Source organism: Kineococcus esterisolvens, assembly GCF_050871405.1.
Classification (GTDB): domain Bacteria; phylum Actinomycetota; class Actinomycetes; order Actinomycetales; family Kineococcaceae; genus Kineococcus.
Window position 1 is genome coordinate 1 of sequence record NZ_JBJLRI010000033.1, and the last position, 43,481, is coordinate 43,481.

Consider the following 43,481-nt stretch of genomic DNA (forward strand, 5'->3'; position numbering starts at 1 on the left):
CCCCCCCCCCCCCCCCCCCCCCGCCCGCCCTGCCGGACCGCCCGCCCGCCGGCCCCGCCCCCGCCCCCGCCGCGCCCCCGCCCCCCCCCCCCCCCGCTGCCCTGGCCCACTCCTACTCCCCGTACTCGGGCTTCCCCGTGGGGGCCGCCGCGCTCGTCGACGACGGGCGGGTGGTCTCCGGCGCGAACGTCGAGAACGCCTCCTACGGCGTGACGCTGTGCGCCGAGTGCACCCTCGTCGGGCAGCTGCGGATGACCGGCGGCGGCCGGCTCGTGGCGTTCGCGTGCGTCGACGGCGCCGGCGCCGTGCTCATGCCGTGCGGGCGCTGCCGCCAGCTGCTGTACGAGTTCGGCGGTCCCGAGCTGCTCGTGGACACCCCCCGCGGGGTGCTGCCCATGACCGAGGTGCTGCCCGACGCGTTCGGACCGCACGACCTGGACGATCCCGCCCGCAGGAAGCCCGCAGAGGAGCCCCGCCCGTGACCCAGCGGTTCGCCGCCGTCGACGTCATCCGCACCAAGCGCGACGGCGCACGGCTCTCCGACGCCCAGATCGACTGGGTGATCGACGCCTACACCCGCGGCGAGGTCGCCGAGGAGCAGATGTCGGCACTGGCGATGGCGGTGTTCCTCAACGGCATGACCCGCGAGGAGGTCAGCCGCTGGACGGCGGCGATGATCGCCTCCGGCTCGCGGCTGGACTTCACCGACCTGCCCCGCCCCAGCGTGGACAAGCACTCCACCGGCGGCGTGGGCGACAAGGTGACCCTGCCGCTGGCGCCGCTGGTCGCCGCCTGCGGGGCGGCCGTGCCGCAGCTGTCCGGGCGGGGCCTGGGCCACACCGGCGGCACCCTGGACAAGCTGGAGTCCGTCCCCGGCTGGCGCGCCTCCCTGGAGCTGCCCGAGATCCGGCAGCAGCTGATCGACGTCGGCGCCGTGATCTGCGCCGCCACCGGCGACCTCGCCCCGGCGGACAAGAAGCTGTACGCCCTGCGCGACGTCACCGGCACCGTGGAGGCGATCCCGCTGATCGCCAGCTCCATCATGAGCAAGAAGATCGCCGAGGGCACCAGCGCGCTCGTCCTGGACGTCAAGACCGGCTCCGGCGCGTTCATGAAGGAGCTGGCGCAGTCCGTGGCGCTGGCCGAGGCGATGGTGGCGCTGGGCACCGACGCCGGGGTGCGCACCACCGCCCTGGTCACCGACATGTCCACCCCGCTGGGCCGCACCGCCGGCAACGCGCTGGAGGTCCGCGAGTCCGTCGAGGTCCTCGCCGGCGGCGGCCCCGCCGACCTGGTGGAGGTCACCCTGGTGCTGGCGCGGGAGATGCTCGCCGCCGTCGGGCTGGACGCCGTCGACCCCGCCGACGCCCTCGCCGACGGGCGCGCCATGGACGCCTGGCGGCGGATGATCGCCGCCCAGGGCGGCGACCCCGACGCCCCGCTGCCGACGGCCGCGCACACCCACGACGTGCTCGCCACGGCCGACGGGTACCTCACCGAGGTCGACGCGATGGCCGTGGGCGTGGCGGCGTGGCGGCTCGGTGCCGGCCGCGCCCGCCGCGAGGAGGCCGTGCAGGCCGGCGCCGGGGTGGAGCTGCACGCGGTGCGCGGCGACGCGGTGCGCGCCGGTGAGCGCCTCGCCACCCTGCACACCGACACGCCCGAGCGCTTCGCGTGGGCCCTGGAGGCCCTCGAGCCCGGGCTCGCGGTGGGGCAGGCGCCCCCCGCCGCCGTGCCGCTGGTGCACCGGCGCGTCACCGCCTGACGGCGGACCGCCCCGCGCACCACCGCGTGCCCCGGTCCCCGGGAGCTGACACGATCGGCGCAGGGACGACAGCCGTGACCGACAGGAACGAGAGGACGACATGTCGACGCCGGGCGACGACCAGTACGGACAGCAACCGGGCTACGGGAGCCAGCAGGGTGGCCAGTACGGGGGCCAGTACGGGGGCCAGTACGGCGCCAACCAGTACGGGGGCTACCAGGACCAGCCGTACGGCGCCAAGCCGCGCAACGGCGCCGGGCTCGCCTCGCTCATCCTGGGCATCGTCGGCCTGCTGCTCTGCTGGCTCTTCGGCATCGGGCTGCTCCCGGGCCTCATCGGCCTGGTCCTCGGTGTCGTGGGGCTGCGCCGCGCCAAGCGGGGGGAGGCCACGAACAAGGGCGTCGCCGTCGCCGGCATCGTCACGAGCGTGCTGGCGGTCATCGCCGGCGCGGTCTTCCTGGCCCTCACCATCGCCCTCGGCAACTTCATCGCCGACAACAGCGCCGACCTCAGGGCCTGCCTGGAGCAGGCCGGCGGCGACGTGGCCGCGGAGCAGGCCTGCCAGCAGCAGTTCACCGACGACCTCTCGGACCAGCTCGGGGGCTGAGGAGTGGACGGCCGCGGCGCCCGGGGGCTCCAGGCCCCCCGGGCGGCGCGGCCGTCGTCCGGGCGCCGGTCAGGCGGCGTCGGTGAGGCTCTGGAACTCCTCGTCGGTCAGCTCCACGTCGGCCGCGGCGCAGTTCTCCTCCAGGTGCGCCACCGAGGAGGTGCCGGGGATCGGCACGATCACGGGGGAGCGGCGCAGCAGCCACGCCAGCGCGAGCTGGCCGGTGGTGGTGCCGGGGTGGTTGCCGGCCACCGCGTCCAGCGGCCCGCCGGGGCGGGCGAGGGTGCCCGCGTCGACCGGGGCCCACGGGATGAACGCGATGCCCTGCTCGGTGCAGAAGTCCAGCAGCTCCTCCGCACGGCGGTCGCCGAGGTTGTAGCGGTTCTGCACCGACGCGACGGGGAGCCCGGCGGCCTGCGCCGCCTTCACGTCGTCCACGTCGACCTCCGACAGGCCGACCTGCTTGGCCAGGCCCTCGTCGAGGAACGACTTGATCTCGCCGAACTGCTCCTCGCGGGGGACCTTCGCGTCGATGCGGTGCAGCTGCCACAGGTCGATCTGCTCGACGCCGAGGCGGCGCAGCGACATCAGCAGGCACTGCCGCAGGTACTCCGGGCGGCCCAGCGGCGGCCACACGTCCGGGCCGTGGCGGGTCAGGCCGCCCTTGGTGGCGATGACGACGTCGCCGTAGCCGGAGCCGTCGTGCAGGGCCTCCTTGATGAGGTCCTCGGAGACGAACGGGCCGTAGGAGTCGGCGGTGTCGATGAAGGTGACGCCGAGCTCGACGGCCCGGCGCAGGACGCGCACGGCCTCGTCGTGGTCCTCCGGCGGCCCCCAGATCCCGGGGCCGGTGATGCGCATCGCGCCGTACCCGAGGCGGTGGACGGTCCTCCCGCCCAGGTCGATGGTGCCGCTGCTCGCGACGGTCATGGGGTTCCTCTCGCGCGGGGTGGGTGGGGCGGCACCCGCGGCCCCCCCCCCGACGCTACGTCCGCCCACCACGGCCCGCCACGGCACGCGGGGGGAGGGGGAGCGCGTCAGCGCGGTTCCGCCGGCGCCTCCCCCGGCGCCTCGCGGTCCTCGCCCAGCGTGCGCTGCCACCACGTGACGTCGCGCCAGGCGCCGTGCTTCCAGCCCACCCGCCGGTAGGTGCCGACCGGCTCGAAGCCCATCGCCGCGTGCAACCCGGCGCTGGCGCCGTTCGGCTCGGCGACACCCGCGAACACCGCCCGGTACCCGCGCTGCTCCAGGCGCTCGAACAGCGCCCCGTACAGCAGGCGGCCGACACCGCTGCGCCGCCGGCCCAGCTCGGCGTACACGCTGACCTCGCACGACCAGCGGTAGGCGGCGCGGCCGGAGAAGGGCCCGGCGTAGGCGTAGGCCACCACGCGGGGCCCGTCGGCGGTGGTCTCCTCGGCCACCAGCCACGCGTGCTCCTCCTGCGCCCTCGCGATGCGGCGGGCCACCTCCGCCGCGTCCGGCGGGTCGGACTCGAACGAGATCGTCGTCTCGCGCACGTAGGGGGCGTAGAGGGCGGCGCACGCCGCGGCGTCGGCGACGGTGGCGTCGCGGACCGTCAGGGGGACCGGGTGGGGCACGTCCGCAGGGTAGGGGCGGGCGCGGGCTGTCAGGATCGGGGGGTGAGCACCCTCGACGACATGCGGTCCCTGCCCAAGGTGTCCCTGCACGACCACCTCGACGGTGGCCTGCGCCCGGAGACGATCGTGGAGATCGCCTCGGCCAACGGGCACGCCCTGCCCACCACCGACCCCGCCGAGCTCGCGGAGTGGTTCCGCGAGTCCGCCGACTCCGGCTCCCTGGTCCGCTACCTGGAGACGTTCGACCACACCGTGGCCGTCATGCAGGACGCCGAGTCCCTGGCCCGGGTGGCGACCGAGGCCGTCCTGGACCTCGCCGCCGACGGCGTCGTCTACGGCGAGCTGCGCTACGCCCCCGAGCAGCACCTGCGCGGCGGGCTGAGCCTGGACGAGGTCGTCGTCGCCGTGGAGGAGGGGATGCGCCGCGGTGAGCGGCTGGCCGCCGAGGCCGGCCGCACGATCCGCGTCGGCACCCTGCTGACGGGGATGCGGCACGCCGACCGCTCCCTGGAGATCGCCGAGCTGACCCTGCGGCACCGCGACGACCCGGACGGCCGCGTCGTCGGCTACGACATCGCCGGCGCCGAGGACGGGTTCCCGCCCGGTCGCCACCGCGAGGCGTTCGACCTGCTGCACGCGGCGAACTTCCCCGTCACCATCCACGCCGGGGAGGCCGCCGGCGTGGAGAGCATCGCCGAGGCGCTGTTCCCGTGCGGGGCGCAGCGCATCGGCCACGGCGTGCGGATCGTCGAGGACATCGAGTTTTCGGCCGGCACGGACCGGTTCGGGATGCCGAACGCCCGGCTGGGGCGGGTGGCGAACTGGGTGCGCGACCGCGGCGTCGTGCTGGAGCTGGCCCCGTCGAGCAACGTGCAGACCGGCGCCGCCACCAGCGTCGCCGAGCACCCCGTCACCAGGCTGAAGGACCTCGGCTTCTCGGTGTCCGTCAACACCGACAACCGCCTCGTGTCCGCCACGACGCTCTCGCGGGAGTTCGCGCTGCTGGCCGACGGGGCCGGCTGGACGCTGGAGGACGTCGAGCGGGCCACCATCACCGCGCTGGCCGCCTCGTTCCTGCCGTTCCCCGACCGGCTCGCGCTGGCCACCGACGTCATCCGCCCGGCGTACGACGCCGCCCGCGCGCGGCTGCGCGGGGACGAGCAGGGGTGACGCCCCGGGCGACGTAGCGCTCGAGGTCAGGGGCGCGGGCGGTGCGCGCGCTGCTGCTTGTGGATCACCTTCCACCGCTGCGCGCGTTCCGCCCGCAACCGCGCGTCGGTGCGCGCGGCGAACCACTCCTGCTCGCGCTCCAGCTTGCGGTAACTGTCCAGCCGCCGGCGGTCGACCACCCCCGCCTCGATCGCGGACAGCACTGCGCACCCGGGTTCGGAGGTGTGCGAGCAGTCGGCGAACCGGCAGTCCACCGCGAGGTCCTCCACGTCGGCGAACGTGCGCTGCAGGCTCTCGGTGGAACCCTCCGCGCCCAGGCCGACGCTGCGCAGACCGGGGGTGTCCACGAGGACCAGCCCACCGGGCAGCGGGAGGAGCTCGCGGTGCACCGTGGTGTGCCGGCCCTTGCCGTCACCGGAGCGCACCGCGCCCGTGGCGAACCGCTCCTGGCCGAGCAGGGCGTTGGCGAGCGTGGACTTCCCCGCCCCCGAGGGCCCGATGAGCGCGACGGTCCCGGACAGCGCACGACGCAGGTCCTCGATCCCGGCGCCGCGCTCGGCGCTCACGGCGAGGACGGGAGCGCCCAGCGCGGAACCCTCCACGTCCGCCAGGGCCTTCGCCAGTTCCGCGCCGCCGATCAGGTCGGTCTTGGTGAGCACCACGACGGGCTGCGCCCCGGAGTTCCACGCCAGGGTCAGGAAACGCTCGACGCGGCCCAGCGGTGCCCGCCGGGCCGGGGCCACGGTGACCAGGACGGTGTCGACGTTCGCCGCGAGGACCTGTTCCGCCGAGCGCCCCGACACCTCCGCGCGGGTCAGGGCGGTGCGCCGCGGCAGCACCGCGAGCAGTTCCGGTTCCGACCCCGCCAGGCCCAGCACGACCCAGTCGCCGGTGGTGGGGACCGGCAGCACCGCCCGGGCGAGGGTCACGCGCTGCGGCCCCAGCGGGGTCTGCACGTCGAGCGCACCCCGGTGGGTCCGTCCGACGCGGGCGGGCACCAGGGGTCCGGGGTGGTCGTGGTGGTGCTGCGCCAGCGCGAGTTCCCAGCGCTCGTCCCAGCCGTACGGGCCGAGCGGGTGCGTGGCGTCCTTCTCGTCCGCGGGAGTGGTCACGGCTCGACGGTAGGAACCCCGTGGCCCGGAGGCGACGGGTTTTCCGCCCGTGCCGCCGGTGGTCCGGCGGCACGGGCGGGTGGTGCCGGTCAGTACCTGAAGCGCGCCACCAGGGCGCTCAGCTCCCGGGAGGTCCGGGCCAGGTCGGCGCTGGTCTGCTGCGACTCGGTGACCGCCTGGGCGGTCGACGAGGCGGCGTCGGCGACCCCGGCGATGTTGGCGGCGATGTCACCGGACGACGCGGCGGCGGCGGCGACGTTCCGGTTCATCTCCGCGGTCGTGGCGGTCTGCTCCTCCACGGCCGAGGAGATCGTCACCTGGAAGTCGTTGATGCGGCCGATGATGGCGGAGATCTCCTCGATCGCCCCCACGGCGCCACCGGCGTCGGACTGGATGGTCTGCACGCGCCGGGAGATGTCGTCGGTGGCGCGGGCGGTCTGCTGCGCCAGTTCCTTGACCTCGCCGGCGACGACGGCGAAGCCCTTGCCCATCTCGCCGGCGCGGGCGGCCTCGATGGTGGCGTTCAGGGCGAGCAGGTTCGTCTGCTCGGCGATGGCGGTGATGGCCTTGACCACCGAGCCGATCTCCTGGGAGGACTCGCCCAGCGCGGCGATGGTGCGGCTGGTGGACTCCGCCACGCGCACGGCCTCGGAGGCGACCCGGGCGGCCTCGTCGGTGTTGGAGGAGATCTCGCGGATGGAGGCGCCCATCTCCTCCGAGCCGGCCGCGACGGTCTGCACGTTGGAGGAGACCTCCTCGGCGGCGCCGGAGACGACGCCGGCCTGCGCGGAGGTCTCCTCCGCGCCGGCGGCGATCTGGGTGGAGATCGCCGACAGCTGCTGGGCGGAGGCCGCGACGCCGGTTGAGGCGGTGTCGATGGTGGCGACCAGCTCGCGCAGCTGCGCCGTCGCCGCGTCCAGCGACTGCGCGGTGCGGCCGACCTCGTCGCGGGAGGTCAGCCCCGCGCTGCGGGTGAGGTCGCCGTCCTTGAGGCTCTCCGCGATCGCCTGGACCCTGCCGAGGCCCGCGGCGATGGAGCGGGCGATCGCGGCACCGGCGGCGAGCGCCGCGGCGATGCCCACGGCCAGCAGCACCAGCACGGTGGTGCGGTTGCCGGTGTAGGTCGCCTCGACGTCGGCGGCGAGCGCGTCGACGGCGGCGCTGTCGATGTCGCGCAGCGCATCGAGGGCCTCGTTCATGGCGTCGGTGTGCTCGCCGAGCTGCTCCTGCACCTCGTCCACCCGGCGGAGGTCGCCGGCGCGGCTGGCGGGCACGGCCTCGGCGTCGCGCAGCTCGGTGTAGGCGGCCCAGTTCTCCTCGAAGGCCCGCACGTGCTCCTCGCGCCCGGTCTGGTCGGTGCGCTTGTAGGCGGCCAGGGCCTCGTCCACCGCGGCGCCGTCGGCGGCGAGCTGCTCCTCCCTGTCGGCCTTGGTCGCGGGCTCGGTGCTGAGGACGTGGCTGAGGAAGTCGACGCGGGCCTCGCGGAACTCGATCGCCATGTCGTCGACGGCGCGGATCGAAGCGACGCCCTCCTCGTCCATGAGCGTGGCGCTGTCCCTCACCTCCCCCAGTGAGCGCAGACCCGTCACGCCGACGAGGACGCCGACCAGCGCGGTCAGGGCCACGGCGGCCAGGACCTTGGCGGCGATGCCGCGATCACCCCACCACGCAGCGATGCCGTGCCGATCGGGGTTGCGCGCGTTCATGCCAGGGGCCTCCGGGTTCAGGGGGGGTCGTCCCCTCCCATCGGCAGCCGCCACCGCCGGCTGAAGGGGTTCGCCCCGGTCCCCGTCGGTCCGCCGACGGGGACCGGGGCGGCCGCGAGGACCCGCGGGGCGCTCCTCAGCCGGCGAGCGCGACGCTGCGCAGCAGCGGGGTGAGGAACCGGGCGTCGTCCCGCGGCGGGGCGGCGCGCGCCGGCGGCAGCACCCGGGTGCCCGCGGCCGCGGCGGCCCGGCGCACCGCGGCGGTGAACTCCGCCCCCGCCCACCGGGCGTCCAGCAGCTCGACCCCGCCGGCCAGCAGCGCGGTGGTGGCCGGCTCGCCCGGCAGCGCGGCGGCGGCCCCGTCGCCGAGCTCGGCGACCACGGCGTCGGCCAGCCGGTCCAGCGCACCGCCGCCCGACAGCACGCAGGCGCCGCCGGCGGCCAGGACGGCCAGCGCCGCGCGGGCGGTGGGCAGCAGCCGCCCGCCGGCGAGGACGCCGACGACGGACGGGGGTGCGGTGCCCGGCAGCCGCGGCACCAGCAGGTCCAGCTTGTCGGCCCACCCCGCCCAGCGCACCGCGGTGTCGATGCAGGCGTCCACGCGCGTCAGGGCCTCCGACAGCCGGCAGCCCTCCGAGCGCCGCACCAGCTCCACGAGCTCGGCGCGGCGCGCCTCCAGGTCCACCGCCACCGACAGCAGCGCGCGCCCCCGGCGCAGGGGGGCGGTGGCGGCCACGGCCGCCGCGCCGGGCGCCGCGGCGGACAGGACCTTGCGCACCACGTCCTCGCCCACGCCGGGGCCGTCCTCAGCCACCGCAGGCCCGCAGCAGCAGTTGCGCGTCCAGGCGCGCGTCGGGGCCGGCGGGCGAGTCCAGGCCGAGGCGCTCGCGGTGGGCGCCGGCCAGCCAGCCGCGGCGCTCGGGCCCGCTGGGCCCCCAGACGGTGACGGCCGTGGCCTCCTCCAGCAGCGTGCGGGGGTCGGTGCCGGCGCGCACCGTGCGCACGCCCAGCACCGGGCCCGGGGGCGGGGGCAGGGTGCGCCGTCCGGTGGCGACCACGGCGGGGGCGGCCCACCACCCGCCGGCGGGCAGGCCGGGCGGTGTCCCGCCCCCGGCGACGGCGGCTGCGGCGCGCGCCACCGCCGGCGTCGGGCAGGGCCCGACGCGGGTGGTGCGGTCCAGCGGGTCGCCCGGGCGCAGGGCGGCGGCACCGGCGTCCAGGCGCGCCACCAGCGCCTCGGCGAGCGGCTCGACGACGAGGACCCGCGAGCCGCCGGGGCGGGTGTGCGCACCGTCGGTGAGGCCGGCCAGCAGGGCGGGGACGACGGCGTCCAGGTCGGCGCCCTCCAGCACCACGTCCACCGCCGTGGTGCCGTGGTCGGCCACCAGCGGCGTGCCCCGGTCGGCGAGGTCGAGGGCGAGCTCGTGCAGCCGCTCCGCGGTGCCGTCGGCGCGCACGGCCAGCAGCCCCTCGGCCTCCCACAGCACGGCGTCGGCGACGGGGTCGCAGCCGGGCGCGGTGGCGACCAGCCCGGCCGGCAGCCCGGCGTCGGAGCAGGCCCGCACGAGCCGCTCGGCCGTGGCGGCCGACTGCGGGTCGGGGCGCAGCAGGGCCCCGGCGCCGGCGGCCAGCGCGGCGGCGACGGCGGTGACGAGGGCCGCGGGGCCGCTGCGCCAGGTCGCCAGGACGGCGACGGCGCCGCCGGTGCCCGGCTCGGCGCCCAGCGCGTCGAGCTTGTCGGCCCACCCGGCGGTGGAGAACGCCGCGTCCAGCAGTTGCGGGCCGTCGGCGGCCAGGCCGGCGGCCACGGGGCGCCCGGTGGTCAGGGCGCGGGTGACGGCGAGGGGGTGGACGTGGTCGGCGAGCACGTCGGCGAGGGTGAACAGGTGTCGGGCGCGGTCCTCGCCGCTGAGCCAGGCCCACTCGGCGCGGCTGGCCGCGACGACGCCCTCCAGCACGCGGGACAGGACCTCGTGGGAGGTGTCGGCGACCGCCAGGAGGCGCTCACCGGTGGCCGGCCGGGGCACGTCGACGCGCGGGGAGGTCCCGTCGCCGCCGGTGGCGGTCAGCTCGCCGGGCAGGCCGGCGGCCGCGGCGTCCTCCAGCGGGGGGCCTTGTGCCCGCCCCGGCTGCGCGCGGAGGTGCCGGGGCGCCCTCTCCGCTGCTTCCGGTAGTGGCGAGGTCACGATGCGTGAGTCTACTGAGGTGGGGCCCGTTCCCCGGGGCGAAGCCGGGACTGGCGCGCCACCGGGGTGCTGGCAGGGTGGGCCCGTGCACTCCCACGGCCCCTCCGCACCCCCTCCGCCCGTCTGGGAGAGCGTCGCCGCCTCGGCCGGTGACGACCGCGACTTCGCCTGGTACGCCGGTGACCACCACATCCACACGACGTTCTCGCGCGACGCCATGTACACCGTGGACGACCAGGTGCGCCGCGCGCGCGAGTGCGGGCTGGACTGGATGGTCATCACCGACCACGGCGGCCCGGACCACGCCAAGCAGTCCGTGGCTCTGCAGACCCCGCTCATCGCGCAGGCCCGCCGCGACCACCCCGTGCTGGTGTTCCAGGGCATGGAGTGGAACATCCCCGGCGCCGAGCACGCCACGTTCATCGCCCCCGACCACGAGGGCACCCCGGGCCTGCTGGAGCGGTTCGAGCGGATGTTCGACGGCGACGTGCTGGCCGCCGCGTCCAACCCGACCGGGCCGCGCCTCATCGAGCACTCCGTGCAGGGCGGCCCCGAGGCCGAGCGGCTGGGGCTGCAGGCCCTGGCCTGGCTGGTGGAGGAACTGCGCACCGGCGACGTCGGTGAGGCGCTGGTCCTGTCGAACCACCCGATGCGCACGGGTCGGGTCTCACCGTCGAAGGTGCGCGGCTGGCGCGACGCCGCCCCCGGCGTGTTCGTCGGCTGGGAGGGCGCACCCGGCCACCAGGCCGCCGCGCTGCCCGCCCCGCTGGGCCGCGGCCGCGGGCGCGGTCAGTACGACGAGTCGCCAGGGCCGTGGTCCTTCCCCGGGTACGACCTGGAGCAGTACCGGACCTGGGGCGGTTTCGACGCCGCCACCGCGCGCGTGGGCGGGTTGTGGGACTCGCTGCTCGCCGAGGGACTGCCGTGGTGGATCACGGCGAACTCCGACAACCACTTCGACCACGGCGACACCGTCGCCGTCGGCGAGCCCGACCGGTCCTTCTACGTCGAGCACGGCCACCGCGGCACCCCCGTGGACACCGGCGTCGTGCAGCACGGCTACGTCGACTTCGCGCCGGGTTTCTACTCCCGCACCTGCGTCGGCTCACCCCGCCGCGACTACCGCTCCGTCATGGCCGCGCTGCGCGCCGGGCGGGTGTTCGTCGTGCACGGGGGGCTCGTGCGGGCGGTGGAGGCCCGCGTGCGTCCCGGCGGGCAGGGGCCCGGCGTCACGTTCGGCGCGCGCACGACCGTGCGCCGCGGGGGCGACGTCGAGGTGGAGCTGCTCGTCGACCCCGCCACCGAGCCCAACGGCAGCGGCGAGGTGCCGCGCTCGGCGCGCTGGGACGTGGTCGTGGGCACCGTCACCGGGCGCGTCGCCGACACCGAGCGCGACCTGTGGCAGGCCCCGGGCACCCGCGTCGTGGAGAGCTTCGAGGTGCCTGCCGACGCCCGCGGCCGGCAGCGCTTCGCGTTCACGCTGCGCGGGGTCGAGGACCCGTTCTACGTGCGGTTCCGCGGCAGCGACGGCCGGCACGCCGACGCGGACGGGCACCCCCGGGTCGACCGGATCGGCGACTCGGACCCGTGGGACGACCTGTGGTGCTACACGAACCCGGTGTTCGTCGACGTGGAGTGACGGGCGGCCCGCTGCGCCCCGGTTGTTCGGTGCGAAGGGCCGTGACCCACCCGGTGGGGCACCAGCCGCGATCCCATCGACCTCGTCCGAGGCGCGCCGAGGGGCGACGGCCCGGCCCGGCGCGCTGGCACGGGCAGGGGCGTGGTCCTCCCCGGGTGCCGCGGTGCTCGACACAGCCGGTGAGCCCGCGCCATCATGGGTGGCACATCGTCGCCGAGGAGGGTGGGGAGCGCTCGTGGGACTCCGTCACAGCGTGATGGCCCTGGCCGCCGGAGGGGTGCTCGCCCTGGGCGCCACCCCGGCCTCCGCCGCCCCGCCCGCACCACCGGGGTGCACGTTCAACGAGACGCCCGGGGCACTCACCTGCACGACGACGAGCACGGAGACCACCCGGTTCGGGCCCTACACCACCGCCGACCTCGTGCCCGCGGAAACGGTGTTCGGCCCGCTCACCGGCGAAGACATCTGCGCTTTCCACTTCGGTAGCAGCGGCGCCGTCAAGGTGCTGCTGGAAGACCTGATCTTCACCAGGAGCGTCACCACGACCACCACGACCACGCGTCGTGGACTCAACGGCCAGGTGATCGACACCTCCACCACCACGGCACCACCGACCTACAGCCGCGACAGCGGCGGGCTGGGCTGCCTGTTCTGAGGCGGCGGTGACCGAACCGCCCGGTGCTGGGACCCCACGCACCCGCGGGGGTGGGCGCCGGCGGGGAGAGGGCGTCAGCGACCCGGGGGACGAGCAGGAGCCGGTCGCCAGTGCAGGGCGTCGAAGCAGTGGCGGTCCGAGTGCCACCCCGGTGCTCCCGCAGGACACGCCCTAGAACGAGGAGCGGGGCACCCCCTGCCCCGGGTCGACGCGCGCGGGCCCCCCGGGGGAGGGGCGCACGTCGACGTCGAAGATCGCCGTGGGCAGGTACACGGTGGCGCAGGAGTTCGGGATGTCGACCACGCCGGAGAACCGGCCCTCGATCGGCGCGGCGCCGAGGATCACGTACGCCTGCTCCGGGGTCCACCCGAACTTCGTCAGGTAGTCGATGGCGTGCAGGCACGCGCGCTGGTACGCCAGCTGGGAGTCCAGGTAGCGCTGCTCACCGTCGAGGGTCACCGACGTCCCGGAGAACGCCAGCCACTGGCTGTACTGCGGGTCGGTGTTCCCGGGCAGGAACACGGCGTTCTCCGTGACCCCGTAGGTCTCCATCCCGCCGCGGATGACGTCGACGTGCAGGTCGATGAACCCGCCCATCTCGATCGCGCCGCAGAAGGTGATCTCACCGTCACCCTGGGAGAAGTGCAGGTCGCCGACCGACAGGTTCGCCCCGTCCACGTAGACGGGGTAGAAGACGCGTGTGCCCTTGGTGAGGTTCTTGATGTCCTGGTTGCCGCCGTTCTCGCGCGGGGGTGCGGTGCGGGCCGCCTCGCCGGCGACGCGGTCGAACTCCGCGCCCTGCAGGTTCCCCAGGATCGCGTCCTGCGCCAGCGGCGGCAGCGCGAGCGGTGGCACGCGCTCGGGGTCGGTGGCGATGAGCGCACCCTCGCGGCGGTTCCAGCGCGCCAGCAGTTCCGCGGAGGGTGCGGTGCCCATCAGGCCGGGGTGGACGATGCCGGTGAACGACACGCCCGGGACGTGCCGGGAGGTCGCGGTCTGCCCCCGGAAGTCCCACACCGCCTTGTAGGCGTCCGGGAACCGGTCGGTGAGGAACCCGCCGCCGTTCTGCTTCGCGAAGATCCCCGTGTAGCCCCAGCCCTGCCCGGCCAGCGGCCCGGAGTCCTCCTGCGGGACGGGACCCAGGTCGAGGATGTCCACGACGAGCAGGTCACCGGGCCGGGCGCCCTCCACGGCGATCGGCCCGCTGAGCGCGTGCACCCGGGACAGCGGGGCGTCCCTGATGTCGTCGGCGGAGTCGTCGTTGCGGATCGCCCCGTCGAACCACTCGCGGCAGTGCACCCGGAACGACGTGCCCGGCCGCACGTGGACCTGCGCGGGGATGTCGGGGTGCCAGCGGTTGTGCCCGACGAGCTCCTGTTCGGTGAAGGGCTTCGTGGAGTCCAGCGGGAAGACCACCTCGGGCACGTCGCCTCCTGGGTGCGCGCTGTTCGGGCCGGTGCGGAACCGCCTCAGGGGCGGGGGAGCTTGCGGTGCAGCGGGTTCGTGGTGGTGGTGCGCCGGCGTGCGGCCGGGGGTGGTGCGGTGACCACCCCGGGTGCCTCGCGCGTGCGTTCCGCGGCGTCCACCGCGCGCACCAGCGCGCGCGGCGTGAGCGACAGCATCGGCCCGGTGAACGAACGCGGTGCCGGACGCGCGCACGCGGGGCACTCGAACGTCTCGGGAGCGGTCCCGATGGGGCGGCTCACCTCCAGCGCGCCGTCCCGGTCGCACCGGTACTCGTACTGCGCCACGACACCTCCCGGAGCTGCGGATCGCCACGCCGTCGTGATCGCATGCTTCTCCGGTGCGCACGGCGCGTCAAGGGTGGTGCCGCCACGAGTTCAGCCGGCCCGGTGCACCCGGTTCCGCGCGCCCGCGGCACACTGGGGCCGACCGCGACCGGGGGCTCACCGCCGAGCCCCGCACCTGATGGAGGCCCCGTGACCAGCGACGCCGTCGTCGGCTCCTTCCCGTCCCCCGCGGACGGGCTGCACCTGACCACGTACCGCTGGGCCGGCGTGCCCGGCCGGCCGCTGGGCGTGGTCCAGGTCGCGCACGGCCTGGCCGAGCACGGCCGCCGCTACGCCCGCCTGGCCGCGGCGCTGAACGCCGCGGGTTTCACCGTCGCCGCGAACGACCACCGCGGCCACGGCTCCTCGACCGGGGAGGGCGTGCCCCTCGGGGGTTTCGGCGCCGCCGGGTTCGAGGGCTTCGTCGCCGACATCGCCCGGCACGGCGAACTGCTGCACGAGGAGTTCCCCGGCCTGCCGGTGTTCCTGCTCGCGCACTCCCTCGGCTCGATGGGTGCTCAGAACGTCCTGCTGGAGCACCCCGGCCTGTACGCGGGCGTCGTGCTCAGCGGCTCCACGTCGCTGGACGGCCTCGTCGACGTCGTGCGCTCCCTGCCGGCGGACCAGCCCGGTCTGGCGGCGTTCAACGCCCCGTTCGAGCACCGCACCGGGTTCGAGTGGCTCAGCCGCGACGAGGCGGAGGTCGACGCCTACGTGGCCGACCCGCTGTGCGGGTTCCCGACGGAGGACGCGATCCTCGCCGGGGCCCTGGCGACCGCCGGCGCGACCGCCGACCCCGCGCGCCTGGCCGCGATCGGCCCGGACCTGCCGGTCCTCGTCGTCAGCGGTGCGGACGACCCCGTCGGCGGCACCGGCGGCGAGCTCCTGGTCCGCCTCGCGGAGCGCTACCGCGCGGCCGGGCTGCGCGACGTGACCCTGGAGGTCCTCCCGGGCGCGCGGCACGAGGTCTTCAACGAGACGAACCGCGAGGAGGTCACCGCCCTGGTCGTCTCGTGGCTGCGGGAGCGGGCGGCGGCCCGGTCCACCTGACCGCGCGTCCACCGGTCCGCCTGACCGCCCGGCGGGCGCGCGGTCAGGGTGCGGGTTCCCGGGCCGCCACCTCGCACCACACCTGCAGCGCGTCGGGGGTGCGGCGCCAGCCCCAGTCCCGGCTCAGGCTCGACAGGAGGGCGGCCGACTCGGCGCGCACCTGCACGTCCTCCGGGCCCGCGAGGTCGACCACCACGGTGATCCCGTCGCCGGCCTCCTGGACCTCCACGGCCGTCGGCCGCCTGGCGGCGTCGTCGGTGGCCAGGAGTTCCGCGGCGGCCTGCACGAGGTCGTCGGCGCGGTCGTCGTCGACGCCCGACTGCTGGGCGAAGAGGTGCACGAACCGGCGCACCTGCGCGAAGGCGTCGCCCTCGGCCGGCACGGCCAGGCGGACGCGGTCACCGGCGCCGGACGTCACGCGGCACCTGCGGGGGTGCGGAGGTGGGGACGGGCCGTGCGGGATCGGGGAGTGGCAGCGTTCACGGCATCTCCGAGCGGTCGGGCGCCACGGTGCCCGGGGGCACCGCCGTCGGCGGCTGCTGCAGGGCCCGCTGCAGGACCCGCACTCCTGCTACCCCCGCGCCCGTGCGCCCAAACCCCGACCGCCCGCCGGGGCCGGTCAGCCGATGCCCGTGGCGGCCCGCACGTCGCGGCGCACCGCGTCCAGCCGGTCCGCCGCGAGCGCACGCGCCGCGGCCAGGTCCGCGGCGGTACCCGCGGGGTCCACGTCGACGACGACCTCGCAGTAGCACTTCAGCTTCGGCTCGGTGCCCGAGGGGCGCACCACGACGCGCGCGCCCTGCGCGGTGCGCCAGCGCAGCCCGTCGGTGCCCGGCAGGCCGTCGACGCCGTCGCGCAGGTCCTCCACGGACGTCACCGGCGAACCGCCCAGCTCGGCGGGCGGCCGGTCGCGCAGCCGGGCCATCGCGTCCCCGATCAGCGAGAGGTCCTCCACGCGGATCGACACCGGCCCGGTGACGTGCACGCCGTCGCGGCGGGCGACGTCGTCGAGCACGTCGAGCAGGGTGCGCCCGTCCGCGAGCAGCCGCCGCGCCAGGCGGGCGGTGAGCACCGAGGCGGAGATCCCGTCCTTGTCGCGCACCACGGCGGGGGCGACGCAGTACCCGATGGCCTCCTCGTAGCCGAAGGAGATGCCGGGCACGCGGGCGATCCACTTGAACCCCGTCAGGGCCGGGGAGAAGCGGGCCCCGTGCGCGGCGGCGATGCGGGCCAGGCCCTGGGAGCTGACCACCGAGCACGCCAGCACGGCGCCCGGCGCCGCGAGGTGCTCACCCAGCACCCAGCCCAGCTCGTCCCCGGACAGCTGCCGCCACGCGGAGCGGTCCCCGCGCTCCCCGGTGGGGACGGCCGCGCAGGCGCGGTCGGCGTCCGGGTCCACGGCGAGCACCAGGTCGGCCCCCACCCGGGCGGCCAGGTCCAGCGCCAGGTCCAGCGCGCCGGGCTCCTCGGGGTTCGGGAACGCCACCGTCGGGAACGCCGGGTCCGCCTCGGCCTGCTCGGGCACCACGTGGACGTCGGTGAAGCCGCTGCGGCGCAGCGCCTCGGCGAGCACCGCGCCGCCGACGCCGTGCATCGCGGTGGTGACGACCCGCAGGTCGCGCGCCGGGGCTGGGTGCTCGGGCAGCCCCGTGGCGGCCAGCACCGCGTCGAGGTAGTCCTCGACGACGTCCTCGCCGAGCACCCGCCAGCCGCCCCCCGCGCGCGGCAGCCGCGCCAGCGGGCCGACCGCGCCGATGGCCGCGGCGATCTCGGCGTCCACGGGCGGCACGATCTGCACGCCGCGGCCGTCCTCGCCGCCGGCGCGGCCCCCCAGGTAGACCTTGTAGCCGTTGTCCTGCGGGGGGTTGTGGCTGGCGGTCACCATGACGCCCGCGTCGGCGTCCAGGGCGCGCACCGCGAACGCCAGCACCGGCGTGGGCAGCGGGCGCGGCAGCACCAGCACCTCGCACCCGGCGGCGGTGAGCACCGCCGCGGAGTCGTCGGCGAACTCCCGGGACCGGTGGCGCGCGTCCAGGCCGACCACGACGCGGGGCCGCTCGAAGCGCTGCGCCAGCCACGTGCCCAGACCCGCCGCCGCCCGCTGCACCACTGCCCGGTTCATGCGGTGCTCACCGGCGCCGACCGCGCCCCGCAGCCCCGCCGTGCCGAACTCCAGCGCCCCCGAGAACCGGTCCGCGAGGTCGGCGGCGGCCGCCGCGTCACCGCCCTCGGCGGCGGTCAGCACCGCCCGCAGCTCCTCGCGGTCGCCCTCGTCGGGGTCGTCCGCGATCCAGGCGAGCGCCCGCTCGCGCAGGTCGTCGGGCAGGTCGGTCGGCTCGCTCGCGCTCACGGCGACGACCCTACGACCCGGGGGCTGGCGCGGTGGGGGCCCGGCGCGCCAGGCTGGGACCGTGAGCGACGAGGTGAGCACCCCGCCGGCCGCGGCCGCCCGGGGCGAGGACGAGCTGCGGGTGCCGTTCTGGATCGTGCTGGCCGGCGTCGGCGCGGGCGCCGTCTGGGCGCTGGCCGGCGTCGCGCTCGGCGCGCGGCTGGCCCGCCGCCGCTGACCGCCGCGGGAACAACCCCCGGCGGTGGCGGGTTCGGCGCCGGTGTGAAGGCGATCGTCTACAGCGAGTCCGGTGGCACCGACGTCCTGCGGCTGGTGGAGCGGGAGGTGGCCGAGCCCGGCCCGGGGGAGGTGCGCGTGCGCGTGGCCGTCTCCGGCGTCAACCCCACGGACTGGAAGTCGCGCAGCGGTGCCACGGCCCCCGCGCCCACCGGCGAGGTGGTGCCGAACCAGGACGGGGCCGGCACCGTGGACGCCGTCGGCGAGGGCGTGAGCGGCCTGGCCCCGGGCGACGGGGTGTGGGTCTACATGGCCGCGCAGGGCCGCCCCACCGGCACCGCTCAGGAGCTCACCGTCCTGCCCGCCGAGCGGGTGCTCCCGCTGCCCGACGGCGTGCCCTTCGACGTCGGCGCCGCCCTGGGCGTGCCGGCCGTCACCGCCCACCGCGCCCTCACCGTCGCCGAGGACGGCCCGCGCCGCCTGGCGCCCGGCGCCCTGTCCGGTCGCACCGTGCTCGTCGCCGGCGGCGCGGGAGCCGTCGGGCACGCCGCGATCCAGCTCGCCCGCTGGGCGGGGGCCACCGTGGTCGCCACCGTCAGCGGCCCGCGCAAGGCGGACCTGGCGCGCGCCGCCGGTGCCCACCACGTCGTGAACTACCGCGACGCGGACGCCGCCGAGCAGGTCCGCCGCGCGGCCCCGGACGGCGTCGACCAGGTCGTGGAGCTGGCGCTGGGCGCGAACCTGGAGCTGGACCTGGCCGTGGTGCGCCCGGGCGCGAGCATCGCCGTGTACGCCAACGACGGCGGTGTGCCCGTGGAGCTGGACGTGCGCCCGAACATGGTCCTGAACACCCGCTTCCAGTTCGTCCTCATGTACACGATGGGGCAGCACAACCTCGACGCCGCCGCGCAGGACGTCACCGCGGCGCTGCGCGACGGGGCGCTGCCGGTGGGGGAGGAGCACGGCCTGCCGCTGACCCGCTTCCCCCTGGAGCGCACCGCCGAGGCGCACGCCGCCGTCGAGGCCGGCACCGTCGGCAAGGTGCTGATCGACGTGGCGGGGGACGGGGCGGGGGAGGCGGCCGGCTCGTGAGCGCCGCCCCCGCGTTCGGCGACCTCGTGCGCCGCGCTGCCGGCCTGCCGGGGCGGCGGGTGCTGCTGGGGATCGCCGGGCCGCCCGGCGCGGGCAAGACCACGCTGGCGCGCGCCCTCGTCGCCGCCGTCCGCGCGGCCGCCGGGGACGGGGCCGCCGCCCAGCACGTGCCGATGGACGGCTTCCACCTGGCCGACGTGGAGCTGGACCGCCTGGGCCGGCGCGACCGCAAGGGCGCACCGGACACCTTCGACGCCGCCGGGTACGCGGCCCTGCTGCGCCGGCTGCGCGAGCAGGGCCCCGGGGAGGTCGTCTACGCCCCGGCGTTCGACCGGGAGATCGAGCAGCCGGTCGCCGGGAGCGTGCCCGTGCACCACGGCACCCGCCTCGTCGTCAGCGAGGGCAACTACCTGCTGCTGGACGGCGAGTGGGCGGGCGTGCGGGAGCTGTTCGACGAGGTCTGGTTCGTCGCCGGGGACAGCGCCACCCGCACCGGCCGCCTGGTGCGCCGGCACGTGGAGTTCGGCAAGGATCGGGCCGCCGCGCAGGCGTGGGTGGCGACCGTGGACGCGCCGAACGCCGCCGTCGTGGACGCCACGGCGCACCGCGCGGACCTGGTGGTCCCCGAGGACCTCGACCTGACCGCGGGCCGCTCCCGGTAGAGGATGGGGCGCGTGCCGCGCATCCCCGTCGTCGTCCTCGCCGGCTTCCTCGGAGCCGGCAAGACCACCGTGCTGAACCACTTGCTGCGCTCGGCCGCCGAGGTGCGCCTGGGGGTGGTCGTCAACGACTTCGGCGCCATCGGCGTGGACGCGCTGCTGGTCGCGGGGCTGGCCGACGACACCGTCTCGCTGGAGAACGGCTGCCTGTGCTGCAGCACCGAGGACGGCAGCGTGGAGGAGCTGCTGGCCCGCCTGGCGGCACCCGGGGGCGGGGAGGTCCTCGACGCGGTCCTCATCGAGGCCAGCGGCCTCGCGGAGCCGGCGGCGATGGTGCGCCGGGTGCTCCTCAGCGGCGTCGAGGGGATCGAGTACGGCGGCCTCGTCGTGGTCGTGGACGCCGTGGAGTTCGAGGCGACGCGGTCGCGCCACCCCGCGCTCGGCGACCACGTCGCGATGGCCGACGTGGTGCTGCTGACCAAGACCGACCTCGTGGGGGAGGCGGAGCTCGCGCGGGTCGCCGCGCGCTGCCGGGAGCTGAACCCGTGGGCGCCCGTGGTGCCCGCCGCGCGGGGGCGCGTGGACGCCCGGCTGCTGTTCGACGAGCGGCCCGCGGTGCAGCGCCAGCTGACGCTGGGGGAGGCGGTGGCCGAGGAGCACGGCGACCACCTCCACACCGCGTACGAGACCGTGGAGTTCACCAGCGACGAGCCCCTCGACCCGCGCGCGTTCGTGCGCTTCCTGGACGGGCGGCCCTCGGGGGTCTTCCGCATCAAGGGTTTCGTGCGCTTCGCCGCGCCCTCGCACCCGCAGCGGTTCGTGCTGCACACCGTCGGCGCGGCCGTGCGCTTCGAGCGCACGGCCTGGCCGCGGGGTTCGGCGCGCCGCACGGAACTCGTCCTCATCGGCGCCGGGATCGACGAGACGGCGCTGCGGGGGGACCTGCGAGCCTGCGTGGCGGGCGGGCCGGTGGCGGACGAGGAGATGGCGATGATGGGCGTGCTGCGCAACACCGAGGGCGTCGACACCGAAGGTGTCGAAGGCGCCGGTGCCGAGGACCCGGACGGCGGCGGCGCGGGCTGACGCGGGCGCGTCAGCACAGCAGGTCCCGGCGCCGGTACCCCGCTGCGCCGACGACGGCGAGCAGCACCGCCACGAGCGTCATCACCAGCGCGGCGGCCGTGCCGGCGGGTTCCAGCGGCACGAGCGCCAGGTGCGCGAACGGCGAGACCTCCCGCACCCACGCCGGGGCGCCGGTGCTGTCGGCGAGGACCTGCAGGAGGAAACCCCCGACCGCGGGCAGCGAGCCCACCAGGGCGGTGGCCGACGGCAGCCACCCGGCGGCGAGCACCGCCGCTCCCAGGCAGAGCAGCGCCACCGGTGCCGTGCTCCACGTGCCGCGCAGCGCCTCCGGCAACGTCAGGCCGCCCCCGGAGGCGGCGACCCCGGCCCAGGTGGCGAACCCCGCGACGGTCAGCAGGGCGAGGAGCCCCGCGGCCGACACGGCCGCCTCGGTGCCGAGCAGGCGCACGCGGCCGACCGGGCCGGCGGCCAGGAGCGCCAGGCGGCGGTCCGGCTCCGCGCTCACGAGCGCTGCGATCCGCACCGCGGCGAACACGCCGACCGGGACGGGCAGCAGCGAGAACACGGTCGCGGCGAAACCCCGCACGCTGTCCAGCGCGGCGAAACCCGCCTGCCCGGCCAGGTCGCTCACGGCCGCGTCCCGGGTGAGGAACTCCGTGAGGGCGACCGCGGTGGTGCCGATGAGCAGGTAGTAGGCGCCGATCCCCGTGGACCACCCCGCCAGCGGCCGCAGGGCACGGCGCACCGCGAAACCCTCCACCGAGCCCAGCAGCGCCGTGCGGGCCCGCCGGTGCGCGGGGCGTGCGAGCAGGCCCGAACCCACGTCCCGCCGGCCGGCCAGGACCAGCGCGACCGCGGCGAGCGCCGCCGCCGCCGCGAGCAGCAGCAGGACGGGCAGCACCCGGTCCTGCGCGTACGGCCGGCTCAGCTCCAGCAGCCCGAACGGCGAGGCCCAGCGCAACCCCTGCCACCCGGGCACGCCGTCGGCGACGGACCGGGTCAGCAGACCCGCGCCGAGGGCTGCGACGGCCGCACCGGTGGCGGCCGAGCGGGTGCCGAGGACCTGCGCGGCCAGCGCGGCGACGGCCGCGGAGAACAGCCCGAGGGCGGCGATCCCGGCGCCGTGGACGGCGGCACCGGCCGCCGGGGTCCCGGCGAGGAGCAGGGCCGCCGCGACGGCCGCACCCGTGGCGGTCACCACTGCCGCCACCGCGAGCAGGTGCCTGCCCACGGCCGTGCGCAGCCGCACGGGGCCGGCCAGCAGCAGGTTCCAGCGCCCCGCCTCCTCCTGGCCGCGGGTGGTGCGCGCGGTCGCCAGCGCGGCCCACGCGCCGACCAGGACGGCGACGGGGGTGCCCGAGCGCCACACGGTGAAGCCGCCGGCGGTCTCCAGCGCGACGGGCTCCCCGAACAGGGTGCGCACGGCCGGGTTCTGCGCGACGGCCAGCAGGCCGGTGAGGGTCGCGGGGTCGGCGACCAGGGCGTCGAAGCTCGCCGCGACGGTCGCCGTCAGGGCGAGCGCGACGAGCAGGGTCGCCAGCCCGCTGCGCCGCACCTGGCGCAGCGCCAGGCGCCCCACGGCGCGGCCGGCGCCCGGTGCGGCGGCCGGGACGACGGGGGCGCCCGGGACCTGCACGGGTGCGGGGGAGGTGCGCGTGCTCACCGCACGGCTCCTTCCCCGTAGTGGTCCAGGAAGATCTCCTCCAGGCGGGGTTCGCGCACGCTGAGCGCGGTGACCCCCGCCGCGGCGAGCTCGCCCAGCACGGGGCCGGGCGAGCCGGTGAGCGAGAACCGCAGCCGCCCCTCGCCGGTGCTCTCCACCCCCTCCACGCCGGGCACCGCGTCCAGGCGCGGCCGTTCGCCCGTGAAGGTGACGGTCACCTCGCTGCGGTGCAGGCGCCGCAGCTCCGGCACGCCGGCGACCTCCACGAGGCGGCCGGCGCGCAGGATGCCGACGCGGTCGCACACCGCCTCCACCTCGGCGAGCTGGTGGGAGCACAGGAACACCGTCCGCCCCTGCTCCCGGGCCTCGACGACGGCGCGGCGGAACTCGCGCTCCACCAGCGGGTCCAGCCCGCTGGTGGGTTCGTCCAGCACCAGCAGGGGCGCTCTGCTCGCGAAGGCGGCCACCAGGGCGACTTTCTGCCGGTTCCCGCTGGAGTACGTGTGCGCGGGTTTCGAGGGGTCCAGGCCGAACCGTTCGACGAGCTCGTCGCGGCGCGCGGTGTCGGTGCCCGGCCCGGTGGCGGCCAGCAGGTGCAGCACCTCGGCCCCGGTCAGCTTCGGCCACAGCGCCACGTCGGCGGGTACGTGCGCCAGCAGCCGGTGCGCGCGGGCGACGTCGGCCGCGTCGACGCCGAACACCTCCGCGCGCCCGGCGGTGGGCCGGGCGAAACCCAGCAGCAGGCGGATCGTGGTGGACTTCCCCGCGCCGTTCGGGCCGAGGAAACCGAACACCTCTCCGGCGGGGACGTCCAGGGACAGGTCGTCGAGGGCCGTCGTCCGGCCGTAGCGCTTGGTGAGGCCGACGGCGCGCAGCGCTGGTCCGCTCATGGTGGGGAACCCTTCCGGTCGTCGTGGATCTGACCGCCGACCAGGCTTCCCGGCACACCGAGGAGGAGCGTACGCCGATCGCACGGCCCCGGACAGGGGGTTCCCGCGCGTCGTCGCTGTGGCAGGGGCCCGGTGTGCAGAGGAACCCGCAGCAGGGTGCGTCCCGGCCGTTCACCGGGCTGGTCGCCTACCCGCCCACCCCCTTCGACGCGTCCGGTGCGGTCGACACCGCGGCGCTTCCCGACCTGGTGACCCGTCCGGCCGCCGGCGGCGCCGACGCCGTCGCCGTGCTCGGGACCTCCGGCTCAGGGGTGTACCTCGACGCCGGGGAACGGCGCACCGTCGTGCGGCACGCCGCGCGGGCGCTGCGGGGTTCGGGGGTCCCGCTGTACGCGGCGGTCAGCGCCCTGGCGACCCGGGACGCGGTGTCCGCCGCCCGCGACGCCGTGGACGCCGGTGCCGACGGGGTCCTCGTCTCGCCGGTGGGCTACGTGCCGCTGACCGACGAGGAGGTGGTGCCGCACGTGGCGGCCGGCGCCGCGGCGGCGGGGGTCCCGGTGTGCTTCTACAACAACCCGGCCACCACCCGCTACGACGTGCCGCTGCCGGTCCCGAGGGAACTGGCGGGTGCCGGTGCGGTGGCCGCCGTGAAGGACACCGCCGCCGGCCCGGAGCAGTGGCGCGAGCGCCTGGCGGGCTACCGGGACGCCGGGCTGCCGTGCGCCGTGGGGCTGAGCCGGGACGTGCTGCTGGTGGGGGCCGGCAGCGCCGCGGACGCCTGGCACTCCGGCGTCGCGGCGCTGGGCGTTCCGGCGGGAGCGCCGCGCGGGCCCCTGCGGCCGGCGCCGGACGCGGCGGTGCGCAGGTTCCGCGAGCTGGTGGCGGCCGCGCCGGTGCGCTGACCCCGTCCGCCGCTGCGCCGGACCGCGCCGCCCGGCTCGCTCAGAAGCGGAAGGGGATGGGGATCGGCCCGCAGCAGCACACCCCGCGCCCACCGCCGGCCATGAGCAGCGACGCGGCCTGGTAGCAGGCCAGGAACCGCACGGCGCTGGGCACGGCGCCGCCCAGCAGCCCGCGGCTGCGCACGATGCTGCGCACGGCCCCGGAACAGGAGTCGCCGCCGTGGGCGACGCGGTGGGCGCACGCGTAGCCCTTCCTGGGTGAGATCCGGCGCTGGTACACGTCGCAGAGGGCGTCGAACGCTCGGGCTGCAGGGCTCGTCATCCCCCGACGCTAGCGCCCCCGCGGCCGCGGCGCCCGGCGTCGGGCGCCGCGGCGATGAGTCCGGCGCCCCGCACCGGTCACCCCCTCGACGACTGGTCGACGACAAAGGAGCGGCGTGGTGTCGGAGGTCTTCCCTAGGGTTCCGGTCATGGCAACGACGAGCACGGCCACCGCGCGGGCGGTGCCCCCGGCGGTCGAAGCACGGGGACTGGTGAAGAGGTACGGCGACGTCACCGCGGTGGCGGGCGTCGATCTGACGGTGCCGGCGGGCACCGTCCTGGCCCTGCTGGGGCCCAACGGCGCGGGCAAGACGACGACGGTGCGGATGCTCACGACGCTGCTGGTCCCCGACGAGGGGACCGCGACGGTCGCGGGCGTGGACGTCGTGGCCGACCCGCGGGAGGTGCGCCGGCGCATCGGCCTGTCCGGCCAGTACGCGGCGGTGGACGAGAACCTCACCGGGTTCGAGAACCTCGACATGGTGGGACGGCTGTACCACCTGGGGCGCAGGCGCTCGCGCGAGCGGGCGTGGGAGCTCCTGGAGCAGTTCGACCTGACGGACGCGGCCAAGCGGGTCGCCAAGACGTACTCCGGCGGCATGCGCCGCCGGCTCGACCTCGCGGGCGCCCTGGTGGCCGAGCCGCCGGTGCTGGTCCTGGACGAGCCGACCACGGGGCTCGACCCGCGCAGCCGCAACGACATGTGGGAGCTGCTGACGCGGATGGTCGGCGGCGGAACCACGCTGCTGCTGACCACGCAGTACCTGGAGGAGGCCGAGCGCCTCGCCGACGACATCGTCGTCATCGACCACGGCCGCGTCATCGCGCGCGGCACCGCCGACGAGCTGAAGACCCAGGTCGGCGGGCAGCGCGTGGAGGTCGTCGTGGCCGCCGACGGGGACGTGGACGCGGCGGTCGCCGTGCTGCACGAGGTGGCCGTCGGCGAGCTGCAGGTGGAGCGCCGCGCGCGCCGGATCACCGCACCGGTGACCTCGGGCACGCAGGTGCTCGTGCAGGTGCTGCAGCGCCTCGGCGAGGTGGGCATCGTGCCGCTGGACGCGGGGCTGCGCCGCCCCACGATGGACGACGTCTTCCTCACGCTGACGGGCAAGCCGGCCGACGAGGTCGCCGGCGTCGACGAGCCGGCGCGGCCGGTGGGGGAGGGGGTGCGGCCGTGAGCGCGGTCGGGGTGGTGCTCGCCGACAGTTCGGTGATCGCCAAGCGGAACATGCTGAAGATCACGAGGATCCCCGACCTGCTGGTCGGCACCCTCATCTCGCCCATCATGTTCATCCTGCTGTTCGGGTACGTCTTCGGCGGCGCGATCGACGTGCCGAACTACCGTGAGTTCATCGTGCCGGGCATCTTCGCCCAGACGGTCATCTTCGGGGCCACCATCACCGGCGCCGGCATCGCCGACGACATGCAGAAGGGCATCATCGAGCGGTTCCGGTCGCTGCCGATGGCCCAGTCCGCGGTGCTCGTGGGGCGCACGGCCTCGGACGTCGTCCTCAACGTCATCGTCACGGTCATCATGTCGCTGACCGGTCTGGTGATCGGGTGGCGGATCCGCACCTCGTTCCTCGACGCGGTCGTCGGTTTCGCGCTGCTGCTCCTGTTCGCCTACGCGCTGTCGTGGGTGATGGGCCTGCTCGGCCTGCTCATCCGCACCCCGGAGGCGTTCAACAACCTGACGTTCCTGACGATCTTCCCGCTGACGTTCATCACGAACGCCTTCGTGCCGCTGGAGACCTTCCCCGGCCCGCTGCAGACGATCGCGCAGTGGAACCCCGTCTCCACCCTCGTGCAGGCGGCGCGCGAGCGCTTCGGCAACGTGCCGCCGGGCACCGAGCTGGGCACCTGGTCGCTGCAGAACTCCGAGCTGTACACGCTGCTGTGGATCGTGGTGATCCTCGCGGTGTTCGTGCCGCTGGCGACCCGTCAGTACCGGCGGGCCGCGGCGCGCTGACCGCCCGGTGCCCGGCGGTCCCCGTCCCCGTGGTGCGGGGACGGGGGCCGCCGGCGCGTCAGATGCCCAGCCCGGCGGTGCGCTCCGGAGGCGGGCCCACCAGCACCAGGTCCAGCTCGTCCTGCAGCTTCTGCAGCACCTCCACCGGCGGGGGACCGACGAGGTCGGTGCTCTCGCTGCTCATCGTCCCCGGCTCCGGGTAGGAGCGGTCCTGCGTGGGCGAGCCCAGGACGCTGAAGAACGGCTCGAACACGTCCGGGGTGAGGATCCCCAGCATCTCCGTGCGGTGCGCGTCGAACGCGAACGTGTGGATCGTCCCCGCGGGCGCGTGCACGAAGTCGCCGGGGGTGAGCAGCACCTCGGTGCCGTTGACCCACAACCACACCCGCCCGGACAGGCACAGGAAGTTCTCGGTGTGCTCGCGGTGGAAGTGCCGCCCGAAGTATCGGCCCGGTGCGCCGACGGTGTGGATCGCGAAGTACCGGTGGTCGGTGTTCCGGCCCCGCGACAGGTACGTGTAGAGGGCGTCGGGGGTGCGCAACCGGTCGCCCTCCCCGCCGCGCAGGAAGTACGGCTCGACACCGGCGGGCAGGTCGGCGTCCCACTGCTCGCCGGCGCGCACCTCCTCCAGGGACGGGAAGGTGACGCCCAGCGGTGCGCCGGCCTCCCGGCGGCGCTCCGGCGACGGCGGCCCCGACGGGCGGTCGCGGTGGGCGTGCACGTCCACCGGCGTGCCCAGCGCCTCGACGAGGGCGAGCGCCCCGCCGGGCGCGGCCCACGTCAGCAGCCGCGTGCCGTGGGCCAGGAACCGCCAGGCCAGCGGCGTCCCCGCGGGGACGTTGAACGAGTCGCCGGGCACCAGCACCCGGCTGGCGCCGCCCAGCTGGACCTGCGCGCTGCCGCGGACCAGCACGAAGGAACGCTGCTGGTCGCGGTGGACGTGGTGGGCGGTGGACGCCCCGCGGGGACCGTCGACCCACGCGGCGTCGAACAGCCCGCCCGTGTCGGCGGCCCGGGCGAACACCGTCCACAGCTGGCCGTCCAGCTCGTAGCGGTGCCCCTCGCCGTGGGCGACGTAGTACGGCACCGGCTCGCCCGGCAGCGCGCCGCGCACCGGTGCCAGCCCGTGCACGGTCTCCAGGTCCACGCTCACGCGGTCTCCTCCCCCAGCAGGTGGCGGGCGAGGAAGTCGCCCACCTCGTCGTACGAGAACGTGGCCGGGCCGCTGCGCTCGCCCCGCCCCGGCAGGAACTCCCGGACCGTGGAGGGGGCGCTGCCCTCCCGCTCCAGCCGCCCGTCGTCGAAGACGCGCGGCCCGGGCACCTCCACGGCCCCGGCGGGGTTGAGGAACCCGTGCCGGTACCCGTCGAGCAGGTGCAGGGTGCTCTCCACCCCGGAGGCGACGAGGGCCTCGTGCAGCAGGACGCTCTGGTCGCACCGCACGAGGACGTCGGCGGTGCCGTGCGCGACGTGGAACGGCGGTGCAGCGGCGGTGACGTGCGTCAACGGCGATGCGGCTCGCGCCGCCCCGCGCCGCTCGGCCGGCGGACCGCCCAGCAGCCGGGCTTCGGGCGCGTTCGCCCCGCTCATCGCCGGCGGCGCCGAACCGGTGGAGTCGGCCACCACCCGCTCCAGGTCCACGGGCCCGTAGCCCTCGGCGACGGCCTGGACGGCGGCGCCGGGCTCGCCGTCACCGACCCGCTCACCGGGCAGCACCGCCAGGTGGCCGGTGACGCCGGCCAGGGCCGCCAGGTGGCCGCCCGCGGAGGAACCCCACAGGCCGATCCGGGTGCCGTCCACGCCCAGCGCGCCGGCCTCGCGGCGCAGGAACCGCACGGCGGCGCGCACGTCGTGCAGTTGCGCCGGGAACAGGGCCTGGCCGCTGAGGCGGTACTCGATGCTGGCCATGGCCAGACCGCGGGCGGCGAAGAAGCGCGTCAGGTCCGGCGCCAGGTGCCGGTCGCCGGTGAACCAGCCGCCACCGTGCAGCCACACCACGACGGGGGCGGGTCCGGGGGCGCCGGGTGGCAGCACCAGGTCGAGCACGAGCGGGCCGTCGTCGCGCTCGGCGAACACCAGGCCGGTGCGGTCGGGGGTCGGGTCCTTCACCGCAGCATCCTCGACGACGACCGGTCGTGAGCACCAGGACGGAGATCGCAACGACCGTGAGGGGGAACCTCACGACCACCGCCCGGGATCAGCCCGGCGGGGGCAGGGCGCCGAACCGGCCGCCCTGCTCACGGGCCACGCGCAACGCGATCCGCTCGAACGCGCCGAGGGCGCGGCCGGGGTCCCCGGCCCGGTGCACCAGGCACACCGTGACGGGCGGGACGTCGCGCAACGGCACGAACCGCAGGTCCGGGCGCGCGTAACCGCGCGCGACGCTGGCCCCGGCGATGTTCACGGCCATGCCCGCGGCGCACAGGTCCAGCACCTCCTCCACCGTGCCGGCCGCCGGCTCCACGCGGGGACGGCGCCCGTCGGGGCGAGGGCTGACGAACCACGCGTCGAGGGTGGCGTCGTCGTCGGCGACCCCGACGAACCGCTCACCGGTGGTCTCGTCGATGCCCACCTCGCTGCGCCCGGCCAGCCGGTGCCCCGCGGGCACCACGAGCACCCGGTCCTCGCGCCACAGCGGCACGGCGCGCAGGTCCGCGACGGCCGGCGGGGTCACCGCCGGCACCAGCGCGGCGTCCACCCGCTCCGAGCGCAGCGCCCCCAGGGAGTCGGTCAGACCCAGCCGGCGCAGCTCCCAGCCCACCCCGGGCAGGGCCCGGGTCGCCGCCGCCAGGACCGCCGAGCACAGCGGGCCACCGGCGACGAGACCGACCACGACCCGCTCGCCGGCCTCGCGACGGCGCTGCGCCCACTCCTGGACCTCCTGCACGGACCCCACGGCCCGGCGGGCCAGCGGCAGCAGCTCCACCCCCGCGGCGGTCAGCTCCACGCGCCGCGACGTGCGGTGGAACAGCTGCACCTGCAGGCGCTTCTCCAGGGTCGCGACCTGCTGGCTCAGCGACGGGGCCGCGACGTGCAGGCGCTGGGCGGCGCGCGTGAAGTGCAGCTCCTCGGCCACGGCGAGGAAGCAGCGCAGCTGCTGGACGGTCAGCTCCACCGTCCCCCCGTCCCGCAGCGCTCCGCGGCGCCGCCGTGAGGGCGCCGCCGTGACGCCACGGTAGCGGGCTCCGAGGTGGCGGGCCGCGCACCCTCAAGGGGCCGGCGCCGGCGCCCGATCCCCTCCGTGGAACGCCCCCGCGACCGGCGGGGACGGCGGGCGGGTGGGGGCGGGGTCGTGAGGACGGATCGTGCGAGGACCGGACGAGGGCTGCGCGCCCCCGCGCGCCGGGCGCTGAGCTGCCTGCTGGCCGCTGGCGCGCTGGTGGGAACCGCCACGGGCACGGCCGCCGCCGCGCCCGCCGCCGTCCCCGCCGCCGCGCCCGCCGCCGTCACCCTGGGCTCGGCGCTCGCCGCGCCCACCACCGACCTCGCCACGCAGAAGCGCCAGGTCGTCGCCGGCGTCAACGCCGAGCGCGCCGCGCACGGACTGGCGCCGCTCACCGAGCTCGGCGACGTCTCCGCCGTCTCCCAGCGCTGGGCCGAGGCGCAGGCCGCCAGCGGGCAGTACCGGCACAACCCCGACTTCTCCGCGCAGCTGGCCGGGTACGCGGGCAAGGGCGAGATCATCCACCTGAGCTACCGGAACAGCACCGACGGGAACTGGGCCGTGCGCGGCTGGATCGGTTCCGCGCCGCACCACGCCATCATGCTCGGCGACTTCACCGGCATGGGCGTCGGCATCGCCGTCGGACCGGCGCGCGTCCCGAACGCGCAGACCGAGATCTACTACGTGGTGAACACCGTCGAGGGCACCCGCCCGGCGACCACCACGGTCTCCGCCCCCACCACCGGCACGTGGACGAACCGCGGCGCCACGCACCGCCTGCAGGGCGCCATCCTCGCGCGCTACCGGTCGATCGGCGGCCCCGGCAGCGTTCTCGGCCTGCCCACCACGTCGGAACTCACCACCCCCGACGGAACCGGGCGGTACACGCACTTCGAGGGCGGCTCGGTGTACTGGGCGCCGTCCACCGGCGCGCAGGTCGTGCGCGGCGCGATCCGCGGCACGTGGTCCGCCCTCGGCTGGGAGGCCTCGCCCGTGGGGTACCCGGCGGGGGAGGAGTTCGCGGTCCGCGACGGCGGGCGCGTGCAGCGCTTCAGCCGGGGCCTGGTGTACTGGACGCCGAAGCTCGGCGCCCACGAGGTCCACGGCGCCTTCGCGCGGCACTACGCCGCCCAGGGCTGGGAGAACGGGTCGCTGGGTTACCCCCGCACCGGTGAGCGCCCCGTGCGGGGCGGTGTGCGCCAGGAGTTCCAGGGCGGCACCCTCACGTGGGACCGCGCCACCGGGCGCGTCAACCGTTCCTGACGGGTCCCGGGTCCCCTCGCGAGAACAGCGTCCCGGCGGGGTTCCACGGGGCGCGTGGTCCGGCGGTGCTGGTCCGGTGCCGATCCCCACCCGGTGGGGCGTGACCCGCGTCGAGGCCGGCCTCCACCTCCCCTGCGACGACCTGACGCCACGGCCGCGCGCCGTCTGGTTCCGCGGGGTGACCGTGCACGCACCCGCGCCGGTGGTGCACCGCTGGCTGTGCCGGTTGCGCGTCGCCCCGTACGGCTGCGACCTCCTGGACAACCTCGGCCGCCGCAGCCCGCGCACCGCCGACGGCGGGCGCGGACCGCCTGGGAGCGGGCCAGCGCGGCATGACCACCTTCGAACTGGTGTCCTTCGCGCAGGACGAGCACCCGACCGTCCGGGTGCGCCCCGGACCGGGGCTGCGGCTGTTCGGCGAGTTCACCCTCACGTACGCCCTGCGGGAGACCGCGCCGGGGCGGACCCGCCTGGTGTGCAAGCTCCTGCTCGGCGGCCCACCCGGCCTGTTCCACGGCGCCGACCCACCGTAGGGCTGCGCGCAGCGGCCTCAGAGCAGCGGCACGACCCCGGCCAGCAGCGCGGCGCAGCGCGGCGCCGCCGCACGACCCGCTTCCAGCACCTCCTGGTGCGAGAGCGGCTGGTCCGAGACGCCCGCGGCGAGGTTCGTCACCAGGGAGAACCCCAGCACGTCCAGGCCGGCGTGCCGGGCCGCGATCGCCTCCAGCGCCGTCGACATGCCCACCAGCGTCGCGCCCAGCACGCCCGCCATGCGGACCTCGGCGGGCGTCTCGTACTGGGGGCCGTGGAACTGCGCGTAGACGCCCTGGGGCAGGTCCGGGTCCACGGTGCGGGCCAGGGCGCGCAGGTCCGAGGAGTACAGGTCGGTCATGTCGACGAAGGTGGCGCCCTCCAGCGGGGTGGCGCCGGTGAGGTTCAGGTGGTCGGCGATGAGCACCGGCGTGCCCGGGCCGATCGAGGGGTCCAGGCCGCCGCAGCCGTTCGTCAGCACCGCGGTGCGGCACCCCGCCGCAGCGGCCGTGCGCACGCCGTGCGCGACGGCCCGCACACCGCGGCCCTCGTAGTAGTGGGTGCGCGGCAGCACCAGCGCGGCCAGCGGCTCGGCGTCCTCGCGCGGCACGCGGACGGAGCGCACCGTCCCCGCGTGCCCCACCACGGCCGGTGCCGTGAACCCCGGCACCTCGGTGCCCGGCACCTCGGCGACGACCTCGCCCAGGCGGTCCGCCGCGGCCGCCCAGCCCGAGCCCAGGAACAGCGCCACGTCGTGGTGGGGGACGCCCGTCAGTTCCGCGACGCGCGCGGCGGCGCGGGCGGCGAGGTCGAAGGGGTCGTCGGCGTGGCCGGTGGAGTGCCGGGCGGGCGGGGCGGCTTTCGTCACGGAGTTCAGCCTAGGTCGTGCCCGGGCGCCGCGTCCCCACCCGCGTCCCCACCCGCGTCGCCACCCGTGTCCGGGCCGCTGCCGTCGTCGACGACCCGGGCCAGGTCGTCGTGGACCAGGCCCTCGCGGGGGACGACGCCCGAGCGGTAGCCGGCGCGCGCCAGCACGTGCGCCGACACCGGCGCGGTGATCACCTGGAAGGCCCCCACGAGCAGCAGCGTGGCGACCGCGGCCACGCTGTGCGCGAACTGCAGCCCGACGCCCAGCAGCACCAGCAGCAGCCCCAGCACCTGCGGCTTGGTGCCGGCGTGCATGCGCAGCCACAGGTCGCCGAAGCGCACCAGCCCCGCCCCGGCGGTGACGGCGAACAGCGCCCCCACGACCACGAGCACACCGGAGACCACGTCCACGGCGTCCGCGCCGCTCACCGGTCGTCCCGCCCCGTGAAGCGCGCCACGGCGACCGACCCGGCGAAGCCCAGCAGCGCCAGCACCAGCAGCACCGGCAGGTACGCGGTCGAGCCGCGGTCGGCGGCGACGACGGCCACCCCGCACAGCAGGACCGCCACGAACACGTCCACCGCCGCCGCCCGGTCCAGCGTGGTCGGCCCGCGCACCAGGCGCACGGCCACCAGCACCGCCGCCAGCCCCAGCAGCGCCAGGGCGGTCCAGACGAACACCCCCGTCACCGCGTCCCCCCTCCCTGCGCCGTGCGCCCGCGGCGCGCGCCGTCCCGCGGTCGCGCCGGCGGGAGGGCACGCCGCACCTGCTCCTCCAGCCGCAGCACCTGGTCGCGCACGGCGCCCGGCACGTCCTCGTGCGGCCCGGTGACCGGCACGTGCACGTAGAGGGTGGCGGCGGGCAGGTCCAGGTCCACCGTCAGGGTCCCCGGCACCAGCGTGAGCAGCTGCGCCACCGTCACCACGACCGAGTCGCCGCCCCCGCGCAGCCGCACCGCGACGATCGCCCCCGCCGGCGCCGGGCCCGGGCGCAGCGACAGCCACGCCACCTGGACGCTGGAGCGCAGCAGGTCCGCGGCGACGTGCCCGGCCAGCAGCACCAGCCCCACCGGCGAGAGCCGCCGGCCCGCGGGAGCCGCGGGCAGCGGGAAGACCAGGGCCAGCAGCACCACGACCAGCACGCCCCCGACGAGGTTCAGCCGGGTCACCCCGCCCCACAGCGCCAGCCACACCAGCAGCATCACGGCGCCCACGAGCCAGCGCGAGATCCTCACGGCTCACCCCCGGCGTCGTCCACGCCGCCCACGACGCGCTGGTAGCGCTGCGCGTCCGTGGTGTCGTCCGCCGCGCCCTGCGCCACCGCCAGCAGCGGGCCACCGGCCAGGGACAGGCCCGTCACCAGCACCACCACCCCCGTGGTGGCCGCGACCATGGTGCGCCGCGGCCGGTGCGGGTCCCGGCCGCCGGACCGCTCGCCCCGCTCCCGCCCGTCCGGCTCGGCCCCCGGCCCCGCGTCCCGGCCGGCGCCGTCCGCGAGCCCCAGCCGCCCGGACCAGAACACCGCCGACCAGACCCGCGCCACCGCGTACAGGGTCAGCAGGCTCGTCACCACCGACGCGACCACGAGCACCCACGCGTCCCAGCCGCCGTCGGCCACACCGGCGCGCAGCAGCGCCAGCTTGCCCAGGAACCCCGAGAACGGCGGGATGCCGGCCAGGTTCAGCGCGGGCAGCAGGAACAGCAGCGCCGTGCCCGGCGTCACGGCCGCCAGCCCGCCCAGCCGCCGCAGCGACGTGGTGCCCGCGCGGTGCTCCACCAGGCCCACCACGAGGAACAGCGCCGTCTGCACGAGGATGTGGTGCACGGCGTAGAACACCGCCGCCGCCAGGCCCGCGGTGCTGCCCAGCCCCACCCCGAAGAGCATGAAGCCGATGTGGCTGACGAGGGTGAAGGCCACCAGCCGGCGCAGGTCGTGCTGGGCGACGGCGCCGAGGATCCCCACCACCAGCGTCGCCAGCGCCACCCCCAGCAGCAGCAGCCGCAGCGTGCCCGCCCCGAACAGCAGCTCGTGCGTGCGCACGATCGCGTACACGCCCACCTTCGTCAGCAGGCCCGCGAACACCGCCGCGACCGGTGCGGCCGCCGCCGGGTAGCTGTCCGGCAGCCAGCCCGACAGCGGGAACGCCGCCGCCTTGATGCCGAAGGCCACCAGCAGCACCAGCTGCAGCGCCGTCGCCACCGCCGGCGGCAGCGCGGCGATGCGCCCGGGGAGGTCCGCCATCGCCACCGTGCCGGTGGCGGCGTACACCAGGCCCACCCCGGTGAGGAAGACCATCGAGGACACCAGCGAGACGATCACGTACGTGGCGCCCGCCCGGATCCGGGCCCCCGTGCCGTCCAGCGTCAGCAGCACGTAGCTGGCGGTCAGCAGCACCTCGAAGCCGACGTACAGGTTGAACAGGTCCCCGGCCAGGAACGCGATGCACACGCCGGCGGTCAGGGCCAGGTAGGTGGGGTGGTAGATCGACACCGGGGCCGAGCGCACGTCGCGGGTGCGGCCCTGGCCGATGGAGAACACCATCACGGCCAGGGTCACCACCGACGAGGTCAGCAGCAGCAGCGCGGAGAGCCGGTCCGCGACCAGGCTGATGCCCACCCCGCCGGGCCAGCCGCCCACCGTGACGTGCTGCGTGCCCTCGGTGACGGCCAGCACGAGCAGCACCGCGGCCGAGGCGGTCACCCCCGCCAGCACGACGAGGGTCACCGTCCGTTGCAGGTGGCGGCGCTGCCCCAGCGCCAGCGTGACGGCGCACCCGGCGAGGGCCAGCAGCACCGGCAGCGGGACGAGGACCCTCACGTCCGCTCCTCCCGGCCCTCGCCGCGGGTGCGCCGCAGCGCTCCGGCGTCGCGGACCACGTCGTCGCCCTCGAGGCGGTGCAGCCGGTGCGCCAGGGACAGCCCGAAGGCCGTCACGGCGAAGGTGATGACGATCGCGGTCAGGACGAAGGCCTGCGGCAGCGGGTCGGCCGCCGAGGAGAGCGTCTCCTCGGTGATCCCGCTGCCGGCGCCCACCACCGGGGCCGGACCCGCCGGCCCCGCCGCGGAGACCAGCAGCAGGTTGACGCCGTTGCTGAGGACCACCACCCCCAGGACGGCGCGGCTCAGGTGCCGCGAGGTCAGCATGTACACGCCGACCGCCACCAGCCCCGCCACGGCCACCGTGAGCACCACCGTCGGGCTCACGAGCCCACCCCCTCCGCCACCTCGTCCGGGTCCCCGCCGCTCGCGCTGCCGCGTTCGCGCTCCTGCTGCTCGTCCACCCCGGCGCCCAGGCTGCGCAGCACGTCCAGGACCGTGGCGACCACGACCAGGTACACGCCCACGTCGAACCCGAGCGACGTCACCAGGTGCACGTCGCCCAGCACCGGCACGTGCAGGTCCAGCACCGCGCTCTCGAACGCCTGGGCGCCCAGCGCCAGGGGAGCGGCACCGGCGACCGCGGCCACCAGGAGCCCCAGGCCCAGCAGGACCCCGGCGTCCACGCGGGCCGCCTCGCCCAGCTCGTAGCGACCGCCCGCGACGTAGCGCAGGAACAGCGCCACCCCGGCGACCAGGCCGGCGGCGAAACCGCCCCCCGGGCGGTCGTGCCCCACCAGCAGCAGGTGCACCGAGACGACCATGACGACGCCGAACACGAGCCGCACCGCGACCTCCAGCACCGCCGAGCGCCGGCCCGGGGGCAGGGTGGCCGCCGCCGGCAGCCACGGGCGCTGCGGGGCGCTGTCCGGTCCCGGGTGCAGGTCCTCCTCCTCGCGCCAGGTGGAGGCGATCGAGGCGTCGGTGCCCCCGCCGTCGGCGCCCCCGCCGGCGTGCCGCAGCGCGGGGGCGCGTCCGGTGCGGTGCCGCAGGAAGACCATGCTCGCCACGCCCGTGGCCGCCGCCGTCAGCACCGTGATCTCACCGAAGGTGTCCCAGGCGCGGACGTCGACGAGGATCACGTTGACGACGTTCTCCCCGCCGCCCACCTCCACGGCGAGCCGGGCGACCAGGTCCGCGACCGGCTCCGCGCCGCGTGCGCCGAGCGCCACGGCCGACAGCAGCGCGGCGACCGCGCCGGCACCCGCGGCCGCGGCCACCCGCAGCGCCCGCGACGGCCCGCGCCCGCTGCGCCCCGCCGGCCGGTCGAACCTCGGCGGCAGCCCGCGCAGCACCAGCAGCGCCACCCCGAGGGTCACGGTCTCCACCAGCGCCTGCGTCAGCGCCAGGTCCGGCGCGCCCGCCACGACGAACAGCCCGGCCAGCGCGTACCCGGACACGCCGACGACGAGGAACGCCGAGCGGCGGTTGCGCAGCGCCGCGGCGGCGACCGCGGCCCCCAGGCACAGCAGGGCCAGCAGCGGCTGCGCGGGCGCGTCCCACGCCCGCCACCCGCCGGGCCAGGCACCCGCCGCCACCGCCAGCACCAGCCCGGTGCCCGGCCCGGCGACCACGGTGAGCGCCACCACGACCACGTACTGCGGCAGCGACCCGCGCTGGTGGGCGCGGGTGGTGCGTGCAGCGACCGCGTCCAGCCCGCGCAGCGACACGTCCTGCACCCGCCCGGCCGTCAGGTCGCGCAGCGGGCGCACCGCCAGCCGCTCCTGCAGGCGCAGCACCGGCCCGCGCGCGGCGAACAGCAGGGCCGCGCCGCCCAGCGCGACCGCCGAGGCCAGCAGCGCCGGGGTCAGCCCGTGCCACAGCGCCAGGTGGTAGGCCTCCTCGCCCTCGGCGGGGCGGTCGGCCGCCACCGCCGACACCAGGGCGTCCACCGGCCCGGGCACCAGCCCGGCGAGCAGGCCGCCGAGCGCCCCGGCCGCCGCCGGCAGCACCAGCGCCGCCCCCGGGCGGTGCAGCGCGGTGGGCTCCGCCCCGGCCCGGTCGCCGAAGGCGCCCCACACGAACCGGGCGCTGTAGGCCGCCGTCAGGACCGAGCCGACCACCAGCACCACCAGGACGACCAGGTCCGCGGTGCCCCCGTGCGCGGCGAACGCCTCGAACCCCGCCTCGTGGGCGATGAACCCCAGCGTGGGCGGCACCCCCGCCATCGACGCCGCGGCCAGCACGGAGACGACCAGCAGCGGCCGCGCGCTGCGGTGCAGGCCGGACAGCTCCCGCAGGTCGCGGGTGCCCGCCGCGTGGTCGATCGCCCCCGCGACCATGAACAGCGCCGACTTGAACATCGCGTGCGCCAGCAGCAGCCCGGCACCGGCCAGCGCCGCGGTGCGGCCACCGGCCCCCAGCAGCACCACCATGAACCCCAGCTCGCTGACCGTGCCGTGGGCCAGCAGCAGCTTCAGGTCGTGCTGGCGCAGCGCCCGCCACGCGCCCACCACCATCGTCGCCGCCCCCACCGCGACGGCCCCGGTGCGCCACAGCGGCACCTGCTCGAACACCGGCGCGAACCGGGCGACCAGGTAGACCCCGGCCTTCACCATCGCCGCGGCGTGCAGGTAGGCGCTCACCGGCGTCGGGGCCACCATCGCCCCCGGCAGCCAGGCCGTCACCGGCAGCAGCGCGGACTTCGTGATCGCCCCCACCAGCAGCAGCGCGGCCGCCGCCGCCACCGCCGCGGTCGGCTCGGGCGGGTCCGCCAGCAGCTGCGAGATCCGGGTGGTGCCCGCCTCGCGGGCCAGCAGCAGCACCCCCACCAGCAGCGCGAGGCCGCCCGCGGTGGTCACCAGCAGCGCGTGCACGGCCGCGCGCCGCGCCTCGCCGCGCTCACCGCCCCCGCCGACGAGCAGCCAGCTCAGGACGGTGGTGACCTCCCAGCACACGTAGAGCAGGACCAGGTCGTCGGACAGGACCAGGGCGAGCATCGCGCCGGCGAAGCCCACCAGGAGGGGCACGGTGCGCCGGCGCGCCGCGGCCTCCTCCTCACCGGCGAAGTAGCCCGCCGAGTACGCCAGCACCAGCGCACCCACCCCGGCCACCACGAGCACCATCAGCCCGGACAGCGCGTCCAGGCGCAGGGCCGCCGACAGCTCCAGCCCCGGCACCCACGCCAGCTCGGCGGTGCGCACCGCCGAGGGGCCGTCCACCGCCCACACCCGCAGCAGCCACACCAGCGCCGCCAGCGGTGCCAGCGCGGTCAGCAGGGCTCCGCGGGTGCCCCAGCGCCGCACCACGGGGACGGCGAGCAGGGCACCCGCGGCGTGCAGGATCAGCAGGAGGGCCATGGCCGGGCCCACGCTAGGGCGGGCCGCCGGATCCGGCCCGTCGAGCGGGCCCGCGGGGGGTGCGCCCGGCGGGGGTGCGGGCCCAGGGGGTCAGGCGTCGTTCGAGCGGCAGGGCCGCGCGCGCAGCGCCAGCACGTAGTCGTGCGGCGCGCCGCCGGCCTCCGCGGCGTCGGCCAGAGCGCCCAGGTAGCGGGCCGTGGGCAGCCCGCCCTCGTAGTCGTCGAGCACGTACGTCCAGGCCACCACGTCGCCGTCGAGGGTCTCGACCCGCACCTTGACCCTGCGGAACACGCCCAGGGCGGCGCCCTCCACCTCGTCCAGGCGCTCGGCGTCGGCCTCGGCGATGTCGTACAGCGCCACGTACACCTGCTCGCCGGGGGCCTCCACGACGGTGGCGACGGGGCCCTGCCAGCTGCGCTCCTCCCCGCCGAACGTCAGGCGCCAGCCCAGCAGCCAGCCCGTCGAGCGCAGCGGGGAGTGCGGGGCCTTGCGGCCCATCGTCCCCGGGTCGAGGTTGCTGGCGTACGCGGCGTACGCGGCGCGGGCGGGCACGTGGGCGGGCACGAGGGAAGACTGTAGGGCGCCGCGCGGGCCCCGCGGTGACCGGTGGTGCCTCGGGGTGACCGGTGTCGGGGCCGTGCGCGACCATGGTGCCGTGAGTCCCACGAGCGCCTCCCCGATCGCCCAGCGCCAGCGCGTCGCCGTCCTCGGCGGCGGGCCCGGCGGCTACGAAGCGGCCCTGGTGGCCGCCCAGCTGGGCGCCGACGTCACCGTCGTCGAGCGCCAGGGCCTCGGCGGGTCCACCGTCCTGACCGACGTCGTGCCCTCCAAGACCCTCATCGCCACGGCCGAGACCATGACCACGGTGGCCGGCGCCACCGAGCTCGGCGTCCGCTTCCCCGGCGGCGCCACCGACGACGAGGAGCCCGCCGGGGCCGTCAGCGTGGACCTGGCCCGGGTGCACCAGCGCGTGAAGTCGCTGGCCCTGTCGCAGTCCGCGGACGTGCGCGCCCGCCTGCAGAAGGAGGGCGTGCGGATCCTGTCCGGCGAGGGGTGCCTCGACGGGCCGCAGGCCCTCGTCGTCGCCGACGGGCCCGACGCCGGTGAGCGCGTCGAGGCCGACGTCGTGCTCGTCAGCACCGGCTCCAGCCCCCGGACGCTGCCGGACGCGCAGCCCGACGGCGAGCGCATCCTCACCTGGAAGCAGGTGTACGACATCGAGGAGCTGCCCGAGCACCTCATCGTCGTCGGCTCCGGCGTCACCGGCGCCGAGTTCGCCAGCGCCTACGACGCCCTCGGCGCGCACGTCACCCTCGTCTCCAGCCGCGACCGCGTGCTGCCCGGCGAGGACGCCGACGCCGCCGAGGTCCTCGAGCAGGTGTTCCGCCGCCGCGGCATGGACGTCGTCTCGCGCTCGCGCGCGCAGAAGGTCGAGCGCCACGGCGACACCGTCACCGTGACGCTGTCCGACGGGCGCACCCTGGAGGGCTCGCACTGCCTGGTCGCGGTCGGCGCGATCCCCAACACCGCCGGGCTCGGCCTGGAGGAGGCCGGGGTGTGGACCTCGGAGTCCGGGCACATCGACGTCGACAAGGTCTCGCGCACCTCCGCGCGCGGCGTGTACGCGGCCGGCGACTGCACCGGGGTGTTCCCGCTGGCGTCGGTGGCGGCCATGCAGGGCCGCATCGCCATGTGGCACGCCCTGGGGGACACCGTCGCCCCGCTGAAGCTGCGCTCGGTCTCCTCCAACGTCTTCACCTCCCCGGAGATCGCCACCGTGGGGTGGACGCAGAAGCAGATCGACTCCGGCGAGGCGCAGGGCGAGATCGTCAAGCTGCCGCTGTCCACCAACGCGCGCGCCAAGATGCTCGGCATCCACGACGGCTTCGTGAAGCTGTTCTGCCGCAGCGGTTCGGGCACCGTCATCGGCGGCGTGGTCGTCGCCCCGCGGGCCAGCGAGCTGATCTTCCCGCTGACGCTGGCGGTGGAGAAGCGGCTCAACGTCGACGACGTCGCGCACGCGTTCACGGTGTACCCGTCGCTGACGGGCTCGCTGGCCGAGGCGGCGCGGCAGCTGCACGTGACGGGGGAGTAGCGGGACGCCCGGTGGCGCCTGCCGCGGCGGCGGTGCCGCCCGCTCCGTCATCCCGCTCCGTCAGCCCGGGGCGACGCCCTCCAGGAAGTCGCGGTAGGTGTCGAGCACCCCGGGCGCCAGCAGCGCCCGCGGCCAGAACGTCCCCGTGAGCAGGCCGAGCGCGTCGGAGTCCTCCACGACCGGGCGGGCCATCGAGTGCGCCGCGCGGAACCTGGCCACGGTGACGTCGTCGCCGAGGATCCGCCGGTAGGTCGACCCGGTCTCGGCGACGTCGACGTTGCGGTCCTCCGTGCCCAGGGTCAGCAGGACGGGGACGTGCCGGTCGGCCGAGGCCTGCAGGTCCGCCGTCGCGTCGGAGCGGAAGTTCCGCAGCGCGAAACCCCAGCGGTCGGCGTCCAGCGGTTCGGGGTCCGTGGTCCGCGCGAGGTAGCGGTCGTGGTCGGCCCCGGACTCCAGCAGTTCGCGGGTGCGGTCGCTGACCTCGACGGCCTCCCGCCGCGCGGGTGCGGCTGCGCCGTCGTGGTCGAGCTCGGCGAGCAGGTTGAAGCGCCCCTGGCGCAGCCAGTTCACCGCTGGGCTGACGGCCACGACCGCGTCGACGTCCGGGCGGGAGCGCACGACCTTCGGCAGCACCCACCCCGCCTGGCTCGCGCCCCAGAGCACGACCGTGCCCGTCGCCAGTCCCGGCTGCGCCGAAGCCCAGTCCAGGACGTGGGAGACCTCCGCGGCGCGCTCGTCCATGTCCTGCCGCAGCCAGTTCCCCGTGGAACCGCCCACCCCCGGCTTGCTCCAGGACAGCGTCGCGAAACCCGCGTCGGCGGCGGCCTCGAACCACGGCCGGTACAGGCCGTCGTACGTCGCGTCGACCGGCCCGTCGCCGTGCACGAGCACCACGAGCCCGCGGGTCGTGCCCTCCGGGTGGGCCACGACCGCCTCGAGCGAGCCTCCGGGCACCGGCACGCTCACCCGTTCCTCCTCGAAGCGGTACTCGTTGCCGACCGCGAGGAGGAGTCCGAGCGCCAGGGCGAGGCCGGCGGTGGCCGCGACGACTCGACGTATCTTTTTCCGCACGTTCGTAGCGTATGCGATAGTTGCCGGGTGGACATCACCAGGGGTTTCACGCGGGACGAACGCTCGCGGGTGGGCGAGCTGTACTGGGAGGCGTTCGGCGCCAAGCTGTCGCACGCCTTCCGCGACGGCGGGACGGGCCGGGCGGAGGTCACGGCCGCCCTGGTCGCCGACCGCTTCCTCATCGCCCGGGACGGCGCCGACGTCCTCGGGGTGTGCGGCTTCCGCACGGCCGGCGGGGGAGCGGTGCACTGGTCGTGGCGCGCGACGCGGTCGCGGCTGGGCTGGCCGGCGGCGGTCAGGGCGGTGGCCGTCCTCGCGCCCCTGGACCGCAGCGACGTCCCCGGCGTCCTGGTCCTGGACGGTCTGTGCGTGGCCGCGGAGCGTCGCAGCGCCGGCACCGGGTCGGCGCTGCTCACCGCGGCGCTCGACCTCGCGGCCGCGCGCGGCGACCGGGCCGTGCAGCTGAGCGTGGTCGACACCAACCCTCGGGCCGAGGCCCTGTACCGGCGCCGGGGCTTCACCGTGGTCGGCCGGGGCGGGACGGGCCCCCTCGCGGGGCTCTACGGCTTCCACCGCTACCGCACCCTGCAGCGCCCCGTGGGAGGACGACCGTGACGACCGGCGCGGGGGACGCCGTGACGCCCTCGCCGCGGACGGTGATCGAGGCGACCCTGCCGCTGCGGGGCGAGGTCGGGCTCGACCTCGTCTACGGCACCGCCAACGCCGTCGGGCTGCAGGACCAGCCGGTCCGGCTGGCGATCCGCCGGATGGTCGCCGCGGGTGAGCTCGTGCAGGACGGCCGGGGCCGCGGTGGGAGCCTGCGGCTGACCGCCGCGGGGCGGGAACGGATCGACCGCGACCGGTTGGCGCTGCGCCTGGCCCGGGCCCAGGACGTCGGGGCGGCCCCGTGGGACGGCGCCTGGCGCCTGCTCGCGGTGAGCGCCGAGGAGTCCGCCCGGTCCGTGCGGGACGCGTTGCGCCGCGACCTGGTCGCCGCCGGTGCGGCCGCGGTGTCCACCGGGTTGTACGCCAGCCCGCACGACCTGACCCCGCTGCTCGACGCGACCGACCGGCGCCACCTCGTCCTGGCCACCGCGGGGCACCTCGACGTGCGCGGGACCACCGAACCGCTCGCCCTCGCCGAGCGGCTGTGGCCGGCCGCGCCCGTGGACCGGGCCTACGACGTCCTCGCCGACGTGCTCGACCGGCCTCCCGCGCAGGACCCCCTCGTGCAGCAGGTCCGGCTGGCCGACGCCCTCGAACGGGCGGTCCGCGACGATCCGCTGCTGCCCCTGAAACTGCGCCCGGACCCGTGGCGACCGGCTCAGCTGCGCCGGCGCTGGTACGCGGCGTGGGCGTCACTGGCCGACCGCCTCGGCGAACGCGCGCTGCACCGCGACTGGCTGGGCACGTGACGGGTCCCGCACCGGGCGCCCGGAGCGACGCCCGGTGCGGGAGCCGGTGGTGCTGAGGTGCTGGGCGAGGTGCACGCCCACCGGCGGGGGAGGGGCCGTTCAGGCGTCGACCGCCTCACCGCGCACGGTTCCGGCCGCGCCGCCCTGCGCCGGCACCGCCGGCCGGCCGGGACGCCCGCCGCCGCGCCGGCCCATCAGCCGCAGCGCCGCGGGCAGCACGAGCCCGCGCACCACGGTGGCGTCCAGCAGCACCGCCACCGCCAGCCCCACCCCCAGCTGCTTCAGGCCCAGCTCCGAGAGCGTCCCGAACAGCGCGAACACCGCCACCATCACGGCCGCCGCGCTCGTCACCACGCCCGCGCTGCGCGCCACGCCCACCCGCACGGGGGGGGGGGGGGGGGGGGGGGGGGGGCGCGGCCCCCGCGCCCGCGCGCCCCCCCCCCCCGCCACGACCAAACAAACACAAACCCACACCACC

General features: G+C 76.6%; 45 protein-coding genes. 19 read left to right on the forward strand and 26 right to left on the reverse strand.

The window, feature by feature from the left end; translation table 11 throughout:
* Nucleotides 1-101: 101 nt before the first annotated feature.
* The 3 genes from ACRYR8_RS11790 (at nucleotide 102) to ACRYR8_RS11800 (ending at nucleotide 2,372) form a co-directional block, all read left to right on the forward strand.
* Complete coding sequence (locus ACRYR8_RS11790) at nucleotides 102-482, forward strand: cytidine deaminase (RefSeq protein ID WP_432484779.1); 381 nt, start codon at nucleotides 102-104, stop codon at nucleotides 480-482.
* Nucleotides 479-1,765: a thymidine phosphorylase gene (locus ACRYR8_RS11795; RefSeq protein ID WP_432483639.1), complete on the forward strand. Its 1,287-nt coding sequence runs from the start codon at nucleotides 479-481 to the stop codon at nucleotides 1,763-1,765. The genes ACRYR8_RS11790 and ACRYR8_RS11795 overlap by 4 nt, the downstream gene beginning before the upstream one ends.
* A gap of 100 nt (nucleotides 1,766-1,865) precedes the next feature.
* Nucleotides 1,866-2,372, forward strand: coding sequence for a DUF4190 domain-containing protein (locus tag ACRYR8_RS11800; RefSeq protein ID WP_432483637.1), 507 nt, complete (start codon nucleotides 1,866-1,868; stop codon nucleotides 2,370-2,372).
* Nucleotides 2,373-2,441: 69 nt separating this feature from the next.
* On the opposite strand, the gene ACRYR8_RS11805 is transcribed toward ACRYR8_RS11800, so the two are convergent.
* Together ACRYR8_RS11805 and ACRYR8_RS11810 are read right to left on the reverse strand one after the other, a co-directional pair.
* Complete coding sequence (locus tag ACRYR8_RS11805) at nucleotides 2,442-3,302, reverse strand: aldo/keto reductase (protein WP_432483635.1); 861 nt, start codon at nucleotides 3,300-3,302, stop codon at nucleotides 2,442-2,444.
* A gap of 107 nt (nucleotides 3,303-3,409) precedes the next feature.
* Nucleotides 3,410-3,970: a GNAT family N-acetyltransferase gene (locus ACRYR8_RS11810; RefSeq protein WP_432483633.1), complete on the reverse strand. Its 561-nt coding sequence runs from the start codon at nucleotides 3,968-3,970 to the stop codon at nucleotides 3,410-3,412.
* Between the two features lie 60 nt (nucleotides 3,971-4,030).
* On the opposite strand from ACRYR8_RS11810, the gene ACRYR8_RS11815 reads away from it, so the two are divergent.
* Nucleotides 4,031-5,140 (forward strand): adenosine deaminase, encoded by a 1,110-nt coding sequence (locus tag ACRYR8_RS11815; RefSeq protein WP_432483724.1) that lies wholly within the window; start codon nucleotides 4,031-4,033, stop codon nucleotides 5,138-5,140.
* 26 nt (nucleotides 5,141-5,166) lie between these two features.
* Here ACRYR8_RS11815 and rsgA read toward each other — a convergent pair whose 3' ends face one another.
* From rsgA to ACRYR8_RS11835, 4 genes are all read right to left on the reverse strand, one after another.
* The gene (rsgA, locus tag ACRYR8_RS11820; protein WP_432483631.1) at nucleotides 5,167-6,252 is read right to left on the reverse strand and encodes a ribosome small subunit-dependent GTPase A; all 1,086 of its coding nucleotides are present in this window, start codon (nucleotides 6,250-6,252) and stop codon (nucleotides 5,167-5,169) included.
* A gap of 89 nt (nucleotides 6,253-6,341) precedes the next feature.
* Nucleotides 6,342-7,958, reverse strand: coding sequence for a methyl-accepting chemotaxis protein (locus ACRYR8_RS11825; RefSeq protein ID WP_432483629.1), 1,617 nt, complete (start codon nucleotides 7,956-7,958; stop codon nucleotides 6,342-6,344).
* A 136-nt stretch (nucleotides 7,959-8,094) separates the two neighbouring features.
* Nucleotides 8,095-8,772 carry an aldehyde dehydrogenase family protein gene (locus ACRYR8_RS11830; RefSeq protein WP_432483627.1) on the reverse strand — a complete coding sequence of 226 codons (678 nt, stop codon included), beginning with the start codon at nucleotides 8,770-8,772 and terminating at the stop codon, nucleotides 8,095-8,097.
* A complete protein-coding gene (locus ACRYR8_RS11835; protein WP_432483625.1) occupies nucleotides 8,765-10,144 on the reverse strand; it encodes an aldehyde dehydrogenase family protein in 1,380 nt (459 codons plus the stop codon). Before ACRYR8_RS11835 ends, ACRYR8_RS11830 begins: the two co-directional genes overlap by 8 nt.
* 85 nt (nucleotides 10,145-10,229) lie before the next feature.
* On the opposite strand from ACRYR8_RS11835, the gene ACRYR8_RS11840 reads away from it, so the two are divergent.
* Both ACRYR8_RS11840 and ACRYR8_RS11845 read left to right on the forward strand, forming a co-directional pair.
* A complete protein-coding gene (locus ACRYR8_RS11840; protein WP_432483623.1) occupies nucleotides 10,230-11,783 on the forward strand; it encodes a PHP domain-containing protein in 1,554 nt (517 codons plus the stop codon).
* 235 nt (nucleotides 11,784-12,018) lie between these two features.
* Entirely contained in the window at nucleotides 12,019-12,438 is a 420-nt protein-coding gene (locus ACRYR8_RS11845) for a hypothetical protein (RefSeq protein WP_432483621.1), read from the forward strand.
* A gap of 171 nt (nucleotides 12,439-12,609) precedes the next feature.
* Here the strand turns inward: ACRYR8_RS11845 and fmdA are convergent, their stop codons facing one another.
* Nucleotides 12,610-13,863, reverse strand: coding sequence for a formamidase (gene fmdA, locus ACRYR8_RS11850; RefSeq protein WP_432483619.1), 1,254 nt, complete (start codon nucleotides 13,861-13,863; stop codon nucleotides 12,610-12,612).
* A 44-nt stretch (nucleotides 13,864-13,907) separates the two neighbouring features.
* Nucleotides 13,908-14,189: an FmdB family zinc ribbon protein gene (locus tag ACRYR8_RS11855; RefSeq protein ID WP_432483618.1), complete on the reverse strand. Its 282-nt coding sequence runs from the start codon at nucleotides 14,187-14,189 to the stop codon at nucleotides 13,908-13,910.
* Between the two features lie 189 nt (nucleotides 14,190-14,378).
* Between ACRYR8_RS11855 and ACRYR8_RS11860 the strand changes: the two genes are divergently transcribed.
* Complete coding sequence (locus tag ACRYR8_RS11860) at nucleotides 14,379-15,278, forward strand: alpha/beta fold hydrolase (protein WP_432483616.1); 900 nt, start codon at nucleotides 14,379-14,381, stop codon at nucleotides 15,276-15,278.
* A gap of 43 nt (nucleotides 15,279-15,321) precedes the next feature.
* Here ACRYR8_RS11860 and ACRYR8_RS11865 read toward each other — a convergent pair whose 3' ends face one another.
* Together ACRYR8_RS11865 and ACRYR8_RS11870 are read right to left on the reverse strand one after the other, a co-directional pair.
* Complete coding sequence (locus ACRYR8_RS11865; protein ID WP_432483614.1) at nucleotides 15,322-15,696, reverse strand: ATP-binding protein; 375 nt, start codon at nucleotides 15,694-15,696, stop codon at nucleotides 15,322-15,324.
* Nucleotides 15,697-15,897: 201 nt separating this feature from the next.
* Complete coding sequence (locus ACRYR8_RS11870; protein ID WP_432483612.1) at nucleotides 15,898-17,628, reverse strand: phospho-sugar mutase; 1,731 nt, start codon at nucleotides 17,626-17,628, stop codon at nucleotides 15,898-15,900.
* Nucleotides 17,629-17,689: 61 nt separating this feature from the next.
* On the opposite strand from ACRYR8_RS11870, the gene ACRYR8_RS11875 reads away from it, so the two are divergent.
* From ACRYR8_RS11875 to ACRYR8_RS11890, 4 genes are read left to right on the forward strand one after another with little or no spacing between them, the layout of a single operon-like run.
* The gene (locus tag ACRYR8_RS11875) at nucleotides 17,690-17,845 is read left to right on the forward strand and encodes a hypothetical protein (RefSeq protein ID WP_432483610.1); all 156 of its coding nucleotides are present in this window, start codon (nucleotides 17,690-17,692) and stop codon (nucleotides 17,843-17,845) included.
* A 44-nt stretch (nucleotides 17,846-17,889) separates the two neighbouring features.
* Nucleotides 17,890-18,936: an NADPH:quinone reductase gene (locus ACRYR8_RS11880; RefSeq protein ID WP_432483608.1), complete on the forward strand. Its 1,047-nt coding sequence runs from the start codon at nucleotides 17,890-17,892 to the stop codon at nucleotides 18,934-18,936.
* Nucleotides 18,933-19,598, forward strand: a complete 666-nt coding sequence (locus ACRYR8_RS11885) for a nucleoside/nucleotide kinase family protein (protein ID WP_432483606.1) — start codon at nucleotides 18,933-18,935, stop codon at nucleotides 19,596-19,598. The genes ACRYR8_RS11880 and ACRYR8_RS11885 overlap by 4 nt, the downstream gene beginning before the upstream one ends.
* Before the next feature lie 3 nt (nucleotides 19,599-19,601).
* Nucleotides 19,602-20,678: a CobW family GTP-binding protein gene (locus tag ACRYR8_RS11890; RefSeq protein WP_432483604.1), complete on the forward strand. Its 1,077-nt coding sequence runs from the start codon at nucleotides 19,602-19,604 to the stop codon at nucleotides 20,676-20,678.
* A gap of 10 nt (nucleotides 20,679-20,688) precedes the next feature.
* Here ACRYR8_RS11890 and ACRYR8_RS11895 read toward each other — a convergent pair whose 3' ends face one another.
* Nucleotides 20,689-22,341: an efflux permease Rv1217c-related protein gene (locus tag ACRYR8_RS11895; protein WP_432483603.1), complete on the reverse strand. Its 1,653-nt coding sequence runs from the start codon at nucleotides 22,339-22,341 to the stop codon at nucleotides 20,689-20,691.
* Nucleotides 22,338-23,231, reverse strand: coding sequence for an ABC transporter ATP-binding protein (locus ACRYR8_RS11900; RefSeq protein ID WP_432483601.1), 894 nt, complete (start codon nucleotides 23,229-23,231; stop codon nucleotides 22,338-22,340). Before ACRYR8_RS11900 ends, ACRYR8_RS11895 begins: the two co-directional genes overlap by 4 nt.
* 134 nt (nucleotides 23,232-23,365) lie before the next feature.
* Between ACRYR8_RS11900 and ACRYR8_RS11905 the strand changes: the two genes are divergently transcribed.
* Complete coding sequence (locus ACRYR8_RS11905; protein WP_432483599.1) at nucleotides 23,366-24,133, forward strand: dihydrodipicolinate synthase family protein; 768 nt, start codon at nucleotides 23,366-23,368, stop codon at nucleotides 24,131-24,133.
* Nucleotides 24,134-24,173: 40 nt separating this feature from the next.
* Here ACRYR8_RS11905 and yidD read toward each other — a convergent pair whose 3' ends face one another.
* Nucleotides 24,174-24,455 (reverse strand): membrane protein insertion efficiency factor YidD, encoded by a 282-nt coding sequence (gene yidD / locus ACRYR8_RS11910; RefSeq protein WP_242125804.1) that lies wholly within the window; start codon nucleotides 24,453-24,455, stop codon nucleotides 24,174-24,176.
* Nucleotides 24,456-24,603: 148 nt separating this feature from the next.
* Between yidD and ACRYR8_RS11915 the strand changes: the two genes are divergently transcribed.
* On the forward strand, nucleotides 24,604-25,632 hold the full coding sequence (locus ACRYR8_RS11915) for an efflux ABC transporter ATPase subunit, DrrA-related (protein ID WP_432483597.1): 1,029 nt from the start codon (nucleotides 24,604-24,606) through the stop codon (nucleotides 25,630-25,632).
* Nucleotides 25,629-26,423, forward strand: coding sequence for an ABC transporter permease (locus tag ACRYR8_RS11920; RefSeq protein WP_242125808.1), 795 nt, complete (start codon nucleotides 25,629-25,631; stop codon nucleotides 26,421-26,423). Before ACRYR8_RS11915 ends, ACRYR8_RS11920 begins: the two co-directional genes overlap by 4 nt.
* 58 nt (nucleotides 26,424-26,481) lie before the next feature.
* On the opposite strand, the gene ACRYR8_RS11925 is transcribed toward ACRYR8_RS11920, so the two are convergent.
* From ACRYR8_RS11925 to ACRYR8_RS11935, 3 genes are all read right to left on the reverse strand, one after another.
* Nucleotides 26,482-27,576: a quercetin 2,3-dioxygenase gene (locus ACRYR8_RS11925; RefSeq protein ID WP_432483595.1), complete on the reverse strand. Its 1,095-nt coding sequence runs from the start codon at nucleotides 27,574-27,576 to the stop codon at nucleotides 26,482-26,484.
* Nucleotides 27,573-28,532, reverse strand: coding sequence for an alpha/beta hydrolase fold domain-containing protein (locus ACRYR8_RS11930; protein WP_432483593.1), 960 nt, complete (start codon nucleotides 28,530-28,532; stop codon nucleotides 27,573-27,575). Before ACRYR8_RS11930 ends, ACRYR8_RS11925 begins: the two co-directional genes overlap by 4 nt.
* 88 nt (nucleotides 28,533-28,620) lie before the next feature.
* The gene (locus ACRYR8_RS11935; protein ID WP_432483591.1) at nucleotides 28,621-29,538 is read right to left on the reverse strand and encodes a LysR family transcriptional regulator; all 918 of its coding nucleotides are present in this window, start codon (nucleotides 29,536-29,538) and stop codon (nucleotides 28,621-28,623) included.
* Nucleotides 29,539-29,715: 177 nt separating this feature from the next.
* Here ACRYR8_RS11935 and ACRYR8_RS11940 point away from each other — a divergent pair, with 177 nt between their 5' ends.
* Nucleotides 29,716-30,849, forward strand: a complete 1,134-nt coding sequence (locus ACRYR8_RS11940; RefSeq protein ID WP_432483589.1) for a CAP domain-containing protein — start codon at nucleotides 29,716-29,718, stop codon at nucleotides 30,847-30,849.
* Between the two features lie 332 nt (nucleotides 30,850-31,181).
* Complete coding sequence (locus tag ACRYR8_RS11945) at nucleotides 31,182-31,382, forward strand: hypothetical protein (protein WP_432483587.1); 201 nt, start codon at nucleotides 31,182-31,184, stop codon at nucleotides 31,380-31,382.
* A gap of 17 nt (nucleotides 31,383-31,399) precedes the next feature.
* Here ACRYR8_RS11945 and ACRYR8_RS11950 read toward each other — a convergent pair whose 3' ends face one another.
* The 8 genes from ACRYR8_RS11950 to ACRYR8_RS11985 form a co-directional block, all read right to left on the reverse strand.
* Nucleotides 31,400-32,257 carry a purine-nucleoside phosphorylase gene (locus tag ACRYR8_RS11950; protein ID WP_432483722.1) on the reverse strand — a complete coding sequence of 286 codons (858 nt, stop codon included), beginning with the start codon at nucleotides 32,255-32,257 and terminating at the stop codon, nucleotides 31,400-31,402.
* Complete coding sequence (gene mnhG, locus ACRYR8_RS11955; RefSeq protein ID WP_432483585.1) at nucleotides 32,254-32,676, reverse strand: monovalent cation/H(+) antiporter subunit G; 423 nt, start codon at nucleotides 32,674-32,676, stop codon at nucleotides 32,254-32,256. The genes ACRYR8_RS11950 and mnhG overlap by 4 nt, the downstream gene beginning before the upstream one ends.
* The gene (locus tag ACRYR8_RS11960; RefSeq protein ID WP_432484770.1) at nucleotides 32,673-32,927 is read right to left on the reverse strand and encodes a monovalent cation/H+ antiporter complex subunit F; all 255 of its coding nucleotides are present in this window, start codon (nucleotides 32,925-32,927) and stop codon (nucleotides 32,673-32,675) included. The genes mnhG and ACRYR8_RS11960 overlap by 4 nt, the downstream gene beginning before the upstream one ends.
* 5 nt (nucleotides 32,928-32,932) lie before the next feature.
* A complete protein-coding gene (locus tag ACRYR8_RS11965) occupies nucleotides 32,933-33,481 on the reverse strand; it encodes a Na+/H+ antiporter subunit E (protein WP_432483581.1) in 549 nt (182 codons plus the stop codon).
* Nucleotides 33,478-35,064: a Na+/H+ antiporter subunit D gene (locus ACRYR8_RS11970; RefSeq protein ID WP_432483580.1), complete on the reverse strand. Its 1,587-nt coding sequence runs from the start codon at nucleotides 35,062-35,064 to the stop codon at nucleotides 33,478-33,480. Before ACRYR8_RS11970 ends, ACRYR8_RS11965 begins: the two co-directional genes overlap by 4 nt.
* Nucleotides 35,061-35,450 carry an NADH-quinone oxidoreductase subunit K gene (locus ACRYR8_RS11975; RefSeq protein ID WP_432483578.1) on the reverse strand — a complete coding sequence of 130 codons (390 nt, stop codon included), beginning with the start codon at nucleotides 35,448-35,450 and terminating at the stop codon, nucleotides 35,061-35,063. Before ACRYR8_RS11975 ends, ACRYR8_RS11970 begins: the two co-directional genes overlap by 4 nt.
* A complete protein-coding gene (locus tag ACRYR8_RS11980) occupies nucleotides 35,447-38,422 on the reverse strand; it encodes a Na+/H+ antiporter subunit A (RefSeq protein WP_432484773.1) in 2,976 nt (991 codons plus the stop codon). The genes ACRYR8_RS11975 and ACRYR8_RS11980 overlap by 4 nt, the downstream gene beginning before the upstream one ends.
* Nucleotides 38,423-38,512: 90 nt before the next feature.
* The gene (locus tag ACRYR8_RS11985) at nucleotides 38,513-38,920 is read right to left on the reverse strand and encodes a gamma-glutamylcyclotransferase family protein (protein WP_432483720.1); all 408 of its coding nucleotides are present in this window, start codon (nucleotides 38,918-38,920) and stop codon (nucleotides 38,513-38,515) included.
* Nucleotides 38,921-39,077: 157 nt separating this feature from the next.
* Between ACRYR8_RS11985 and ACRYR8_RS11990 the strand changes: the two genes are divergently transcribed.
* Nucleotides 39,078-40,517, forward strand: coding sequence for an NAD(P)H-quinone dehydrogenase (locus ACRYR8_RS11990; protein ID WP_432483575.1), 1,440 nt, complete (start codon nucleotides 39,078-39,080; stop codon nucleotides 40,515-40,517).
* Between the two features lie 60 nt (nucleotides 40,518-40,577).
* Here the strand turns inward: ACRYR8_RS11990 and ACRYR8_RS11995 are convergent, their stop codons facing one another.
* Nucleotides 40,578-41,588: an alpha/beta hydrolase family protein gene (locus ACRYR8_RS11995; RefSeq protein ID WP_432483573.1), complete on the reverse strand. Its 1,011-nt coding sequence runs from the start codon at nucleotides 41,586-41,588 to the stop codon at nucleotides 40,578-40,580.
* 27 nt (nucleotides 41,589-41,615) lie between these two features.
* Here ACRYR8_RS11995 and ACRYR8_RS12000 point away from each other — a divergent pair, with 27 nt between their 5' ends.
* Together ACRYR8_RS12000 and ACRYR8_RS12005 are read left to right on the forward strand one after the other, a co-directional pair.
* Nucleotides 41,616-42,203, forward strand: a complete 588-nt coding sequence (locus tag ACRYR8_RS12000) for a GNAT family N-acetyltransferase (protein ID WP_432483571.1) — start codon at nucleotides 41,616-41,618, stop codon at nucleotides 42,201-42,203.
* Nucleotides 42,200-43,003, forward strand: a complete 804-nt coding sequence (locus ACRYR8_RS12005) for a PaaX family transcriptional regulator (protein WP_432483569.1) — start codon at nucleotides 42,200-42,202, stop codon at nucleotides 43,001-43,003. Before ACRYR8_RS12000 ends, ACRYR8_RS12005 begins: the two co-directional genes overlap by 4 nt.
* A 99-nt stretch (nucleotides 43,004-43,102) precedes the next feature.
* Here ACRYR8_RS12005 and ACRYR8_RS12010 read toward each other — a convergent pair whose 3' ends face one another.
* Nucleotides 43,103-43,375 (reverse strand): MMPL family transporter, encoded by a 273-nt coding sequence (locus ACRYR8_RS12010; protein ID WP_432484777.1) that lies wholly within the window; start codon nucleotides 43,373-43,375, stop codon nucleotides 43,103-43,105.
* Between the last annotated feature and the right edge of the window lie 106 nt (nucleotides 43,376-43,481).

Coding starts and splice junctions, on each gene's coding strand:
- ACRYR8_RS11800 (WP_432483637.1), top strand. CDS start 1,866: ATGTCGACGCCGGGCGACGACCAGTACGGACAGCAACCGGGCTACGGG.
- ACRYR8_RS11915 (WP_432483597.1), top strand. CDS start 24,604: ATGGCAACGACGAGCACGGCCACCGCGCGGGCGGTGCCCCCGGCGGTC.
- ACRYR8_RS11890 (WP_432483604.1), top strand. CDS start 19,602: ATGGGGCGCGTGCCGCGCATCCCCGTCGTCGTCCTCGCCGGCTTCCTC.
- ACRYR8_RS11945 (WP_432483587.1), top strand. CDS start 31,182: ATGACCACCTTCGAACTGGTGTCCTTCGCGCAGGACGAGCACCCGACC.
- ACRYR8_RS11900 (WP_432483601.1), bottom strand. CDS start 23,231: ATGAGCGGACCAGCGCTGCGCGCCGTCGGCCTCACCAAGCGCTACGGC.
- ACRYR8_RS11980 (WP_432484773.1), bottom strand. CDS start 38,422: ATGGCCCTCCTGCTGATCCTGCACGCCGCGGGTGCCCTGCTCGCCGTC.
- ACRYR8_RS11805 (WP_432483635.1), bottom strand. CDS start 3,302: ATGACCGTCGCGAGCAGCGGCACCATCGACCTGGGCGGGAGGACCGTC.
- yidD (WP_242125804.1), bottom strand. CDS start 24,455: ATGACGAGCCCTGCAGCCCGAGCGTTCGACGCCCTCTGCGACGTGTAC.
- ACRYR8_RS11825 (WP_432483629.1), bottom strand. CDS start 7,958: ATGAACGCGCGCAACCCCGATCGGCACGGCATCGCTGCGTGGTGGGGT.
- ACRYR8_RS11985 (WP_432483720.1), bottom strand. CDS start 38,920: ATGGGCCGCAAGGCCCCGCACTCCCCGCTGCGCTCGACGGGCTGGCTG.
- ACRYR8_RS11815 (WP_432483724.1), top strand. CDS start 4,031: ATGCGGTCCCTGCCCAAGGTGTCCCTGCACGACCACCTCGACGGTGGC.